Source organism: Streptomyces sp. NPDC003016 (assembly GCF_053591455.1).
In genome coordinates this window covers 57,672-115,342 of the sequence record NZ_JBSFTV010000025.1, presented here as the reverse complement: position 1 = coordinate 115,342, position 57,671 = coordinate 57,672, and the positions used below count along the sequence as shown (strand labels likewise).

Genomic DNA, 57,671 nt, shown 5'->3' with positions numbered 1-57,671 from the left:
GCCTCGTCCAGGACGTTGCCCACGAACTTGGTGATGCCGGTGCGCTGGCTCATCAGCTCTCTCCCTGTCACTCACGGCTGACTGGTCTTCCAGTGGTGGCGTACCGACCAAGGGCTCCCACGTACCGTACGGAAGTGGACCGTGAGGCTGCCCGCGTCCAAGGCGGCCTCGCAGAGTCCGTCGATCGCGTACTTCAACATCACCCGCCCGTTGCCCATAGGGCAACCCCCGGTACGGGGGCCTGCGCATCACACAGGGAGAGTGCACTCCCCTCCGTGTGTCACCAGCGCACTGATTATCGGCCAAATGCTCCGTTGGGACCGGTGGCGGCACGGCGGCTACCCCCGGGGCGGCCCGGCGGCAGTGCCTCCATCGGCTCCGTGTACGCCCGCGCCTGGCAGTCCGCGCTGCAACCTCCGCCCGGACCTGGGCATGCGGGGCCCGGTGAAGATGTCGGACCGAGCGCATTCGAAGCACCGGGAACGCGCACACCCGGTTGCCTTCTGCAGGTGGTTGCCGCCCGTCCTACCGGCGGATGTCTCAGCAGTATGTGCGGGCATCAGCAGCCCCAGCGGTGCAGCGGTCCCCGGCTGGGTGAAACACGGTCGGGGAGGATGGGCAGGGAATGGGCGGACCCGTTGTCGTCGTGAGGGAGACGGGATCTGTCGCCTGAGGTGGGATCGTTTCTTCTTCCGGGCCGCATGTGGGTGGCCAGGCAGGGAGGGTTCGGACACCCTCGCCGGCGGTCCGCGACACCGCGGAGAAACCGCTGGGTGGCGAATGCGCCGGTAGTACCAGGAAGGTGAGCATGCTCTCTTCCGGTGCTCCGCGTGCCCCTGTCACAGAGGTTGCCCCCGGCGGCCCGGGCGAGCGACGCTGAAGTAGGCCAACGGCAGACCAGGCAGAAGCCGGCCGGGGTGAAACGCTTCCACCGGAAAGCCTGGAACCGAAGTACACCACCCCCGCGACCGGCCGCTCCCGCCAGATCTGTCACCGGTCCGTGTCCGGCCATGCGCTGCCGGGAACTGTTCGGCTGCCGGCACCGCACCGCCGTAGGCAAGGCCCCATCACCCGCTGGTTGCGGCCGGCTGACGGTAACCGGCGGGCGCCGATGCGCATCAGACACGACAAAGAGCACGACAAAGAGCAGGGAAGGGATTCCACGGTGAGAGGTGAAGAGGAAGGCAGCACCGGAGCCCCTGATGAGAACCGAAGTGAGTGGGGGCTGCCGGCCACCGCCGAAGAAGGGGCGCGGCGCGCGTACTCCCGCTTGTGTCAGCGCGGGCCCGTACAACGGGTGACCCTCCCCGGCGGACTGGGAGCCTGGGCGGTGACGCAGCCGGCGGAGATCCGAAGTGCCGCTCGGAATCGACTCCTGGTTCACGACGTGCGTCGGGTCACGGACTCGGCACACGGTTTTCCGGCGCGCAGGTATCCGCTGGACGGGGTGTCGGCAGGGCGGCATGTCCTCAGCAGTGACGGTGCGGACCACAAAAGGCTGCGCGCTCTTCTCCAGCCCTTCTTCTCCAACGACGCCACCGAGCGGCGTACACCGACGATACGGCGGACCGTCACCCGCGCGCTGGACCGTCTCGCGGCACAAGGAGGCGGTGATCTCGTCACCGACCTGGCTGTTCCCGTCGCGGTCAGATCCGTCATCGACCTGCTGGGCCTGCCCGAGGAAGACGCCCGAGAACTGGCGGAGCTGAGCCTGCGGCTCAGCGGACCGGAGCATCCCCGCTCCCCGCCGATGGATGCGGCCGCCCAGGCGATGCGCAAATGTATGGCTCGGCTCCTCGTCCATACCCGGCGGCATCCGGGGAACAACCTCACCACCGCTTTGCTCCGAGCCCACGGTGATGACCTGATCTGTGGCGGGGAACTCCTGGACTCCCTGGTCTTCCTGCTCTTCGCCGGCCTCGACTCCACCCTCGCGGCGATCCCCGCCGGAGCGGTCCATCTGCTCAAGCGGGACGAGGGCGCCGCCGTGCGCGCCTTGTTGAGAACGACGGACGCCATGGACACGAGGGTGGTGGAAGACCTCATCCGGTTGGCCGCCCCCTTCACCTACGGTGTGTGGCGGTTCGCGGCTGAGCCGCTGCAGCTGGGGCAGCACCAACTGCGCCGGGGCGACGTGGTGGTGCTCTGCTTTTCCGCCGGCAATGTGGATCCCCTCGCCCACTTCTCACCCTGGGAGGTGCATGGGCACCCTCTGGCGCCGGGTGACCACCTGTCGTTCGGCCATGGCCGGCACTACTGCCCTGGAGCTGCTCTGGGCAGGACGCAGGTCCGCCTGGCGCTGACGGAGCTGCTTCGCCGTTTCCCCGGGATCCGTCTCGCGGTCGACCGCCGCGATCTCGTATGCCGCGGCAACGTGGCCCGGCACTTCGCCTCGGTGCCCGTGCTGACCGGTGAGCCGCCGAAGAGGCGTTGAGCCCCTTGTCTCCCGCCGCGCGGCCGTGGCAACCGGACGCCCGTGGCAACCGGACGCCCGTGGCAACCGGACGCCCGTGGCAACAGGCCGCCCGATCGCGTCACAGACGCCCAGGCCCCCGACCCTGAGGAGAGGTATGGAGATCGCAGTCACCGGGGCCACCGGTTTCGTCGGATCTCATCTGTCAGCCCGCTTGCTGGCCGGTGGCAACCGGATCATCACCCTGGTCCGTGATCCTCCCGCACGGGCAATGGGACGCCTGACCAGGGCGCTCCACGCGACCGGTGTCCCGCGCGAGGTGCTCACCTCGCTGCCGCAGACGGTCCTGCCGGTCCAGGTCTGCCTGGACCGCCCCCGACTCGGCCTGGAGGACGCTGCGTTCAAACGACTCGCCGACCGGCTCGAAACCATCTGGCACTGTGCCGGCCTGGTCGGCCTCGATACCGACCCGAGCCAGTTGCAGCGCGCCAACGTACAAGGCACCCGCCAGGTGCTGGCGCTGGCCGCAGCCGGCGTTCATCGCCCACACGTCGTCCATGTCAGCACCGCCTATGTCGCCGGGGCGCGCCGCCACGGTCTGGTGGGCGAGGACGACCTCGACGCCTCCCACGGCTTTCTGACCGCCTACGAAGAATCGAAGTACCGTGCGGAGAAGGCCGTACATGACTGGGTGCTGGAGGCGGCGGACCGACGGGTCACGATTTTGCGCCCGAGTGTGCTGGTCACCGACCGCCCACTGCCACCTCGGGCACCCCGCCATCCGCACGCCGTACTGGGCGCCCGGCTGAACCTGACCGCCCGTCGCGGAGCGGCTTTCGGCCGGCGCTTCGGACTGCATCCCATCGGCGACGGGCGTCACACCTTACGGATGCCGGGCCATGTGGACGCCGCCCTCAACATCCTGCCGATCGAATACGCGACGGATGCCATGGTGCGCCTCGTCCGGCCACAGGATGCGGGCGTACGCACCTTCCATGTCGTCCATCCCACGAACACCCCGGTGGCCACACTCATGGACGCCATGCAGGAGATGGTTCCGTGGCTTCACCTTCACTTGACGGAGCAGCGCTTTGACCCCAGCCCGGCCGAACTGTACGTAGAGACCCTCAGCGCCGGAGTCAGCCGCTATGGCGGGTTGAGGCGGCGCTACGCGCGCGGCGCGCTGGACGCCGCGGACGACCGCCACGGAATCGCTCCGCCCGCACCCCTCAGCGGGGACTACCTGCTGGCGACGTTACGCGGAGGTCTCACCGCCACCCGGACGGTTCCTGCCGCGACCGCTCCGTAGGCAATCCCGCCGTGCGGCAGGCGGCCCGGCCCCGTTTCCCGTGCCCGCCCGGTATGCACACGCTGCACGGCTCGTCCGTACACGGCGGCCGGCACCTGGCGCCGTGGCCCTCTTCGTCACGAAAGGACCGTATCCCATGCCTGCACCGGCCTCCGGCGAGCTCACCGAGGACTACCTCGTGAAGCTGCTGCGCGAACATTTCGAGATCGACACGGAGCACCTGCACCCGGACGCGACGTTCGAGGAACTCGAACTCGATTCTCTGGCCCTCATCGAGCTGCTGGTCGTGATCGAGGACGACACCGGTGTCGACCTCCAGGAGAAGGAAGTTCCGATGGGACCGCAGACCACCTTGAAGCAGATTGCCCTGCTCCTGCGTCAGGCAGTCGACGCCTCCGCCGACCCTTCGGCCGACCGATGACGGAACCGACTCCTGTCGTCGTCACCGGCCTGGGACTGGCGACAGCAGCCGGTATAGGAGTGGCCGCCACGTGGGAAGGCCTCTGCCGAGGCACGTCAACGGCCTTACCCGACCGGCATCTTCGCGGACTGCCCGTGTCCTTCTCGTGCCGTGTGCCGGACGACGGGTTGTCAGCCGCCGTCGGTAAGGGTTTCGGGTGGCGTACCGACCGTTTCATCCAACTCGCCCTCGTAGCGGCGCTGGAGGCGGTGGACGACGCCGGTCTTCACCCTGCCGACTGGGACGCCGTCCGGGTGGGCGTCGTCATCGGTGCGGGAGGTGGCAGCCTCGACACCATGCCGAAGGTGTGTGAGGCCATCGCGGAAAGCCGCTACCGCGCCGTCTCACCCACCGCGGTACCGCGCAGCCAGCCCAACATGGCGGCGGGGGAGGTCGCCATCTCGCTCGGAGCCCGAGGCCCCACGCTGTCGGTGAGTACCGCGTGCGCTTCCGGCGCCACGGCCATCGGTGTGTCCAGGATGCTGCTGGACGCCGGCGCCTGTGACCTCGTCATCGCGGGCGGCAGCGACTCGGCCTGCAATCCCATCGGCGCCGTCACCTTCTGGCGCATGGGAGCGCTCTCCACCCGGGCGCACGATCCTGCGGGCGCCTCACGACCGTTCGACGCCGACCGGGACGGATTCGTCCTCGGTGAGGGAGCCGGCGTTCTGGTACTGGAGCGCGCGGACCACGCGCAAGCTCGGCGCGCCCGGGTCTATGCCCGGCTCACCGGCCACGCGAGCACAGCAGACGCCTACCACCCCACCGCTCCCCATCCCCGTGGGGAAGGCGCGCTGCGGGCGCTGCGGCTGGCACTGGCCGATGCCGGGCTGCAAGCCCAGGACATCGATCACGTCAACGCGCACGGCACCTCAACCCCTCTCAACGACGAAGTCGAAGCCCGCGTTCTGCGGCAGGTGTTTCCGGCATCTCCGCCGGTGACCGCCACCAAGAGCATCCTGGGGCACACCCTGGGCGGCGCGGGAGCCATCGAAGCCGTCTGCTGTGTCCTCGCACTGGACCGGCAGACGATCCACCCGACGGCCAACCTGAACCGGCTCGGCAACGGGATCGAGCTGGACGTCGTCACCGGCGGACCACGCGCCCATTCCATGGCGGCCGTGGCCAGCAACTCCTTCGGGTTCGGCGGCCAGAACACCGTACTGATCTTCCAACAGCCCTGAAGGCGCAGGAGGCCGGCCTCATGCAGACCCCTGACCCCCCACCGCGCGGGAAGCGGACGACTGTCGACTTTCTCGCGGAACTCGAACCGTGCGCGGCCCGCAGCCTCGACCGGCACCTGGCGGTCTCGCGCGAGTGGTTCCCGCACGAGCTCGTGCCCTGGAGCGAGGCGCAGGACTTCGACGGACCACTGAACGGGCAACCCTGGCGGCCCGGACAGTCGAGCCTGCCGGCGGCCGTCCGCGACGCGTTGGTGGTCAACTTGCTCACCGAGGACAACCTGCCCAGTTACCACCGGGAGATCGCGGTGCGCTTCGGCCGCGACGGCGCGTGGGGAACCTGGGTGCACCGCTGGACCGCGGAGGAAGCCCGCCACGCCGACGCCCTGCGCGGATACCTGTACGCCAGCAGGGGAGTGGATCCCATTGCGCTCGAGCGGGCCCGCATGCGTCACATGAGCTCCGGGTACACCAGTGACCAGCCTTCCGTCGTGCACGCCCTGGCCTACGTCACGGTGCAGGAACTGGCTACGCGCGAGGCTCACCGCAATGCGGGTCAGATCGGGGGCGACCTGCTGCTCGCCCGGCTCACGGCCTGCATCGCCGCCGACGAGAACCTGCACATGATCTTCTACCGGGACCTCTGTGCGGGTGCCCTTGCCCTGGCCCCCGAAGAATTCGTGCCGGCCCTGGCAGACGTCCTTTGCAGTTTCCAGATGCCAGGGCACGACATCCCCGGGTTCCGGGCCAAGGCCGCGCGCATCGCCGCGGCCGGGATCTACGACGTGGAGGTGCACCGCGATCACGTCGTGCTGCCTCTGCTGCGCAGGCTCAAGATCATGGAGCGCACGGGGCTCGGACCGGCCGGGGAACGTGCCCGTGACCGCATCGGACAGCACGTGGAGGAACTGCATGACAAAGCCAGACGCTTTCAGCGTGTGCGGCCACCGCTGAGGCGGCACGGCATGCTGCTCCCGGGCGCCGCGGCAGCCGAAGGACCAGGTCGGGGAGGCAACGGCGATGCGGCGAGGTGAGGTGGCTGTCACCGGCCTCGGGCTGGTGACCCCCGCAGGCACGGACATCGGGGCCAACTGGTCAGCCCTGTGCGCAGGCCGGTCCCTGGCTGCCGAGGATCCCTGTCTGGCTGGGCTCCCGGTGGACTTCTCCTGCCGCGTCCCCGACTTCGATCCCGCCGCGGAACTCGGACCCCGGTTGTCCCGGCGCCTGGACCGTTTCACGCATCTCGCCCTCGCAGCGGCGCACAGAGCCGTGGCGGACGCAGGCCTGGAACGCACAGCCGGGCTCGATGAGCGGACCGGGATCGTCCTCGGAGTCGGCAGCAACAGCCTGGAAACCTATGTGAAGGAGTTCTGCCGCCTCGGTGACGGACGGCCAACCGCCGTGTCACCGCTCGCCCTGCCGCGCAGCGTGCCCAACATGGTGGCTGGCGAAGTCGGCATGGCTCTCGGCGCACGCGGCCCGAACTTCACAGTGGCCAGTGCCTGTGCGTCCGGTGCCACCGCCATCGGCATGGCCCGCTATCTGCTTCTGGCCGGCGCCTGTGACGTGGTACTCACCGGCGGCAGTGAATCCGCGCGCTCACGCATGACCGCTACCTGCTTCGCGCAGATGCGCGCGCTGTCCCGCCGCAACAACCACCCGCAGGCGGCGTCACGGCCGTTCGACGTCGATCGCGACGGATTCGTGCTCGGCGAGGGCGCCGCAGTCCTGGTCCTGGAACGCATCGATCACGCCCGGAACCGACACGCCCGGATCCGGGCGCTGCTGCGGGGCTACGGAGCCTCCGCGGACGCCCACCACCCCACTGCCCCCCACCCGCACGGGACCGGAGCCGAACAGGCGATCCGCGCCGCACTGGCGGATGCCGGTTCTGCACCGCGTGACGTCGGACATGTGAACGCACACGGCTCCTCGACGCGTGCGGGTGACGCAGCCGAGGCGGCCGCCCTCCGACGGGTGTACGACGGCGCGTCGCCGGCGGTGACCGCGACCAAGAGCGTCATCGGACATGCCCTCGGCGCGGCGGGTGCCATCGAAGCCGCGTTCACCGTGCTGGCGCTGGAACGCCAGGAGGTTCCGCCGACCGCCAACCTGCTCCGGCAGGACGCCGGGCTGGAACTGGACATCGTCACCCACCGGCCACGCCGTACACCGATGGACGCCGCGGTGAGCACCTCCTTCGGTTTCGGCGGGCAGAACACGGCTCTGTTGTTCCATGCCCCGTGACCGGGCGGAGTTGGCGCGCGTGACGGCCGCTCGGGCGTCGGATGTCCTGGGCGTCGGGGACGGCTCTGCAGAAGCCGGTGCCGGGTCACAGCGACAGCGGCAGTCTGCTGCGCCTGCGTTCCAGGGTGATCCGGTACAGCGTGGACAGCCGACGCTGCAGCATGTGCTGCGAGACCCGCAGGTAACGCAGGAAGCCGCGCACGGTCGGCGGCCCCACCAACTGGTCGGCCTGCTCCCGGTTCTCGTCCAGGCGATCGGCCCAACAGCGCAGTGTGCGTACGTAGTCGTCCGGGTCGACGCGCAGCGCGGACAAGGAGAAAAGAGGGTCGGCGGCCCGGAGGATCTGCGACAACCGCGGCAGTGCGGACTGAGGGAAGACCTCGCCGGCGAAGAACGCACGCAGCGTCCCGTCCTGCTCGACCACATCGTCCAGGGCGATGGTCTGCAACGACAGACGGCCACGAGCCGGCAGCCACTGGAAAGCGGCCTCGAAGAACCGGTGGTAGGCGGCGATGCGCTCGTCCGCGTCCATGCCGGGCTGCGCGAAGTGCTCGAACGCCCCGATCGAGACCACGGCGTCATACGGCTGGGACGGGCGGTGATCCCTCCAGTGCTCCAGTCTCACCTCGGTGCCCGGCAGGTGGAGCGAACGCACGTGATCGTACTGGTCACGACTGAGGGTGAGGCCCGTGGCGGACACGGCGGCCGCGCCGCCTGCCGTCTGGACGCTTCTGGCCAGCAGACTTCCCCAGCCACACCCCACGTCGAGCAGACGGCTCCCCTCCACCACTCCGGCCTGCTTCAAGTGGTAGTCCACTTTTGCTCGCTGCGCTTTCTGCAGCGCGGCGCTGTCCTCACCCGGCCCCGCCACGTCGTCCCACAGCGCACAGGAATAGGTCAGTTCCGGGTCCAGCCACAAGGCGAAGAAGGGAGTACCAACGTCGTAATGGAAGCGGATATCGTCCGGGCCTGCCCCGTCCAGCGCCATGGTCTCGCCTGACATGGAGTGCCTCCAGTCATCGGTTCCCGCCGAACGCCCGTTGCGTGTGCCCCGGTGTCCCCGGCGAGTGAGCACCATGCTGACCAGAGCGGTGAAGCGGAGAAAGAGGCGCCATCCCATGTTCACTCAAAGGTGTGAGTCCCCGAATTTTTCAGCTAAGTGGTTACTGGTATTCGCCTCCATGACCTCCAGTGTGTCGTCGAAAGGGAGCACTTATGGTTCAGGTCGACCTTCTGATGGCCTTCGGGCTGGGCGCCGGCTTCGCGGTCCTCGACGAGGCAGGACGGGGCCGCGCCAGTACCGCGCCCCCCACCGACCGTCAGGACGGGGACGGTCACGGCTCCAACTCGGCTTTCCCCGCGGCTCTGCTCTACCTGGGCACACTGCTCGCGCCCAGCGGACTGTGGCTGCTGGAACGGTTCCCGTCCTGGGAGACGATGCACGTACTGCCGCGTCCGCCGGTGTGGTTCGCCGCAGCTTTCGCCGCGGCCTGTCTCGCCGTGGGCGCCACCGGGTTTGTTTGCGCCATCCAGCTCCTGCGGCGCGGTTACGCATGGGCAGGTGTCGCACAGATGCTGTGGCCGCATGTGGCGCTGTACACCGTTGTCATCCACGGCTGGGACGGAACCGGTATGACACGCTTCCTCACGCCCTCCCCTGGGGAACTCGATTCCGGTGTGTCACTGGTCGAGCGGGCGGGGGACTGGGTGGCCTCTCCCCTCGCGGTTCACCTCGGGACGCTGTTCCTCCTCAACATCATCACGTTGGTGGCGTTGTGGAGCCATCAGTACCGTGTCGCCGCCCGACGAGGCGGAGCTCCGGTCCGGGGCACCGCCGCCCACCGCCAGGCAGCCATCGCGGCGTGCTGGCTTCTGGGCCCCTGCCTGGTCATCGGGTCCCTTGCGGGCTGTCCCCCCTTGCTGCTCGGCGCCCCGGGATGGACCCTGACCGCCGCCGTCACGATGCTGCTGGCCCGGCCCGGTGGCTTCTTGGCGCAAGCGGCTGTACGAACGCTGCTGCCGGTGGACAGCAGCCCATCGACCCCGCGGAACACCGTGGGCCGTACCCGCCGCGCGCTCCCGGACTCCGGCGGCCGGACGGGGCCCGCACGAGAGCCCTTACCGGACCCTCCAACTCCGCTCCTCGACGAGCACTGAGGGAAGATGCCAGCCAACGCACAGCCAGAATTCTGCAAGGACTTGCCGGACCTCACCACTCTCGGCCTGCTGGCTTCGGCACCGGGGCCACCGGATGCCATGCTCAGCGCGTTCACGGGATATCGGCTGGGGGATTCGGCACAGTCGACACCCGAGGACGTTTTCCGCGCAGTGGAGCGAGCGCGGGTGGCGCAGCTCGCATGGGCCACTGCCTCCACGCCCTCACACCGATTGCGCTTTCTCAGACGTCTGCGTGCCTTGATGTACACGCAGAACTCCCTGTTCCAGCTCGCGCTCATGCGCGCGTGTGGTCTCGGTCCCTTGGACGCCGTCCACGAGCAGTCTGCGACAGGCCGTCTGCTCGCCTCGTGCTCGGCGGCTTACCGAAACGGCTTCTTCGCGATCCGCATACCCTGGTCCGCTCGCTGTCCGACGCGTGGCAGGCCGCTGGACGGAGATGCCGTGATGGCCTCTTGTGTCGATCCCGCGCGCCCGCTGGCCTCACTCGTGGAGGGAGTGGTCCCCGCGCTGGTGACCGGACACTGCGTGATCACTCAGGTGGACGAGCACACCCTGCCGATCACGCTGCGGCTGGCCTGGCTGGCCCGTGCCGCCGGCCTGCCGGACCACACCTGGCAGTTCGTCAGCTCCACAGGCCCCGGTGGCTCCGCTCTGCGCGCCACCCTGGCCGAGCACACCGACGCACAGGCCCCCCAGTGCTGCCCGCCTGGCCCCAGTCACGTGTCGGCGCCTTATCCGACGAGTCGTGGTCTGCTGATCGTTCGTCATGATGCCGATATCCGCGCAGCAGCGCGAGCCGCCGTCGGCGCCTCGTTCGCCCGTGCGGGCCGACACTGCGCGGCCACTCCGTTGATCGTGGTGCACGCGTGTCACTCGGACGCTTTTCTCCACTGCTTCAAGGAAGCCACCCGCAAACACTCCGCCCGCATGAACCAGCTGTCGAAGCTGAGCGATAGCCAGGCCCGATGGATGGCGCAGTGGATGCAGGAAACGATAGAAGCCGGCGCGCATCCGGTGCACGGAGTGCCGCTCCAGCCACGACCCCACCACACCTTCGAGCCGGTCATTCTCAGCGCGCCTGTTGCCCATCAAGCCATCCCGAATCCCGCGCCCCACGCTCCCGTGGCGCTGGTCACTCGCTACACGGCATGGTCGGAAGCCCTGCACCTTGCACGTCACGCCGGTCCGCACGCCGGTGTCTTCACCCGCACGAGGATCCACCAGCTTCTTCCCCAGTTCGCCACCCTTCCCCTCACCAGGATTCGCCTCAATGCGGCCCCGCAACCCGGTCTGCTGCCCCGGGACGCGTTCGGGGCGCTGACACGAACGCGTACCGCCGAGTGAACTGATGTTGTTGGAGGGGTGGGTGATTGGTGAGTTGGGTGGTGTGCGGGCTGGGGTTGTGTGGGTTGTATGAGCCGCTCCGAAGTTTTCGGACAGGGGTCCCCGATAGGATCGAAGTCCGGAGCGGCGGAGAGAGCACGTGGCACCAAAGCGTAGGAAGTTCAGCCCTGAATTCAGGGACGAGGCAATGAGCCCTTTCCAATCTGACGGCGGCGCCGTCGAGGTGGGCTGCTGTACAACGCAAAGAAGCTCCTGGTAGACGGGTTCACGACCAAGATCATTCGTGTCCGCCAGGAGCTTCGTGTGCTTGTCCACCCGTCGACGATCGATCTGTCCAGCCACACCTTGCGCTACCTGACGGGACAACTCCGTGCGCGGCAGCGCGAGATCGGAACGCGATGGCGACGGCTGCCGATAGGCCGACAGGCCCTGCTCGCCCCGGCCCACCTGCGATGTGGTGATACCGACGTCCAACTCGCGGCCGGGTTCCGCATTGGTGTCGCAACGGCCTACCGCTACATACGCGAGGCCGTCGACGTCCTGGCCGCCCTCGCCCCGACCCTGGCCGAAGTGATGAAGACCGTGCGCTCGAAGGCGTTCGTGATCCTGGACGGCACCCTGCTGCCGATCGACCGAATCGCCGCCGACACCCCGTACTACTCGGGCAAGCACAAACGCCACGTCATGAACGTCCAAGTCCTCACCGACCCATTCGGACGCCTGTTGTGGGCCTCGCCCGCACTACCGGGCTCCACCCACGACCTGACCGCCGCGCGGACTCGCGGCATCATCGATGTCCTCGCCGACGCGGACGTGAAGTGCTGGGCGGACAAGGCATACCAAGGCGCCGGCCGCCCTGTCCGGGTCCCGTTCCGGGGCCGACGGCTCAAGCGATGGAAGCGACGGCACAACGGCACCCACGCCAGGATCCGCTGCCTCGGCGAGCAGGCCATGGCCACCCTGAAGGGCTGGCGCCTCCTGCGGAAACTCCGCTGCACCACCAACCGGATCACCGACATCGTGAAGGCCATCGTGGCCCTTCACCACGCCTCAACCTGAGGTGGGAAAGGGCTCCATGCTGGAGGGGCCGTACGTGGAGAGCACGCCGCCGCCGTACAAGGGTCACCAGTACCCGGTCGAGGTCGTCTCCCACTGTGTGTGGCTGTATCACCGCTTCCCGCTCAGCTTCCGCGAGGTCGAGGAACCCATGCTCGAACGCGGCGTGATCGTCTCCTACGAGACGATCCGCCGCTGGTGCGCCAAGTTCGGGCATACCTATGTCGGCACATTGCGCCGCAGGCAGCCGAAGCCCGGTGACAAGTGGCACCTGGACGAGGTCTTCATCAAGATCGGCGGTCGGTTGCGGTACCTGTGGCGGGCCGTCGGTCAAGACGGCAACGTCCTCGACATCCTCGTACGGAACCGCCGCGACCAGGCCGCGGCCAGGCGCTTCTTCCGGCGTCTTCTCACAAAGACCCGCACGGCGCCGCGGGCGATCGTCACTGACAAGCCCCGCTCCTACAGCGCGGCCCACCGGGAGGTCCCGCCCTTTGTCGAACACCGTTCCCACAAGGCGCTGAACAACCGGGCCGAGAACAGCCACCAGCCCACCAGGCAACGCGAACGCGCGATGAAGGGCTCCCGCAGCGTCGGCGCAGCCCAGCGGTTCCTGTCCGCCTTCAGCGGTATCTCACCCCGCTTCCGTCCCCGACGGCACCTGATGACCGCCCCCGACCACCGCACTGAGATGCTCAGCCGCTTCGCGATCTGGGACCAGATCACTGGCGCCGCCGGCCAGCTCTCCGCAGCTTGAGTCAAGGCTGACGCCTGAGGTGGAGTTGTTCGCCGCCCCGGGCGGTGATGAGGGGGAAGAGCGGGTTGTCCAGGGCGCGGTCTTTGAGCTGTCCGTGGATGCCACCGGCGACAAGAGCGCGGTCCTGGGTTCCGTCACCGTGGAAGACGTACTGGAAGAACTGGTCGGGCCGGCGGTTTGACGGGCCACGGGGCTCACCGTGGATCCACGGATACGGGTACTCGGGCCAGGGAACTTCGGTCAGGGCACCCATAAGAGCCTCAGCGTGCCCCCGTCCAGTTGTGCGCCACGTCGATCACGACCCGGTCGGGCGCCACCGACACCCGGAACGGCAGCCGCGCCCGGACACCGAGCCCGATCTGTGTGTCCCCTTCGAAGCTGCCGCCGAACCGGGCGTCGGTGAAGGTGCGATATCCCGAGAGGTCCACGCCCTTCAGGCGCTGACCGGCCCGCACGGGATAGGTGGGCTTCCCGGTGGCGGGGTCGTAGGCGGGAGCGATGACCCGTACCTCGAGGACGGCGCCGCCGCCGACGGGGAGGTATTTGCCCGAACCGTCCTGGTGGAGACGGCTGACATACCTGACGGAATAGCCGAGGCCGCTGGTGCCCGCGCCGGGGACGTCGACGACCATGCGGTCGAAGCAGGCGTGCCGACCGGTCCTGATGTTCGTCACCGACTCCGCCGTCGTGGCGGAGCGGGTCTTGGCCGAACTGCCCCAGCTGGTCGGGCAGTCCGTGGTCTGCGTGGTGGTGGTCGTTGCGGCCGCGGCCGGGACCGCTGCCACTCCCGCCGTGGCGGCCACGAGTGCGACTACTGTCGCCCATGCAGTTCTGTTTCTTCCCATTTCGTCCCCTAGGGAGGTGGTGTGCCGGATATTTAGGGAGACAGCCAGGTGGGCCGAATGGTTGCACTGTTCGGAGCCCGACGATCCGAAGATGCTAGGAGCTGTCGTCAAAGTGTCACGCCCACATCAGGAGCGAGGCGAGGGTGACGGCTGCTTGGGGGGACTCGGTCTGATGGTGTGTCGGGGCGCGGTTGGCACGCGGTCCGGGTGTGTGTTCAGACTGTGGTGGGCCGGCCGGCCGCCTCGTGCTTGTCGTAGCCGAGGTGATCGGTGATCTCGCCCTCCAGGGCGGCCTCCAGGACCCGCTTGGTCAGCTGCTGCAGCAGCCCGCCCTCGCCGGTCAACTGCAGGCCCTCGCTCCGGGCCCGGTCCACCAGCATCGCGATCAGCTGGTCATCCGCAACCTGCGGAGCCTGAGCCGCCCCGGCAGTTCCGATCTGCTCCAACTCCACGCTCTGATCCGTTACTTGGCTTCTCCTCCTCACTGGGCGGATCAGCCGTTATTTTTACAGTCCCCCTGAAAAGCTCAGTAACAACTGTCGGTGTACGACCAACCGTGTTTCCTCATCAGCCGTTCTTCCAAGCTGTCCACCTCTGGTCGTCGAAATCGTGCTCTGCCGGGCCCTTGCCGAGTTCCTCCTCGAGCACGGCGAACTGGGCATCAGTGACCGTCGGCGCGTTCGCCGGACCTCCGGACCTGCTGGCCGCAGACCCTCCAGCCCGCCCTCGCGCCAGGAACGGCGCCGCCGTTCCACCGACCGCACACTCACCCGCAGATCCCTCGCGATCACCGCGGTCCTCTCACCCGCCGCGAACCGCCTCCCGGCCTGGAGCCGGATCCCCTCACGAAACGCCCGACGCTCAGCGGTCAGGCCCCCACCCTCCGGATAACGCATAGCACCGGCATACCGCAAGGATCATCAACCGTCACTACCCGACGACAACCCGAAAACCTCAGTAACCGTCGCCGTCGTTCTCCATAACCCGGCACTCGGGGCGGCGCTCGGTATCGGTGCCATCGTCGTCACCCTGCTCAACGAGCTGATAGGCAGATAGCGGCCGTCCCTCCGACCCCGCGGATACGCGAGCGAGCCCCGGACCGTGCTGGCCCGGTGTGACTGAGCACTCCGGTTGGCCGGCGAGCATTCGAGTGGGCCGGACCCGTCAGAGGCTTCCTGCGGGCGACGACGACGCCAGGCATCGAGTCGGTCTGCCGGCTCAGGTTCATGCGTTGCACGAAGGCGTGGCACGGCTGGAGCTTCGGTGCGCCCCCGTGGGTGAGGTCAGCGTTCGGAGGCGAGGGTGACGCCCAGGCCGATGAACACGCTCCCGGTCGCGGCGTCCATCCGGTGGCGGACTGCCTCACGACCGCGCAGCCAATTGCCGATCCGCCCTGCCAGAACACCGACCGTACCGTCGGCCAGGAACTCCAGGACGATCAGGACGCCGCCGAGGACGGTGAACTGCAGCCAGACAGTCCCTGCCGTGGGGTCTATGAACTGGGGAAGAAAAGCCACCATAAACGCGAACGTCTGCGGGTTGGCCATGGAGGACACCACGCCGTTGAGGAAGGCGCGCCGACCCGACATCCCGCCAGTGACGGGGTCGCTGGCCCGACTGCTCTTACGGTTACGGATCATCTGGACACCGAGATAGATCAGGTACGCGGCGCCCGCGATCCGTAGCACCGTGAACACGACAGGGAACGCCGTCAGCAGCGTGGCGAGCCCGGCGGCCGCCACGGCGATGTACAACGCGTCCCCCGTGATCACGCCCACCGTGGCCAGCAGCCCGGCGCGGGCACCGCCCCGCATACCGCACCCGAGTACGAACAGCATGTCGGGCCCGGGAGTGACCAGGGCCACGATGGTGCTCACCGTGAACACGGCAAGGAGGTGCGGATCGACCGGCATCGAAGGATCTTCCCACCTCCTCCGGTCAGGAGACAGCGAAATACCGCAACTGCCGCTGCTCGGCCGAATCCGGCGAGTTGACCAGCGACTGCGCAAGGGGAACCGCGAACAGCAGCAGACGATCGAGATCCTGGAAAAGCGACCTCGGTCTCAGACGGTGGGGGTTCCGTCTGGGCCGGGGGACCGCTGGTGCTGGTGCTCTGTGGGTGTGGACGCATGCGCGGATTCGTGTACTGCGGCGGCGGGTGTTCTCGCCGGTTTGGCGAACAGTGGTGTTCGCGAAGGTCCATGGTGGGGTGGTGCGGTGGCGTTGGGCTTTGCCGCCTGGTCGGCAGGCGCAGGTGAGAGGTCGCGGCTTATGGGTTGTTTGACGGGTTCGGTGAAAGTGGTCGAGAACCGTGCCGGCCGGCCATAGAGTCGCAGGTCACGGAGTCTGCTCCCCGCGCATGCGGGGATGGTCCTCAGTGAGCCTCCGCCAACTTGCCATCGCTGGCCAAGGGGCTGGTGTGACGGTCTTTCGGGGTGCTCGTGCTGGTCGTGGGCAGCAGTCTGAGGAGTAGATCGTCTGTCAGCGGTGAAGTCGAGGTGCGTCAATGCGGCAGTGATCCGAGGCGGCCGACGAGGGACCTGAGGTTTCCTGTGACGGTTGCCGTTACGTGCCCCTGATCTTCAGCAGCTTCTTTCGGCGCGATCTGTGGGGTGTGTGTCGTAGACGCCATCACACCGGATCCCCGAGGGTGGAGGCGTGAAGGAGCGCAGCATTGTTTTCGTGATCTACGAGGGGTTTCAGCCGCTCGACCTCGTCGGCCCGCACGAGGTGTTCCAGCACGCCGGGCAGCTGGCCGGCGGTTATCGCTGCCTGGTGGCGGCGCCTCATTCCGGGCCGGTGTCGGCGGCGAGTGGGCTTCCGGTCCACGCCGGGTACGGGGTGGACGAGGTGGATCCCGAGGGTGTCGACACTCTGGTTGTGGCCGGTGGCAAGGGAGTCGACCAAGCGCGCCTCGATGTGGGGCTGACCGGGTGGATCCGAGAGGTAGGGGCGAGTGCCCGCCGTGTCACCTCAGTGTGCAGCGGGGTGTTCCTGCTGGCCGCCGCCGGACTCCTCGACGGGCGCAGGGTCACCACCCACTGGGCGCGCGAACAGCAACTCATCCGGGAACATCCGGGTGTTGAAGTCGACTGCGAGCCCATTTTCATCCGGGACGGGCATGTGTGGACGTCGGCCGGTGTCACCGCTGGAATGGATCTCGCCCTCGCGCTCGTCGAGGACGACCTGGGGCGGGACGTCGCCCATGCCGTAGCCCGCGAGATGGTCATGTTCCTGCGCAGGCCCGGCGGTCAGTCCCAGTTCAGCGTGGCACTGTGGTCGAAAGAGCCCGCGACCGACCCGATCCGTGCCGCGGTGTCGGCCATACACGCCGACCCCGGCGCCCGGCACGGAATCGCCGACCTGGCGCAGAGCGCGCGGCTGAGCCCGCGACATCTGCAGCGCCGGTTCACCGCCGAACTGGGGACGCCGCCCGCCTCGTACGTGGAGCGGGTACGTATCGAGGCCGCCCAGCGCGCGCTCGCTGAGGGCGGCGACCCGGTCGAGGCCATTGCGCGGCACTGCGGGTTCGGCACCGCCGAGACGCTGCGCCGCACCTTCCACCGTCACCTGGGCATCGCGCCCTCCGATTACCGGGCACGGTTTCGGTCCACCACCACCGCCCATGCGGAACTGCAACAGGAACAGGAGCATTCATGACCACCTACGGGCTGCTGATCTTCAACGATGCCGAGGAGCTGGACTTCGTCGGCCCCTGGGAGGTGTTCACCGTGTCCTCGATGCTGCGCGACGGTGTGGACACCGCCATCCTGATCTCCGAAAAGTTCGAGCCCGTGCGCTGCAGCAAGGGCATGCGCGTCCTGCCCGACCACACATTCGGCGACCACCCGCCCCTCGACGTGTTGCTGGTCCCCGGTGGACGCGGGGCTCGCGAGACGGAGCCGCACAACCCGGTCGTCACCGGCTGGATCGCCAAGACCGCGGCACAGGTCTCCTGGGTCAGCAGCGTGTGCACCGGCGCGGTGCTCCTGCACGCCGCCGGGCCCGCGCGCGGGCGGCGCGTCGCCACCCACTGGAGCTACGAGGACGCGCTCGAAGCGCACGGTGACGTCACCGTCGTCCGCGACGCCCGCTACGTCGTCGACGGCAACCTGCTCACCAGCCAGGGCGTGTCCGCCGGGATCGACAGCGCCCTGTGGCTGGTGGGCCGGTTGCACGGGCGCGAGCACGCCCGCGCGGTGCGCCGGTACATCCAGTACGAGCCCGCGCCGCCCTACCTCGCCGACGAGCCCATCGTCGGCTGACCGCTCCTGGCCGGCCGCGCTCGGCGCCGTCGACCGACTGCGCCGAGCACCACGCCCACGGCGAGGAACGCGGCGAGCCCGCGCTTGCGAACAGCCCGCGGAACAGATCGTCCGTCAGCGATTGACTCGCCGGTTCCTGCTCGAGGTAGCCGGACGGCCGCTGGATCCCGAGTTGCTGGAACGGCGCTGTCACGTTGTTGGCTGCGTGGGCCTCTGACGAAGCGTCGGAGCGTGGTGGGGTCCGGGGTTCGGGCTGGTGTTCAGGCTTGGGCGGGCTGGTCGGCGGCGCCGGTGGCCTGGTCCCACATGGCGAAGCGGATGGTCATCGCGGTGCGGTATCAGGTGGCGGTCATCAGGTGGCGGCGGGGTCGGAAGCGGGGTGAGATGCCGCTGAACGCGGACAGGAACCGCTGGGCCCGCCGCTACTGTGGAAGCCCTTCATGGCGCGTTCCCGCTGCCTTATGGGTTGGTGGCTGTTCTCCGCCCGGTTGTTCAGACCCTTGTGCGAGCGATGTTCCACCGAGGGCATGACCTCGCGGTGGGCCGCGCCGTAGGAGCGGAGCTTGTCCGTGACGACCACCCGCGGCACCGTACCGGTCTTCTTTATCAGTCTGCGGAAAAACACCTGGCCACAGCCTTGTCCCGGCGGTTCTGCGCCAGGATGGCCAGCACGTTGCCGTCCTGGTCGACAGCCCGCCACAGGTACCGCTGCTCGCCGTTGATCCTGATGAAGACTTCATCCAGCTGCCGCTTGCCCCCAGACCGAGGCCGCCGACGGCGCAACGCGCCTGCGTACTGCTGCCCGAACTTCGCACACCACCGCCGCACCGTCTCATAGGAGACGGACACGCCGCGCTCGAACATCAGCTCCTGGACCTCGCGGAACGACAGCGGGAAGCGGTAATACAGCCACACGCAGCGGGAGATGACCTCGACCGGGTACCGGTGCCCCTTGTACGACGGCGCCGCGCTCCCCATGGACAACCCCTCCCAGCAAGATCAACCAGAAGATCATCCCACCCGCCCAGCCGACGTGACAGTGCCCCACCGATCCCAGGCGACCACGGACGCCGTCTGAAATCACACAAACCGGCCGCTACGAAACTCGGGGCAGCCCAACTCCAAGAAACCGGGGTCAGCTCATGGTGAGGTGACGGTGCAGACCTGCGTAGCACTGTTCTGCGGAACTCAGGAAGGGCGGGTGACCAGAGTGACGCCACGCATCTGCGCGCGTGGAGTACCGTGCTCGTCCCACAGAGCGATGTCGCAGGTCAATTCACTGCTTCGGACCGACACCGGGCGTACCGAGCACCGCACGGGGCCAGGGGCCGGGCCGGTGGCGTGGAGCAGGTAGTCCTCGACACCCATGGGCACAGTGATGCGTTTCCATGTGTGCTCGACCCACAGCACCGCGGTCTGCAGCGCCCCGTCCATGGCTGCCACATCGGTGTGCCAGGGCTCCCGGGGCCAGTCCGCCTCGCGCAACCCGCGCACCGTGGAGTGGGCACCGGCGCGGCCCAGGATCCGGATGCGTTCGATGACCTGGAAGGAGGGGCCGTGGAAGAGGCTCCGGGCAGCGTAGGGAGCGCATATGCCCGTGCCCGTGTCGTCGTCCGCGACGTCGAAGTCTGGTGGCTCGGGCAGGCATGGATCGACCGGGAGCAGCGCACGATAGGAGGGGGCCGGCCCGTACTGGCTGAGGTGCGCGACACGCGAACCGTCCGACGCGCTGTCGACGCGCAGGGCCACGACGAGGGGATGGCCGCGCCCGCCGGCTTCCAGTGCCATGCGTCGCAGGACCTCGAGGTCGGTGAGGCGGCGGCCGCAGGTGGCCCTCAGGATCCACTCTGCGCCGAGTACCAGGGGGATGACTGGTGTGCCGTCGATGGCGTGGTCGAGGAGATGCGGGTGGCTGTCACGGGAGACGACGACGTCGCCTGCCGTGGTGCGGCGACGGACGATGCCTCCGGACGGACCGGGGTACAGCGCAGTCGGTGAAATCAGCACGCGGTTGCCGGCGGGAGCTTCCAGTTCGTGGACGAACGCCTGAGCACCGGCGGGAACGGGGATGAGGGCGAGGCCCTGCCGGCGGAAGTGGTCAGCGAGATCCGGAGTGACCATCCCGCCCTGCCAGGGACCCCATGCGATGGCCTTGACGCGGCAGCCAGGCCGTTCGGCCGCCTGTGACATGGCAAGGTGCTCCAGAGCCTCGTTGGCCATGGCGTAGTCGCACTGTCCGGCGTTGCCGGTCCAAGCGCTGACGGAGGAGAAGAGGCACAGCAGGTCGAGCGGATCGTCACCGACGGCGTCGAGCAGGGCCAGCAGTCCGTGCACCTTCGTGCCCAGCACGCGGGCGAACTGTTCGTCCGTCTTCTCGGCGATCTCCTTGTCCGCGATGACCGCGGCCCCGTGGATGATGCCGGTCACTGGTCCCCACGCGGCGTGAACGTCGTCCACGACTTGCCGCAGCGCCTCCCGGTCGGTGGTGTCGGCGGTGTAGTAGCGGGCCTGGGCCCCTGCTTGCCGCAGGGCGTGCAGCGTGGCGCGGATCTCGCGCGAGGCCAGGACCGCCCTCGCTTGGGCTCGGACAGCGGCAGGGGACGGCCCGGCGCCGCCGTTGCGGGTTCGCGCCTGGTGGAGCAGGGCCCGGTACATCTCACCTTCACCATGTGTCTCGCGCAGGGCCGGGCTCTCCTCCTCCAGGGGGGTCCGGCCGATCAGGGCCAGACGGGGCCGGTGCGCCGCAGCCAGGTGCCGCATGCACGCGGCGGTCACGCCTCGTCCGCCACCGGTGACCAGAAGCACGGAGTCGGGTCCCAGGCCCCGGAAGGTGGACGCGGTCGGCTCGGTGAACGGGGCTGCGGTGGTCCCCAACAGGACCCGTGTGCCGTCCTGGCGCAGACCGACGTTCGGTTCGTCGCCTCCCTCTAGCAGCTCGTCGGCCAGCCGGCGGGCGGTGACCCGCGGGTCGTGCGGGTCCCGGGCACAGTCGACGGCCTTGACTGTGGCACTGGGCCACTCCAGGGCTGCCGTCCGGGCCAGCGGGGCAAGACCTCCGAGGATCGGTTGGCCACTCGTGCCAGAGACGGCGAACTCTCCCCCGGTGTCCTGCACCACGACGAAGACCCCGCTGCTGCGGGCGGCGTGTGCGGCGATGCGCCGGGCCACGGTGAAGGCGTCCTGCAGTACGGCCAGGGCCGACTCGGTGCTGGTGACCGCACGAAGCCCACCGAGGTGGAGCACGGCTTCCGCGTCGGACGGCACCTCGTCGACGACACACGCGGACTGGCCGCGTGCTGCGAGGATGTCCACCAGGGCGGGTGCCACGCCCGCACCGTCGTCGGTCACTCGTAGGGTACGACCGAACAGACCGGGCAGACGGAAGCCCGGTGCCGGAGCCTCGGCGCAGTGGTGCACGATCCGCAACAGAGGGGTGTTTGGATCGCTCTCCGAGTCGTCACCGTCGTCGGACGCCGTGCCACTGGCTTGTGCGCGGGATCCGCGGGCTGTGGCGAACCGTGCGGCGATCTCACCGACGGTACGCAGTCTGGTCAGGTCGGCGGTGTCGACATCAGGCAGGTCCGGTACGTCCGAGCGGATCCGTGCCAGCATCTGGACACGCTTGATGGAATCGACGCCCAGATCGGCCTCCAGGTCCATGGTGGCGTCGAGCATTTCGCGCGGATAGCGGGTCTGCTCGGCCACGATCTGCAGAAGCCGATCCTCGATGCGCCGCACCGACACGTCGGCGGAACCCTCCGGGGACACGGACTCGCCGGACGCAGAAGCCGGCGTGGCCATGGTGACCGGTGCGGGTCCGGGAACCGGGCCGGGGGCGGGAGACACTGCTTGTGTGGAAGTCGCCTGCGAGTACTGTGCTGCTGCCTCAGCGGGCGCCCGCGAGACCACAGCGGCGGACTCAGGCTCGGGCGGCAGCCCCGGCTCGGGCGGCACAAGCGGCTCCGGCTCGGCTGACAGCATCGGCTCCTGCTCGGCCGCCGACAGCGCGAAGAGGTCATCGGCCGCGGGGCCGGGGGGCACGACTGTTCGGCCCAGTGCCGAGGTGAGCCCGTTCAGTGAGGATTCGGCTGTCCGCATGAACGCCATGTGACTCTCGGCCATGGCCCGGTTGTAGGCGGAGTGGGCTTCACTGTTGTGGTGCTGGACTTGTTCGAAGGTGCTGAGCCAGTGGTACATCGCCGTGCTATGCACGGCAACGGCCTCGCCCGCAGGTACCGCAGCCTGCTCGGCGGCAGACCGGGCCGCGCAGTGCGACGGCGTTTCTTCGAAAGCCTGCGGAGAGGGCTGGGCGGCACAGGGCGAGGGTGGGCCTCCCGTGTCGCTTCCGGAACGCGGGTCCGCTGCGGGAAGTGCGTCCGCACCACCGGGCGGTGGGTAGGGGCGCTTGTAGTTGGTGCCGAGGATCTCGGTGGCCATGGCGGACTTCTCCTTCGGGAGCCTCAGGTGGGCTGGATCATAGGACGTCCAGAGTTCGTCGAAGTCGAGACGCACACCGGCGGCCGCGAGTCGGCCCAGCGCCGTGTGGAAGGCGGTGACGCCGTTGCATCCGCGTCGGTCCAGGCTCACCGCCAGGTGGGGGCGGTCAGCGAGGATCTGCCCGACCAGGCCGCTCAGGGCCGAGCCGGCACCGACTTCGACAAAGGTGCGGACCCCGGCCGCGTACATCGACTCGATACCGCGGGCGAAGTGCACGGGCGAGACGAGGTGTTCGGCCAAGCGGTCGCGGATACGCGCGGCGCCGGCGGGGTAGATGCCTCCGTCCTTGTTGGCGTACACGGGCAGGTGCGGCGAGGCGATCGGCGTGTTCTCGAGGCAGGCAGTGAACGGCTTGACCGCCGAGGCGACCAGGGGACTGTGGAAGGCGGCCGATGCCTGTAGCCGGTGCGTCGAAAATCCGGCCTGCCGGGCCTCCTGCTCGGCCCAGGTGATGGCTTGGACGCTGCCGGACAGCACTGTCTGGGTGGGGCTGTTGAAGTTCGCCACCCAGATCTGCTGACCGCCGAGCCGCGTCAGGAGGTCGTCGACGCCGCCGACGGCGCCGGTCAGGGCAAGCATGGCGCCCTCTGTACGGGCAGCCGCCGCCATCAGTTCACCGCGGGCGGCGGCGAGGCGCACGAGGTCCGTCTCGCCGTAGACACCGGCGGCGTGCAGTGCCACCAGCTCGCCGAAGCTGTGCCCGATGACGCAGTCCGGAGACAGTCCGAGCCGGGTCAGCAGCCGCAACTGGGCCATCTGCGCCACAGCGAGCGTCGGCTGGGCCCAGCGTGTCCCGGTCAGCAGCGTCTCTTGGGCGCGGGCCTCCTCGTCGGTGAACGCCGGCGGAGGGAAGACCACGTGGTGTATGGCGGCGCCGTCCGTCTGCAGCCAGGCCGTCCGGTCCCAGGCATCGAGTGCTTCCGGGAAGGTCATCGCCAGATCGGCGCCCATGCCGAGGTACTGGCTGCCCTGCCCGGAGAACACGTAGGCGAGGTCGCCGGGCGCGTCGGCGGTGGCGGGCCGACCGTCGAAGTGGACCTTCCCGCCGGGCAGGCTGAAGTGCGTCCTGCCGGCCTCGACGGCGACCGCGGCCCGCCGGATGTTCTCCTCCAGGTCCGCCGCGTCGGAGCAGATCAGGGCGAGCCGGACGGCGGCTGTGGGGTCGAAGCGGTGTTGGCCGGCACGGGCGGCGTCGGCCAAGGTGGCGTGGTCCCGGTGCAGGCGCCTCGCCCGCCGCAGGAGTTCTTCCGTGCTGTCGGCGTCGACAACGACGAGTTCGCTGGGGGCGCTGCGCAGTCGCCAGGTGGTGCCGCCAGTAGCACCGCGGCGGCTCTGTGACTTGCCGCCCGCAGGGCCGGAACACGCGCGGGAGGCGGGACGGTACTCCTCGAGTGTGAGGTGGAAGTTGCTGCCGCCGAATCCGAAGCTGCTCACCGAGGCCCGGCGCGGGTGGTCGTCCGCGCGGACCCAGGGGCGGGCCTCGGTGTTCAGGTACAGCGGGCTGGAGGCCAGGTCGAGACGCGGATTGGGCCGCTTCACCTTGATGGTGGGTGGCAGGATCTTGTGGTGCAGGGCCAGGACCGCCTTGAGGAGGCCCGCGGCCCCGGCGGCGGACTTGGTATGACCGATCTGGGATTTGACGGATCCCAGCGCACACCACGGCCGATCCGTGCGCCCAGCGCCGGTGAAGACACGGCGCAGGGCTTCGAACTCGGTCGCGTCACCCACTGTGGTGCCCGTTCCATGGGCTTCGACGAGCTCGACGGTTCCCGGGCTGTAGCCGGCCATGTCGTAGGCGCGGTCGAGTGCGCGGATCTGGCCGGCAGCATCGGGGGCGTAGACGGCGCTGCCGCGCCCGTCCGAGGACGATCCCAGTCCCCTCAGCACGGCGTAGACGCGATCGTGGTCGCGTTCCGCGTCGCTCAGCCGCTTGAGGACGAACATCACCAGTCCCTCACCGAGCATGGTGCCGTCCGCGTCCTCGGAGAAGGGTCGGCAGTCGCCGCTCGGGGAAAGCGCGGTGGTCTCACTGAAGCACACATACATGGTCGGGTCGTTGAGGGTGTCGACGCCCCCTGCGAGCATGACGTCGGCCCGGCCCAGGGCCAACTGGTCCACGGCCACGGACAGGGCCGCCAGCGAGCTGGCGCAGGCCGCGTCGGTGGTGTGGTTGATGCCGTGCAGATCGAAGCGGTTGGCGATGCGGCCGGCCACGACGTTGCTGAGGAGCCCAGGGAAGGTGGCCTCCTGCCAGGGCACATAGTGGTCGGTGATCCGGTCGCACACCTGCTGGGCCTGCTGTTCCTCCACACCGCATTCGCGCAACGCCTTGAGCCATACCGGGCGCTGCAGGCGTGAGGACATGTGCGACGACAGCTCCAGCGCGCCGGTGCCGATCACCACCCCGGTCCGCTCCCGGGCCGACTGGGCGAAGGCGTCACCGAAAGCGTCGTGCAGGGCGCGTTCGGCCGCGACCAGCGACAGTAGCTGTGCGGTGTCGGTTGCCTCCAGGGTCGCCGGGGGGGTTGCGAAGGCCAAGGGGTCGTAGGCGACGGGTGGGAGGAACGCCCCACGCCGTGCGTACGTCTTGTCCGGCGCGGCCGGGTCGGAGTCGAAGTAGTCAGCCGGGAGCCAGTGCGTGTCGGGTACCTCCCTCATCTGGTCGCGTTTGTACAGGACGTCCCGCCAGAATCCCTCGATGCTCACGGAGCCGGGCAGGAGCGAACTGCAACCGATCACTGCGATCGACAGCGGTTCGGTGGCTGGGGGTACGGGTTCGGGCGGAGTGAGGGGCATGCAGTTACTCCTCGGTGGTGCAGGGTGCGCGCGAGCGCAGTGTCGCTAGGTGAGAGGCCGTGGTGGTGGCGAGAAGCATGTTCCGGGGACCTGGAGGCCGCTGGCGCGCAGTTGCTGGGCGCGGGTGACGTGTGCGGCGCCCTCCATGAGGTTCAGAGCGATCTGGGTGACTGTGCAGTTCTTCCGGTCGGCCATGAAGCCGTCCGAACGCCACCGGTTGAAGGCCCCGATGGCCGGACCGCACCAGATCTGGTAGTCCATGCGGCGCTGGGGATCACCGGCAATGGCCCATTGACTGGACAGGCCGAGGTACCAGCGGAAGACGAGCGCCATCCGGTGCTTGGCGTCGGCCTCGGCGCGTTCGAGCTGGCGGGGGTCACGCTCCTGCCAGAACGCGCGAGTGCGGTCCCACACCTCCTCCAACGGCATGCGCAGCACGTCACGTTCGAGACGCTCGCGCAGGGGGCGGGGAACCGCGTCGAGCGACGCGTGGTTGCGGTAGGTCTCGTACAGGCGGGCGGCCCGGCGGGCGAACATTGTTCCGCTGCTCAGCACCTGTACCCGCACGCCGAGTTCGAACATGTCGGCGGCCGGCGCCATCGCCACGTCCGTGACGTCTGCCTGTGAAAGCGCTTCTTTGGCGGGCTCGGAGAGTCCGGCCTCCGCCGCGAGTTGATTCACGGTGCCGGTTACCACGTAGGCGGCGCCCATGGCGAAGGCGGAGGCCACGGCCTGCGGGGTGCCCAGCCCCCCGGCGGCGCCCACCCGGACGTCGCGCGCGTATCCGAAGCGCCGGACGACATCGTCGTGGACCTGCAGGATCCGTGGCAGCAGGACGGTCAGAGAACGGTTGTCCGTGTGCCCGCCGCTGTCCGCCTCCACGGTGATGTCCTCGGCCACCGGAACTCGCGTGGCGATGTCCGCCTCGGAGGCGGTGAGGCGCCCGGACGCGACCAGTTCCCGCAGAATCTCGGCTGGGGCGGGTGCCATGAACTGTTCGGCGACCACCGGATGGGAGATTTTGGCAAGCAGACGGCTGCGCCTCACCACGCGGCCCGAGGGATCCGTGCGGAGCCCCGCCGCCGAACAGTGCACGACGGCGGGTGTGAGTCCCATGTAGGCGGAGGCCGAGATGCGTGGCACGCGACGTGCCACCAGCAGATCGGCCACCGTGTTCTCCAGGGCCGGCTCCGCCGGGGAGTGGATGAGGTTGACTCCCCAGAGACCGTCCGTGCCCAGCTGGTTCAGCAGTTCGGTCACCGCCTCTTCGACGCGGTGCAGCGGAAGCCCTCCCGCGCCGAACATACCGACCATGCCCGCGTCGGCCATCGCCCGGACCATCGCGGTGGTGGCGATGCCGTTTGCCATTTCGCCGCTCACGTAGGCGAAACGGGTTCGGTGGGCCCTCCGGAAGGAGGGTCCGCCGAGCCATTCCGGGAAGATCGGCGGAAAGCTGCCCACGCATGTGCACCCGGGTGGAATGCGGATTTGCGGATCACAATCCAACGTGACGCCCAGGGCGCCGTCGGCAGTACGGCGAAGCACGTAGACCGTGCTGCGTGGGGAAGCCACCGCGCGCACGACGGCCTCACTGGTGAACGGCTCGTTCGGATCGCCGGGCAGCTCGGAGGTCAAAGCCTGGGAGCGGGGCGTCATGGGTATCGCCATGGGAACCTCCTGAGCGAAGCGGAATCGGCAGCGGGCGTCGAACCGTCCCTGCGAAGTCGTCCGCAGGAGCTTCCCGGCGGGAGGAGGTGTCGGGGTTCCCGGCAGGTGACGTGCTCCTGGGAGGCGGCGTCGAAGGTGGATCCGGCATGTTCACGGGTCTTCCTCATGACGGGCAAAGACGTAGGGGACATGACGCGGGACGCGGAGCGTCAGGTGTGGATGTAGGCCCCGGGAGCTTGTTGGAGGACGGGGTGACGGGCGCTGCCGGTGGGTGGCGGGGTGCGCTGTGGGCCAGAGCGCTCGGCCAGCCAGTCCGCCCACAGGTGCCACCAGGTGTCATGGTGTTCGGTGGCGGCGGCAAGCCATGCGCGCGGACTCTCGGGCGGTCGCTGCTCGCTGGTCCAGTACCGTGCCTTGGGGTGGGGCGGGGCGATCAGTGCGGCGACGTGCCCACCCGGTACCAGGGCGAACCGTACGTCGCCTTTCAGCAAGGAAGCGGTGCGGTAGGCGGCCTGCCATGGAACGATGTGGTCGTCGGCCGCAGCGGACAAGAAGACGTCCTGGCGGATCTGGTCCGGCCGCAGTGTGCGTCCGGCGAGCTCGGCGGTGCCGCGGGCGAAACTGTTCTTCAGCCAGAGTTCCCGCACCACGTACTGCTGAGCACGGTGGGTGACGTTGACCGCATCCGCGTTCCACGCCAGTACGTCCATGGCCGGCGGTGGGTGCCCTTCCAGCCAGCGGTACGCCGCCGGCTGCCACACGAAGTCGTTGGCGCGCAGGAAGCGGAAGAAGGTGTCCAGCCAGCGGCCGCTGACATAGCCGTGCTGGGCGGTGAGGGCTTCGACGGCGGCCACGCCGTATTCCGCCAGAAGCGGGCCGAGGAATCCGTCCTGGGTCAGTTGGGTGAAATCGGTGAAGTCGACGAGGGTGTTCAGCGCGGTGACGCTGACCAGGCCCGGCATGTGGTCCTCTGGCAGCCACGCCGCCAGCATGAGCGCCAGCAATCCTCCCAGGCAGGCCCCGGCGACATTGACCTGTTCGGCACCGGTGATGTCTGTGATCACCTCAAGCGCCGACAGCAGCCCGGACCGCAGGTAGTCGTCGAACCCGACGTCGCACATGGCCTGGCCGGGGTTGCGGTAACTGATGGTGAAGACCGTGTGCCCGTGGTCGAGGAGCCACTCCGTGGCGCTCCGGCCGGGCGCCAGGTCCAAGCCGTAGTACTTGTTGATCCACGGCGGGCTGAACAGCATGGGAACGGCGTGAACCGTCTCGGTGCGAGGCTGGTACTGGATCAGCTCCATAAGGTCGTTGCGGAAGACGACCGCGCCCGCGGAAGCCGCCAGGTCCCGGCCTTTGACGAAGCCGCTGCCGTCGGCCACAGCCGGCACGCCGAGGTTTGCGACGAGGTCCTGGGCGAAGTAGGCGGCTCCTTGCAGCACACTGCTCCCGTTGGTGCTGCGTGCCCTGCGCAAGGCGGCTGGATTGCCCACCAGGAAGTTGGTCGGTGCTGCGGCGTCGGCCAACTGACCGGTCAGGAACTGCAGGAGCCGCCGGTCGTTCGGCTGTACCGGCAAGGCGTCCACCCACTCGCGCACCAGCCGGTCCGTAAGCAGGTAGGACTGTTCCATCAGGTGGAACGTTCGGCTGGTGTCCCAGGCCGGATCGCCGAAGCGCTGGTCCTTCGGCTTCGCGGGCACTACGGTGGCCCGCGGGTCCGTCGGCCCCCACAGGGCCGTGCTCACCGCTGTTCTGAGCAGGTCGGCCAGGAACTCGCCATCGGCGCGGAGCATGCTTGCGGCTGCGGTGAACGCGCTGCGATGCTGCGGACCGTCGTCGGGCGAACTGGAGAGCGGGTGTCCGATACCAGGCATGGCGCCTCCATGACGTTCCAGGCCGAGCCCGGGACGGCGTAGGTGGGACGTCGTCGGTCGACACTTCAGGCGGGCTGACGTTCGTCACGGACGAACGGCCCCAAAGCATCCATGAATTCCTCGTGGCATTCGATCAGCGAGGGATGCCCGGCGCCCACGATGACTGCCAGGCGCCCGTGCGGCAGCTGTCGCTGGGCCGCCACCGCCTGCCACACGGGGTAGATCTCGTCCGTCAACCCCCAGATGATCAGGGTGGGCACCCGAATGTCGTTCAACCGACCGACGAGGGAGTAGCGGGCGCGCTGCCCTGCCGGACCGTTGCCCAGCCGCACCGATTCGTAGGAGGTTTCCAGCAGTGTGCGGGATCGTGACAGCCTCAGTTGTGCAAGCCAGGTGTGGCAGGGCACTCGCCATGGCTGTCTCATCCCCAGGGCGGCGTTGAGCATGCTGAGCAGACCGCCGCCCGGCATCAGCAGGACGTTGATCACCAACTTCCCCACCGGCCGTGGTGTCAAAGCGGTGGCGATCACCCTGGGACCGACCGACCGTCCCAGTCCCGCCGAGTCGGCCAGGACCAGGCGCCGGACGCGATCGGGGTGGGCCAGGGCGAACTGGGCCACCAGCAGCCCGCCCAGCGAGTGGCCGACAGCGATGACCTCCCGTATACCGAGTTCGTCCAGGAACGACGCCATGAACCGGATCAACTGGGGCGGGTGAACGTCGTCCAGCGGACTGGTGTCCCCGTATCCCGGCAGGGCCAGCGCCACCACCCGGTGGGTGGAGGAGAGTTCCGCCATGATGTCCTGCCAGGCCCACACGCTGGTAGCGTTGCCGTGCACCAGGAACACCACCGGCCCGTGCCCGGCGTCCAGATACAACGTGGACAGCCCCTGCACCACCACCCGCCGCTTGCGTATCGCCCCGGTCAGCACTCGTCCGTTCGTTCCAACGGCCTCGCGCGTCGGCTCACAACCGTCCTGCCACTCGTGTGTCCCCGTCATGGAGAACCACCACCCTCCGTCGGCTTGCCGTCCCGAGGCCGTCAACCCTTCGCGGGCCGTATCCGCGGTCAGTCTCTTCTCGTCACCGATCACCGGCACGCCCCAGCTCCCGGCTCACCGCGTGTATCGAACACCGGCGCAAGGCTGTCGGCATGACGACTGGGATCCCGTCGCGATCTGGTGCAGGACACGGCATCTCAGACCCTCCGTACCCGACGGGCATCGCCATCGAGCACCCACCACGAGTGCACCGCAAGTCGGCTGACGTCGCAATCCTTCCTACAGGGCGCTCAAGAGCACTCGATTCCCTCTGCGCCAGGCGCACACGCCGGGCGCAGTGGCTGAAGCACCGTTCCACGACGTCGTGCCGCTTGTAGAGCTGCTTGTCGAAGGCCGGTGGGCGCCTGACTGCCGCACCGGGCCCGGTTGCGGATCCGGTCGGCCCGCTCGGGCATTGTGTGAGGGATGTCCCGCCAGTGAGACCAGGTGCGGAGCGCCTTCGAACCGTAGCCCGTGTCGCCGATAACATGATCCGGCCGGAGCCGGACCGGTGCGGGGCACCCGGATCCCCGTCCAGGAGCGTGGTGAGCTGGGAGCAGCCGTTGGACGTCATCGACTTCCTCCAGCCGCCAGCTCGTGATGCCCAGCAGCATCCCGTCCAGCGGCCCGCCGATGAGCGCGGTGTACGTCCGGTGCGGCAGAGGGCCGGGATTGGAGTCGCCGTGATCGCGAGCCGTAGACCCGGCCGCGCAGCAGCTGCTCGTCACCGTTGTCCATCCGTCCATCCTGCCAGCCACCATCGACAGCGCGGCCGGGATGGCTGGCGGGCCCGGGTGAGGCCGGGCCCGCTGTGCTCACCGCGCCTTCGGCAGCGCGGCCGGGGCGCGGCGTTCCTCGCCGCGGCCGTTGTCGACGACCCGCCACACTGGACCGTCGGCCCCGTCGCGGGTCAGCAGGGGCAGGGTCGTGGTCGCCACGGTGAGCTGGTAGCCCACGTTCGAGAGGCGGCAGGCGCGGTTGTGGAAGACGGCCTCTCTCGTGCCGGGGCCGTACGGCGCGGGGCCGGGGCGAAGACGAACAGCAGTGGCGGGAAGGGCCGGTCCAGGTACGGCCCGGCGCAGAACCCGGTCCGAGCGCATCCGAGCGAGCACCTGGACCGGCAGGTCCTTCAGCAGGAACGCCAGACGGGGTGCGTCATATCCGGCGTCCGCGACGATGAGGATGTCCGGGTCACCCGTGTGCCACTGCCCGGCGGTGATCAGTCGCTCGAGTAGATCGCGCAGCTGCCGGGCGGTGACGGTGGCGGTGTCGTCCCCGGGTGCCAGACGGAGTGCGTCCAAGGGCGCGGTCCATGAGTTGCGGCCGGGCTCGAGCGCGCAGACAAGGGAGTACGGCCAGCCAGGGACAGGGATGTGCTGGTCCTTGCCCCGTCCGTAGGTGTGACACAGGATCCGTTCCGGCGAGGTGTGGGCGTCGGGCCGTAGCCAGCAGGTGACATCGATGGCCAGGACGAGCCGGCCGTCGGCAGCCCGCGGGAGCGGCACCTCGGCCAGTGCTTTCCGTAGTCGGCCGGCATCGACCCTTCCATGGGCCACCGCGGCGTAGAGTCCGCCGTGGCCGCGGCGGTGTTCGCCCACCAGCGACAGTTCGGCCGGCGACCTCACCGGCCCGTCGCCGCACAGAACAGCGTCAGCCAGCTCGAACAACGCGTCCGAACGAGCGGTGAGACAGGAGTGGAACTCGCCCCGGAAGCATGACAGTTCCGCCAACGGCTCTCGCCGGGCATCGTGATGCAGCAGACTCATCCTCACGGCCTTCGTGCTGGACGTGTGTGTTCCTTGGTCGGAGCACATGTTCAGACGAAGGCCGCTTTTGTGTACGGCGGTTACCGAACCGGGTGATCAAGTTCGATGCACCATTCGACCCTGGGGGTCAAGGACGAAGTGAGAGATGGCCGCGACATAATCCGGACATGGGGATCGATCTGCAGTTGCACGACGGCCGTCCGTTCTGGCCCAGTCGGCGTTCAAAGCGCAGAGCCACTCTGATCCGGCAGTCTCACGAACACGGCGAGGCACTGGCTCAGCTGATCGTCAAGCTTCCCCGCAACACATCGGGCAAGCTCTGGACGGTCGACCCGTACAACGACACGATCTTCAACGAACAAGAGGCCGAGGCCGCACTTCGCGAGATCCCACATCTTCTGGAGTGTTGCACCGACGACTCCGAAGCTGAAACGGTTCGCGCCCTCGCCGCCTACTTGGAAGCCTGTGCCGCGACTCCCGGCAGTTACTTGGTCTTCGCTGGGGACTAACCAGGCCACCCCAGAGGTTAAAACCCAAGTTAGGGCACGTATCGAGTCGTGATCAATCTGCGGGATGTGCCTTCGTGGTACGGCTCGGTCCGATAGACCGTCTGACGTGACGCGAGTGCAACTGACCGACGCGGAGCGGGAATTCATCGAGCCCTACCTGCCGATCGGCGAGTACGGCCCGTACCCCGAACGGCTGCGGCAGCAGTTCGAGGGCGTGATCTGGCGATTCAAGACGGGCGGGCAGTGGCGGGAGATGCCGACGGAGTTCGGCGCCTGGTCGACCGTCCACAACCGCTTTCGGCACTGGCGTGACGCCGGCTGTGAGGTCGCTGTCCTGGAGGTGAGAGATCTGCAGAGCATTGCTGTCATGGAGCGTTATCTCGTGAGAGGTGATGCTGTCTCAGTTCTGTGGGTCCTGATCCGCTGGCTGGTGGGTGTTGGTGTGCTTGGGGGTGGATCAGGGAGACCAGGGCCCGGACCCGGAAGGAACGGGCGGTGATTCGAGTGGGGCTTTGCCGGCTGTGTCGATTCGGTCGTTGCGGGGACCGGCAGTGCGCCGACTGCTTGCCCTGCGGCGTGAGGAGAAGCTCACCACCACGCGGGTGAGGTCGGCGCCGGGCCGCGCCTCGTCTGTTTGTCTGTGTTTTCCGTGTTGGCCGAGGTGGAGCAAGTCGTTGGCGGGGGCGGTTGTCGGGCCGGGTGGTCACGCATGTAACCGGTACGGGCTTTGCGGGGGTCATGCGAATCGGTTCGCTGCTGCCGGGCCTGTGGAAGGAGAAGGATCATGTATGAGTCTTCACGCCCGCGCCGGTTGCCGGGCCGCGCAGGGGGCCGGGTGGCCGCCGTGGCGCTGGCGGTACTGGCCGCGGCAGGCAGTTCCCTCACTGTCGGCCACGCCGTGGCAGCGCCGTCAGTTGCGGCGCCGTCGGCCGCGGCGGCGGTGGGCGAGGCGGAGCCGCCACTGACCTGCCCGTCCGCGGCCTGCCGCCGCATCTCCACCCAGCTGGGCCGTCCCGGTGCCACGGCCCTGGACAGTACGGGGCAGAACCTGTATTTCATCGACGGGAGTATGCAGAGCGACAGCCTGTACCGGTTCAATATGCGCACCGGTGAGAGGGAATGGGATCCGATCGCGACCGGCGTCGGGGACAGCATCGCGCTGGCGGACGACCATACCGCCTACACCACCCGTAGCTGGTCCGGCGAGCTGTGGCGGGTGGACCTGGACACCGGACGCAAGACGGAGATTGTCACTCTGGACAAGCCCTATGACATCGCCCTGGACGGCAAGGGCAAGGCCTATGTCACGACCCAGGGCAATTCCAAGGCCCTGTACGAGGTCGATCTGGCCACCAAGCAGGTCTCCGAGGTCTACGTCTCGTCCCACGGCCTGTCGGCGGTCGCCCTGGACGGTAAAGGCAACGCCTACGTCACTGAACTGGGCAGCAACACTCTCTACCGTGTCTCGCTGGAAACCGGCCGCAAGACCGAAATCACCGAAGGCGTGAGTCACCACAAGCTCAGCCTGGACCGCGCGGGCCGGATCTACTACATGGCCGGTGTGGACGGCGGTTCCCTGTACCGCGTCGATCCTGCCGCACCTGCTCCGGCGCCGGAGCAGGTGGCCACCGGCCTCGGCACTTTTGCGTACACGGTGACCTTCGACGACACCGGCGCGGCCCTCGTCACTGAGTGGATGACCGGGACGCTGTGGCGCATCACCCACCTCCAGACGCCAGGAAGCCAGAGTCACAGTGCCACGGTGGTCTCCGCCAACGACGGCCAGGTCACGCCCGGCGGTTTCCCCAGCTCTGCGGTCAGGGTGACCAACACCGGTAAGGACACCATCGGCAACACCTCCACCGGCACCCCCACCCTCGGCGATCCCGCCTACGCCACCGGCGACAGCCAGCACACCGTCACAACCAACACACCCTGACAACCAGCACCAGCAGAGGGGCAGCCCCCTCCCGCCCCACACGCTGTACTCAACAACGCCAGGGCATCCTCGAGGGACTGTGTCAGGTCCCTGCATGACAGGCCGACCGGTCTGTCATGCACTTCAGTGAGCTCTTTCAGAGTGGCCACTGATCGGGTGACGCGCCGGTGTCCCGCAACGCACGAGGCTCCTGTGCCGTTGAGAGAGGTGTTCGACGCCTCAACTCATCAGCCCAGGAGCCTCCTTGGTTTTCTATCCTGCCGCACTCGCCCTGCCGCATGCCCTGGTCGAGTGGGTATCCATGCTCATCGTCACCGGTGAGGGTGACCGCCGCTGCAAGCTCCCGCCTCACCAGCGTGCCCTCGTGGGCCTGGTCTACCTTCGCCGGTACGCCACGCTCACGCAGATCGCCGCCGGCTTCGGCATATCCGTCGGCACCGCCCACGCCTACGTCACGGCCGTCATCGATCACCTGTCCCACCGGGCACCCGGACTGCTGCGGGTCCTGCGAGAGGCCGACCCTGATCACGTTCTGTGCGATGTGCTGGGTTGGTGTCAGTGGAGCGGGGTCAGTGATGGCGTGTCAGGCCGGTGCGTTGTCGCTGGTCGGGTGTTGAACGAGGGCGTGGTCACTGACACGGGGCGGTACCTGGGGCGGGCGTGGCTGGCATAGGGCGGTACACCCCACTCCGCTTCACTGTCTTGAGAACGGCACTTCTGATCCTTCCGAGGGCTGCGCGGCGGCACGGTGGTCCGTGTCGGTTTTTGTGCGGGCGGAAGGGTGCGGGGTGGGGGAGCCGGGCGCGTGGGGTGAGGTCGCGGCGGGGCTGAGGGTGTCCAGACCGGTGCTGGTGGCGCGGCTGCTGGAGCTCGAGGCTGTGCAGTCTCAGCAGGAATGCATGACGGGTCGGAATGGGGCTCTCTGACCTGCGGGGATGCATTTTGCGAGAAAGGGGCGAATCGGCGACTCTCGGTCGTTGCCGCTCGTTGCATGGCTCTGAGCTGGGCGGCTGCATTTTCTGAGGGAGGCTGCAGAAGTATTGAGGCGACGCTACTGGTGGCTACACCGGGACGGGCGGCGTACGCCGGCCGTTCTCATGCCGTGGTGGACCGCCCGGGACGGGCGGTGCCGTGCGCATTCCGTTGTTGCACGTTTGCTGCTCTTCGCTGAGGACGCGCCTCGGCACACCTTGGGCGGCACGGGCGCGTGCATCGTGAGGTTCGCCGGCGATTTTCGTGGTGGCGCAGATCTGACGCGCCAGGGCCAACGGTGCCGCAGGCGCCCGAAGTGGTCGATCCGGAGAAGGCGGTCAAGCGCTCTGGCGGTACACGCGGCCTGTCGGGGCTCAGAGCGCGGGGATGCGGCAGCCGCCATGCTGCGGTGTGCGGCCCTGCGCAACGTGCGAATGGAACGCAGGGCCGCAGCCGCCAGTCCTGTCGAGAAGCGGCCTTCCGCCAGACCGTACGACAACTGGCAGGACACAGTGCGCTGAGCCCGGCTGAACGGGCGCGTCAGGCCTCCCCGCTGAGAGAGATACTGCCCGTGCCCCGTCTTGCCGAACTCCTTCGTCCGGGCCAGCGGGTGCCCGTACGGGGTTCCAAAGCCTGACGCGCGGACCGAAGCCGCACGCCAGGTCGGCTCCACCGAACCTGCGGCCGAGGGGCGAGAAGGTACGCCGCAGACCCAACGGTCCGAGCCGCTGGAGCCCAACGCGTCCCGCAGCCGTGAAAACCGCTGCGCAGCTGTGCCGATGCTGCGATCATCGGCGGATGCTGGTCACACCCATACCCGGCGCGCACCGGGAGAACGTCCTGAAGACCATGCGATCCGTGCACATGGCCGCCGGGAACATCAACGGTGGCCAGTTCGGTGCTGCCTATGGGCGCCTTCTCGCGTATCTGGAGTGGGCGAACGAGTCCGTACGATTGCTCACTTCCCAGATCAGCACCCGCGACGTTGACCGGCTCGTACGGACGCGGACGCACCAGACGCTCCTGGACGGAGTGGGCCACCTCGCCGGCAGCGATCAGCAGAGGCTGGTCAACGGGATCGTCAGCCTGGAGATCGATCAGCGCGTCGCCGCTCTTGGGGAAGCCGTCGACGCCTTGCAGGACCAGATGGCCAAGTGGCCGAGCGAGCTCTCGCTCCTCGCTCCGGATACCAGCTTCTACATTCAGCATCCGACGAAGTTCGAGGACGTCGACTTCGCTGAGTTCACCGAGGCCGCCGGCCCGGTCCGGGTGCTGTTCCCGATGGTGGTCGTCGACGAGCTCGATCGACTGAAGGAGTCCAAGGACCGGCAGACGAGGTGGCGAGCCGGCCACACCCTCGCCGTCCTCGACCGGCTCCTCGACGAAGACTCCGCCAGCACTTCGCACGGCGTCGAGGTCATGTTCGACCTGCCTGGCCACAGCCGCCTTCCGATCCCTGACGACGAGATCGTTGACCGGGTGCTCGGAGCCAAAGCCATCGCGGCTGGGCCCATCCGGCTCCTCACCTACGACACCGGTCAGGCCATGCGGGCCAAGGCGGAAGGTCTCCCCGTCCTGAAGCTGCGCACCGACGCGGGCACGGGTGAGGAACCGAAGAAGTAGAGGGCCGGACAGCTACCCCGGCTGTCTCCCGCAAGCCGACGACAGGAACTGCTGGAAGAGCACGTCCGGGTTTTGGACAAACTGTTTGATCCGCTCGAAGTCACGACCGTGAAACCACTCGAAGACCCGGCCGCCGATGAGGTGCCCGTTCAGCACAAAGTGCAGGTTCGTGAGGATGGAGGCCTCCTGCTTGAACGCCTCGGTTCTCGTTCCAACCGGCGGGGAGACCCACCCGTCAACCAGCGCATAACCAAGGTTCCGCGCTTGGATCTCATAATTGTCGAACTGGCGCTCCGGGGCGCCAGTTGATCCCACCTTCACCACGGAGCGCAGGCCCTGGAAGCCGAGGACGTACAGCCGACCGCCCGGCATCCCCGGCTCTGGCAGCTCGACGCGCAGCCGTTCGCGCACCAGGTAGGAGGTCAGGAGGATCTCTCTGTGCCTGTCGGGGGGTCCCACGGCGGCATAGCTCCGCCTGCCAGCTCGGACATCGCCTTCGCGCGGGCCGCCTCACGGCCGATCTCCTCGGCCCAATCTTCCATCAGAACATAGTGGAAGACCTGTTTCGGAATGCGTGGCATTCCGAGAGCATCTCATCCGTGAGCCGCAGCTCAGGAGTTGTCACCAGCGGGGTCGGATGAGCTGGTGAATGGAACCGGTCGAAGCAGTCTAATTGTCACAGGCGAGGCATCCGACTTGTCACACACGCTCATTCAGCAGTCCTTCTGTCACCAGAAGCGAAGATCGAGAGCCTGCGGCTCTTCATGGCGGTTCTATGGGTCATGGCCGTTACACGCGCTGGGTTGGCAACCTTCCCGTGTACCCCAACACGGTTGCGTAGAGGTACTCATTGGACAGGCCCGTAATCTTCGGGTCGCAGAAGACAGGTGATGGAAATGCGAACTGAGGCCGCCAGGCGGGTCGAGCTGGTCTTCTCCCTCTTCGACGCCAATGGCAACGGAGTCATCGACTCCGACGACTTCGACCTGATGACGGGCCGTGTTCTGGAGGCGGCGGCCGCGTCGGACGACGGTGCCAAGGCCGCCATCCGAGCCGCGTTCCGCCGCTACTGGACGACGCTGGCCACGGAACTGGACGCCAACGGCGACGGTGTGATCACCGTGGAGGAGTTCCGTCCGTTCGTGCTCGACCCCGAGCGTTTCGGTCCCACGATCACCGAGTTCGCCGAGGCGCTCGCCGCACTCGGCGACCCCGACGGGGACGGTCTGATCGAGCGCCCCCTCTTCGTGTCGCTGATGACGGCGATCGGCTTCGAGGAGGCGAACATCCACGCGCTCTTCGACGCCTTCGCCCCGGATGCCGAGGACCGCATCACCGTGGCTACGTGGGCCGCCGGCATCGAGGACTACTACGCGCCGGACATGGCCGGGATCCCGGGCGACCATCTGGTGGCTGCCCGGGCCGTCTGACACGGCCCGTCAGCGGCATCCCCGGGCGTGGGCGGCAACCGCTGCGACGGCAACCGAGCCGCCACCTCCATCGGGACGCGTCCCACCGGGCGGGGCCTGCGGCAGGCCCCGCCCTCAGCCCCCGGCGGACGTCGTCGTGAGCGCTGGGAGCGTCATGGCCGGGACTTGTGCGCGAACACCCACCGGTTTCCCTCCAGCGCGTCGTTCGGCTCGGGGAGGGGGCCACGTCGGTGCCGGCGAGTGAAGTCGAAGGGCGTGTACATCGAGGTGGACCAGCCCTTGGCGGTCAGGGCGCCCGCTGAGTCGGGTCGTGGCCCCTTGTCGAAGAGGTGGAGCAGGTCGATGCCGGTCTGTTCTCGCGTCGCCGTGTAGATCGGGCTGTCGCGGTACACCAGCAGATCCTTTTCCAGCTTGGCCTCGAAGGCCAGAGCGCTGCCTTCGCTGGTCAGTTGGTCCACCGTGTCGATGAGGTACGTCTCGGCGGGACCCGGTAGGTAGAAGAGGAGTCCCTCGGCCAGCCAGACGCTCGGTGCGGCCGGGTCGAAGCCGACGGTGGTCAGCGCGTTGACCCAGTCCGCGCGCAGGTCGACCGGTACGGGGACGCGCTTCACCTTCGGGACGGCCGAGAGGTCCGTGAGCACCTGTTGCTTGAAGGCCAGCACGCCGGCTCTGTCGATCTCGAAGACGACGCAGTCGGACGGCAGATCCAGCCGGAAGGCGCGGGTGTCCAACCCAGCTCCCAGCAGGATCACTTGGCGGGCGCTCGCACCGACCGACCGGCGGAGGAAGTCGTCAAGGGCTCTCGTCCGCAGGCCGAAGTAGCGGGCGAACCGCCCCCACAGCGGGTTGTTGTCCCCGTTTGGGACCTGCTCGATGCGCACCGGCCAGTCCGCGCAGGCAGGGGCCGCGCGAACGAAGTGTTCCGCGTAGGCGTCCTGGGCCAAGCTGTCGTGGCGGTGGGTCTCGATCGCCCGTGCCGCGGCGACCAGGAGCGCGGTCAGGCCCACACCTTCGTCCACGCCTTCCACGTCTGTGTGCTGCGGCGTCGTGCCGGCCATGCTTCCTCCGTCGGCGGAAGTGAGGGATGCGAGATGTTCACTTGTCCCATGGGGCGAGTCCTCGGTGCCGGGTGCCTTGCTCATCGGCCTGTCCTCTCCGGGAGCAGGACGGGTTTGACCACACGGCCCGCGTCGCAGTCGCGTTCGGCCTCGTTGATGTCGGCCAGCGGATAGGTGCGGATCAGCTCGTCGAAAGGGAAGCGCCCAGCCTGCCACAGTCCGATCAACCGGGGTATCAGCACTCCGGGCACGGCGTCCCCTTCGCAGATGTGGCGAATGCTGCGGCCTCGGTCGAGCGTGCCCGGTTCGAGGGGCAGCGGGGTGTGGAGGCGTGCCACTAGGCCGAGACTGCCGGTGGGGCGTAGTGCTTGGAGCGCCTTGTTGATGAGCGGGGGTGAGGCCGTGGTGTCCAGGGCGTACTGGGCGCCGCCGTCGGTCAGCCGCCGGAGACGTTCGGGCAGGCAGGGTGAGGCGGCGTGCAGCGGGGTCGCGCCGAACCGCTCGGCCAGAGCGAGCCGCTCAGGATGCCGGTCGACGGCGACGGTCAGTACGCCGGCGGCGGTGGCCGCTATCACCGCGGCCAGGCCCACCGCTCCCGCGCCGAAGACCACGAGGGTGTCGCCGGGGCCTGCACCGAAGGTGTTCAGCACGGCTCCGGCGCCGGTGAGGAAACCGCAGCCGAGGGGCCCGAGCAGTTCGAGCGGTAGTGCGGGGTCGACCCGTACGGCGTTGCGAGCCGGAACGAGTGCGTACTCGGCGAACGAGGACTGCCCGAACCATCGGGGGGCCAGCGCTTTACCGGTCGCGTCGGTGAGCCGCGGCGGTTCCTCCCTGCGCCCTCCGAAGAGGTTGAGCGAAGCGAAGGAGTCGCAGTAGGCGGGGGCCGCGCCGCGGCAGTTCCGGCAGTGTCCGCAGGAGTCGAAGCTCAGCACGACGTGGTCACCGACGCCGATCGCGGTGTCCGGGCCATCTCCCCTGCGCACCACGACCCCGGCACCTTCATGGCCGAGGACTGCCGGCAGAGGGCTCCGGCCGGCGGATCCTCGGACCGCGAGATCGGTCCGGCACATCCCGGAGCCCGCGATCTCGACCAGGATCTCGCCGACGGCGGGCTCTGTCTGCCCAACCACCTCCTCGACCGTGAACGGGTTCTCGTACGAGCGCAGTACGGCCGCCTGGAACCTCATCGTCACGCCTCCTGCGGGCGGTGGACGACGAACGGCCGCAGGTTGCCGTACAGTCCCCACGGTCCACCCGCGACGCCCACACCGCTGTCCTTGACACCTGCAAAGGGCTGGGCGAGGGACAGTTCGGCATGGTGGTTGATCCAGGCCGTGCCACATTCGAGCCGCTCGGCGACCGCCTCGGCCCGATCGAGGTCGGTGCTCCACACGGAGCCGCCCAGTCCGAAACGGGTGCCGTTGGCCGCGTTGACGGCTTCGTCGAGGCTCCGATATGGCAGCACCGGCAGAACCGGTCCGAACTGCTCCCCAGTCACCACCGGATCGTCGGGTGGCACGCCGGTGAGGATCGTGGGAGCGAAGAAGTATCCCGGTCCGTCCAGCCGGTGGCCGCCGGCCGCCGCCCGGCTGCCGGCCACCAGGGCCTGCTGGGTGGCCTGCTCGATTCGGGCCAGCTGGGGGGCGTTGTTGACCGGCCCGAGCTGGGTGTCCGGATCGAGGCCGGACCCGACGACGACGGTCTTCGCGCGGTGGGCGAGGGCCTCGACGACCTCGGCGTGGAGCCGGGCCGGCGCGTAGACGCGTTTGACCGCCATGCAGACCTGCCCGCAGTTGCGAAACGCCGTCCAGAACAGCCGCTCCGCGATCCGGTCCACGTCGACGTCGTCCAGCAGGACGGCCGCGTCATTGCCGCCCAGCTCCAAAGTGACCCGGGCGAGTGAGACCGCCGCTGCTTCGGCGACGGCCCGCCCGGTGGACACCGAACCGGTGAAGGTGACGTGTCGGATGCCCGGATGGGACGCGAGACGGGCACCGAGGGGTTCGCGGCCGGTGACGACGGTCAGCACGTCCTCGGGTAGCACGGTGGCAAGGACGGAACCGAGCAGCCGGGTGGCCAGAGGAGTGAACGGGGAGGGTTTGAGGACCACGGTGTTGCCCGCCGCGAGCGCGGGCGCGAACTTCGCCGCCGCGAGCTGGAGGGGAAAGTTCCACGGCACGATCGCGGCGACGGGCCCGAGGGGACGCCAGCGGATCTCGCTGCGCATCGGCCGGCCGTCGACGATCCGCCGGGTCCGGGGGGCCAGGTCGGCGAAGTAGCGCAGACGGGCCGCAGTCCGGGCGACCTCCGCGTACGACTCGGCCAGGGGCTTGCCCTGTTCCCGGGTGAGCAATCGGGCGAGATCGTCGCCGGCTGTTTCCACGGCATCGGCGGCCAAGCGCAGAGCGGTGATGCGGGCGGCCGGGTCGGCGCGCCAGCCGTGCCAGGCCCGGCGGGACCGGTCGACAACGGCGTCCAGCGCGTCCGGCTGCTGGTCGGGTGCCTCGTCGAAGGCCTCCCCGGTGGCCGGATCGACGACGGGGAAACGCGCGGCCCGGCGTCCGGGGACGCGGTCGGGCTCGGAGGCCGGCATGCCGGCGGTCAGCTCACGGCGGTGACGCCGGCGGTGTACTCCCGGGCATGCCGGTTCATCTCCGCCCGGAAGGCGGCCACCAGATGCGGCCGGATCCGTCCGGCATTGCGGTCGCCGCCCTCGCAGACCGCTCCGCGGACCCCGACGATGTCCGTGCCGATGCGGGTCAGCGGACCGAGGTCGGCCTGCGTGACACTGCCCGCGAGGGCCGCGAGCAGACCGGATGCGTGGGCCAGCCGGACGAACTCGGCGCACAGGTCCGGCGGAACGTGATCGAACAACCGCGTCCCGTCCTTGATCGCGGTGTCGAGCATGGCCGCGTCGGCGCCGGAGCGGGCGGCGATGTCAGGCAGGGCGAGCGGATTGGCGCAGCCGATCCGGTGGGCGTCGGCATAACCCGAGGCGACGACGAGCGCATCGGGGCGGTAGTCCTTCACCGCCCGGACGACCGCGCGCATGACCTCGATGCCCTGATCGGGCGTCGTGCATCCGTAAAGGCCGACCTTGATGTACGTGGCGCCGGAGACGACCGCGCCGAGCGCGGCCTGAGCCACCGTGCCGGGTTTGTACGGGACATCCCCCACCGTCGCGGACACCGGCTTGTCCGCCGGTACCACGTCGCGGATCTCCCGGATGACCCAAGGGAAGTTCGCGCCGAGGGAACCCTCGTCAGGCTTCTTGACGTCGACGATGTCGAGATGCTCCGCCGCCTTCGCGCAATCGAGAGCCTCCTCGACACCGTCCGGGGAGATGAGAAGCAACACCGTGAACTCCTTCCGCCGCCAGTCCGCCCGGCCGAGGGACGGCGGACCGCGGATCACCTGGTTCATGGTTCATGTGCGGTGTGCTCATCATTTCCGTCACCCATCGGAACCGGTAGGGCGCACAGAGTGCCCATTGGGCGCTCACGCTCACGTATGGCGCGCCGTACATAGCGCAGCAAAACGGTCGCATTAGCAATGTTTCGCCCGACTGGCGAACGTCTCGCGAAATAAGTGGCAACTAGTCTGCTTTTGTGACAACTAGGCGTCGTTGTCCTAGCTCAGACATCAGCCGCAAAGTAGCGGGGTAATCACGTGCTCGCCGCCGTGGCGGCCTGTTCGTCGTGTTCACGCAACATCCGCATGACGGTGGCGGGCGAGGGGTGTTGGCCTCTCTTCGCGCCCCTGGTGATGACGAGCCGCTTGGCGATGTCGCGCAGGCTCATCTCCTGGTCGCGTAGGTGCAGGGCCATGGGCAGCATGGATTCGTCCGCGACGCTGGCGCCGCCGATGGTCTTGCCGCGCTTCCGCGCGGACTCGTGACCTTCCAGGGTGCGGTCCCGGGTGTACTCGCGCTCCATACCAGACATGGCCGCGAGTACGGTGAACACGATGCCGGAGGGGTCGTGCGAGCCCTTCAGTTCCCCGGTGAGGAACTCCAGCCCGACGTTGCTAGCCTTCAGCTCCTCGGCGAGCATGGCGAGTTCGATACCGCGGCCGAGTCGCTTGTGTTCGTGGACGACGAGGGTGACAGCGACGCCGGAGGGGCGGATCTCACCAGCAAGCTTTACGGCGGCCTCCAGCTCGGGGCGCTTGGTCGCACGGGTGGAGATCTTCTCCGAGAAGACCCGGGTGACCCCGGCCTCGGCGAGGGAGTCGAGCCGCGCGTAGAGGGACTGCCGGGCGGTCGGGGCGCGGGCGTATCCGAGGCGGACGTGCCCGACCGGTTCGGCGCCGGCGCCTGCGGGACGGGGCAGCTCGGTCCAGGCCGAACCCGGCTTACGTACGGCGGGGGTCGGCACGCTGAGCGCCTTGGCGAGTTGGGGTACGAGGCGGAAGCGGGCGGTGTGGTACTGGATCGCCACCTTGCCCTTGCCGGTGCGGCATGGGGAGCCCGCCGGGCGGCGCAGGTTGACATCGGGCAGGCGTGCGATTCCACGCGCTTGAAGTCGTCGCTCACACCCCAGGCCGTTTCATGAGGGTGTTTCAGACGCCCAGCTGTTTGCAACAACTCATGAAACATGATCGCCGCAGGTGGACCGTCGGGCGGCCGGGTGTTTCACGAGCGACCACCTATGAAACAGAGGCTGCCGGATGGGATAGATGGGCATCCCCCCCTGAAATCCCTCGACCGTCCACAGAGGATGTCAGGCGGCGAACACTTGGGAGTCGTCGGCGAACGCCTTGAACTCCAGGGCGTTGCCGGCAGGGTCGAGCAGGAACATCGTCCACTGCTCGCCGGCCTCGCCCGCGAAGCGCACGTAGGGCTCGATGACGAAGTCGGTGTCCACGGCGCGCAGCCGGTCGGCGAGCCGGTGGAAGGCGTCGACGGTCAGAATCAGCCCGAAGTGCGGTACCGGGACGTCGTGGCCGTCAACCGGGTTGTGTATCCGTTCGGCGCAGGCCGGGGCGAGGTGGGTGACGAACTGGTGGCCGTGCAGGTTCCAGTCCACCCAGGTGTCGGCGCTGCGGCCCTGCTCCAGGCTGAGGGTCCCGCCGTAGAAGCGGCGGGCGGCGTCGAGGTCGTCGACCGGGACGGCGAGGTGGAAGCGGGGAACGGGGGAGGCAAGATCGGACATGGGCCTGGTGTTCCTTCCGTGCGGCGTGGAGTGCCTGGTGCTTACCAGTTCTGACGGGTGGGGGAAATGATCAGGTCGTCGACGGTGACGCCGGCGGGCTGGTCGAGGGCGTAGACGACGGCGTCGGCAATGGCCTCGGGGCTGATGCCGATGGTGTTGAGCTCCTGGGCGGCCTTGCGTCCGGCGAGGTCGGTGACCTTGTCGGCCCAGCCGGTGTCGATGACGCCTGGGCTGATCGTGGACGCCTTGATGCCTTCGCGGACGCCGAGTTCCTTACGCATGGACTCGGTCATGGCCTGCACGAAGAATTTCGTCGCGCTGTAGACACCGGCGCCGTCGCCGACCTGGTGGCCGGCCACCGAGTCCATGTTCAGGATGTGGCCGGACTTCTGGCGGAGCATCACGGGCAGGACGGCGTGGACGCCGTTGAGGTAGCCGCGGATGTTCACGTCGAGTATCCGGTTCCAGTCGTCGAGCGCGCGGTCCTTCCAGCACGAGAAGAGCATCAGTCCGGCGCTGTTGATGAGGACGTCGATACGCCCGTAGGTGTCGACGGCGAAGTCGGCCAGCGCGTGCATGTCGGTGACGTCGGCGAGCCGGGCGGCGGCAGTGCCGCCGGCCTTCTCGATGTCGGTGACCAGCTGGCCGAGGTCTTCCTGGCCGCGGGCGGCGGCGACGATCTTGGCGCCGTGGGCGGCGAGGGCCTTGGCGCTGACGGCGCCGATGCCGGAGGAGGCGCCGGTGATGACGACGACCTTGTCCTGAAGGTGGTTCAGGGGGAGCTCCCGGTGCGGTGGTTCAGCGCGCCTTCCCTGGTGAGGGCGGCGCGGCGGAGGCTGTGGCGGTACGGAGTGGGGGGTCAGTGCTTGCGGCGTGTGACGGCGTAGGCGTACTGGTCCGGCCAGGTCGGCTCGGCGTCGAGCGTGAGCGCGGCGTGCTGGGCCCAGTAGGGGTTGCGGAGCAGTTCACGACCGAGGAAGACCGCGTCGGCCTGCCCGCTGGTGAGGATGTCCTGCGCCTGCTGCGGTTCGGTGATGATGCCGACGGCGGCGGTGGGGATGCCGGTGGACTGGCGGGCCTGGGTGGCGAAGGGGACCTGGTAGTTGGGTCCGGCGACGATCTTGGCGTCGCGGACCATGCCGCCGGTGGACACGTCGAGCAGGTCGACGGCGCGGGCCTGGAGTTCCTTGGCGAGGCGGACGGTGTCGTCCCCGGTCCAGCCCTTGCGGGTGTCCTCGGGGTTCTCGGTCAGCCAGTCGGTGGCCGAGGTGCGGAAGAACACCGGCAGGTCCTCGGGCCACACCGTGCGGACCGTTTCGACGACCTCCAGGGCGAAGCGGATGCGGTTCTCGAAGCTGCCGCCGTAGGCGTCGGTGCGGTGGTCGGAGGCCGGGGAGAGGAAGGAGTTGATCAGGTAGCCGTGGGCGCCGTGCACCTCGGCGACCTGGAATCCGGCGGCCAGCGCGCGCCTCGCGGAGTCGCGTACCAACTGCTGGATCTCCTCCACGGTCAGCTCGTGCGGGCCAGCGAGTCCGTCGTAGGCGATCGCGCTGGGGGCGACGGGCTGCCAGCCGCCCTCGGACTCGGTCAGGTAGCGGTCGGACAGCCAGGGCTTGTCCACCGACGCCTTGCGGCCGGCGTGCGCGAGCTGGATGGCCGGGACGGCACCATGGGCCTTGATGGCCGCGGTGAGGCGGGTGAACGACTCCTGCTGGCGGTCGTTCCACAGGCCAAGGTCCCAGGGGCTGATGCGCCCGTCGGGTCGGACGCCGGTGGCCTCGGCCATGACCAGGCCCGCGCCTCCCGCGCCGCCCGCGGCGCGGGAGGCCAGGTGGGTGAGGTGGAAGTCGGTCGGCGCACCGGTGTCCGGGCCTTCGGGGGCGGCGGAGTACATGCACATCGGGGACATCCACACCCGGTTGGGTATCGACAGGGATCGCAGGGTGAGGGGGGTGAACAGGGAACTCATGCGGGGGCGCTTCTTTCGTGATCGGTGATCCGTGATCGGTGTCGTCGGACGGGGCGGCTGCCGTCCGGTGTCAGGCGAGGAGCGTGTGGAGGCCCGCGAGGGCGGGGGAGTAGGCCGCTTCGAGGACCGTGGCGGCTTCCTGGGCGCTGGTGCCCTCGGCCGGGTCGAAGGTGGCGTGCCAGCTGAGGAAGGCGCCGCCGGTGTCGGCGACGGGCTGGACGTGCAGCGTCGAACGGTAGCCGCGGACTGGCAACGGTGCCTCGACGATCTTGTAACTCAGCTTCCGGTCGACCTCGTCCAGGCCTACGAGCCGTTCCCGGTAGATGCTGCCGTCCACCCCGGTGAGAAGGCGGACCGCACCGGGGGTGAGCCCGTTGCCGCCCCTGGTGATCTCGCTCGCCCGGATGGCCGGGTGCAGTCGGGCAGGCCGTTGAACTGCCGGACGACTGCCCATGTCTCGTCTGCGAAGCTGGTGAAGACGGAGCTCCAGTACGCCTGTGCCATCAGGCGGGCAGACGGGTGTCGAGGACGAAGTTGGTCTCGATGAGCTGGCCGGGGAAGAACAGGTGGACCACGCCGATGGTGCCTTCCGCCGGATCATGGGGAGCGGGGAGGTATGGCTCGCGGAGGCTGCCGATCGTGTGGCCGGGGCCTGGGAGCTCTGGTGGGAGGACGAGGACGCCTGGGGGCCGCAGCCGCCGACGGCCGGCTACGTGCACCGGCTGATGGTGGACTGCAGAAGTGTCCCGCCCGGGACAGGGCGGCAGCTTCTGCGTGTCGCGGAGCGACGCGTGACCGAGGCGGGCCGACCGTTGGTTCGTCTGGACTGCCTGGCCACCAAGACACGCCTGACGGCGTACTACCTCAACGCCGGCTATCGCGTTGTGGGACGCAAGGAGGGTAAACCGCAGCCGGGCGGTATGCCCAAGTCGTTCATGCTCCTCGAAAAGTCCGTACGGGATGAGTTGAGGTAGGCCAAGCGGCGAGGGCCTCAAGACGCTCAACGAGCCGGCCGCGTGCGAAGCGGGCTCCGACGCGGACGAGGCCAACGAGGGTGGAATCCGTTCACGGCCCCGCCTGCGGGCCTGGGCAGACTCGACGATCTTGAAGACCATGGCCAGGGCGGCGGCCGCACTGCCGACGCGGGTAAGACCCGGTGCCCGGAGACGCCCCAGCCGACGGCGATCAGCGTCTCGCGGCTGCCCCCACCCGGCAGAGAAAGACCAACCGATCCACGGGTGCCCGCGTTGGACGCGGTGGAGCTTCCCGGCGACGGCCGTCGCGGCCGTCCGGGCGACGGTGGTGGTGCGGCCGACGTGCTGAAGGCGTCCCTCCCCGTCTACCTGCCGAGCAGCAGCGCCCGAAGAGCGGACAGGGGGCCCACAACCGCGCCGACGACCGCCTCCGTCGTCTCGCTCGCGCACGACGTTCGCCTCGATGGTCGACGGGCACAGCGCTCACGGCGTGGACAGCCGCTGTGCGGCGAACATGGACTCCAGCGCGGCCCTGCGCCGCTGGTACGGCCACACGGTGGTGTCGGTCCCGGACAGCCGCGGCAGATCGAACGCGACGAAGTGCGCCGGCCACTCCCTCGCGGCCCGGGCCGCGCTGGAACCGCGCCGGGCGAGCCTGCCCCGCAGTCGCTGGAAGGCAAGTCGCCCAGCGGCGTCCCAGACAATCAGATCGCTGTCCAGCGCGGTGGCGTCGGAGAGTTGCGTGGCTCCGGCCACGATCTCCGGAAACGTCGGCGCCATCTCAGAGCCGCGCCTTGAGCTTGTTGTTTAACGTCTGGCGTCGAACGCGGCTCGAACTTGATCAGAGTTTTCGCAGTTCGGCGGACGTGTGGGCGGCCTTCGCTTGATCCTGTGCTCCGTCACAGAGTGGATCAGCGCGAAGGCCGTGGTCATGAGTGCGGTGTACGAGGGTGTCGGGCGGGATGCGTTCGCGGAAGTGTCGCGCTTCCGGTCGGAGTTGTACGCGTGCATGACCGCGCGGGGCGACGCGCTGTTCGAGTTATGCGACGCCTTGCTGTGCTCGGACGGGCCGGTGCGGACGCTGGTCGACCTTGCCCTCACGCCCGAGCACCGGCGCGGCCACGGAGCCCTCTATGGCGGCCTCAACCACGGGCGGATAGACGTCGCCCGGCTGCGTCGTGCGCTGGCTGGGTTTCCGCTGCCCAGGGCTGCGGACGGCCGGCTGGTGCTGGCCGCGGACGTCTCGCCATGGCTGCGGCCGGACGCCAACACCTGCCCGGACCGGTCGTTCTGCCACACCTTCGGCCGGGGAGAGGGTAAGCACCAAATGGTGCCGGGCTGGCCGTACTCGATCGTGGCCGCACTGGAGACCGGCCGCACCTCTTGGACCGCGCTGCTGGACGCGGTCCGGCTGGAGCCCGGCGCCGACGTCGCCGCGGTGACCACCGCCCAGATCCGTGAGGTCGTCGAACGGCTCATCGCCGCCGGCCAGTGGAAGGAAGGCGACCCGCACGTCCTGGTCGTGCTCGATGCCGGATACGACGCCCCGCGCATCGCTCATCTCTTGACCGGACTGCCCGTCGAGATCCTCGGTCGGCTCCGCTCCGACCGCGTGATGCGCCGACCGACCCCTCCACGGATCTACGACCCCAAGGGTGACCGACCGCCCAAGCACGGCGGCGAGTTCATCTTCGGCGACCCTGACAGCTGGGGCACAGCGCAGGCCGTCACCGTCACCGACACTCGCCTCTACGGCAAGGCCACCGCGCAGGCCTGGGACCGGCTGCACCCTCGGCTGACCCGCCGGGCGGCCTGGCTCGACCACGACGGGCCACTGCCCATCATCGAGGGCACCGTCATCCGCCTGGTCGTGGAGAAACTTCCGTCCGGCGGGGTGAACAAGCCAGTGTGGATGTGGTGGTCCAGCACCGGCGCCACCGCGGCGGATGTCGACCGCTGCTGGCAGGCGTTCCTCCGACGCTTCGACCTCGAGCACACATTCCGCCTGCTCAAGCAGACCCTCGGCTGGACCCGGCCACGGCTCCGCAGCTCGGAAGCAGCCGACCGCTGGACCTGGCTCGTCATCGCCGCCCACGCCCAGCTCCGGCTCGCCCGTCCGCTCGCCACCGACCTCCGGCGCCCCTGGGAGAAGCCGGCCGAACCGAACAAGCTCACCCCGGCCCGTGTCCGCAGAGGGTTCAGAAACCTGCACGCGAAGACCGGCTCACCAGCCGGTGCACCGAAACCGTCCAGGCCCGGACCCGGCCGGCCAACCGGGTCGAAGAACCGACACCCGGCCACTCGCCACGATGTCGGCCGGGTCCTGGCCACAGGCCAGTCCTACAGCCGCCCCACCCACCACAAAACCGGGACCAAACCGAGACGCACAGGATGAACTGCAGCCTCAGCGCAGGGGGAATTGTGCAAGGCGCTGGTCCCATTCCTCTGCTGCCCGGACCAGCTCTGCCTGGTCTGTCTCGACCTCGATCACGTATTGATAGAGATCCAGGTTCTCGTCCTGCCGCCGGGGAGGCGCGGCCTCAAGCGAGAGGTGGACCCGCAGCACTCCCGTGCCGTCGTGCCACCGGACCTGGCTGAAGGCGAGGACCGGTTCGAGGAAGGAAAGATCCGGGACAAGGTGCCCTTCCGGGTCCGGCTTCGCGTCCGGCTTACGCCCGTCTGCGACAGCACGCAACCATGAGGACAACTCTCGAGCCTCGTCGACCAGCAGACACGAGTCCGTGAAGGACCAGTTGGCCGCCGGAGTGGTGACTTCGGCCCCAATGACGAGCCAGTTGTCGTCCCAGCGGTCACCACTGGCCACTGGAAACTGGTAACGGAGCGGCCGCAGGCCGATGCCGCCTGCTCGATCAGTAAGTCGCACTGCCGAAGGATGCCACGTCCCGCAGCACCCGCCGGACGTTAAACGACAAGGTGAGTGCCTGTTTCTGATCCCCGGCTCTGAGCAGCGCTGGGCATGCTGGCGTGGTGTCCCAGGGTGCGGCCTTGTGGATCTTTAACCGGGCTGGGCACGTCGGCAGGTTCCGGTGAAGACGCGGCCGAGTTGGTCGTCCAGCGCGGCGAGGATCGCCGGTTTCGGTGTGCCGTCGGGGTCGATGTGCATGTGCAGGGCAAGTCCTTCGGTGTACGCAACGATTTGCAGGGCCTGGTCAGCCGCGTCGATTTCCTGAGCGACCTCTCCGCATACCGTGCCATTGCCGATGGCCTGGGCGACGCGTGAGCGGATGCCCACGAGGGTCTCTCTCTGGACGGCGGCCAGGTGGGCGTTGTGCGCGGCCTGGTCTGCAAAGGCGAGACGGACCAGGAACTCGGCGCGGCGGGCGTCGTCCAGCGGCATGAGCTCGGCCAGCGCCTGCCGCAGCATCTCGGCGATGGTGCAGCCCTCGGCCTCGCCTCGGTTCACCAGCTCGTCCACCCGTGCGGTGAAACGCCCGTTGACGCGCGTGAACGTGGCCAGCAGCATCTCGTCCTTTGCCGTGAAGTAGTGCTGCACCAGGCCGACGGACATGCCCGCTTCTGCGGCGGTCCGCGCCACGGTCACGGCGGTGAGGCCGTGTCGCACGATCAGGCGTTGGACGGCGTCGGTGATCTGCCCGTGTCGGGCGTCATGGTCGGCAACTCTCGGCACGTGAGGACGGTATCGCATGCTATAACCGTACGTCTATATTACTACCGGAGAGGGTCCTTGTGATGATCCGGCGAAGCTCAACCCGCTTGTTAGCCCTGGGGCTTGCTCTTGCTCTCCTGCTGCCACCCGGTATGGCCACCGCGGGCCAGGCCAGTGACGGACAGACGGCCGGCAGCCGCCGTGACTTGGCCCTGCAGGCCCTGGCCGACCAGGTGGTGGCGGACCCGAACCCCAACCCAGGCGCTTTCCTGCTCGCCCGACGTGGTTCAGACGACCGCTTCGGCGCGGCTGGCGTCACCGACCGTTCCGCCGGCACGCCGATGACACCGGACCTGAAGTTCCGCACCGGGAGCGTCACGAAAACTTTCACCGCAACGGTCGTCCTGCAACTCGTCGCCGAGCACCGGTTGCGACTCGACGACACCGTGCAGAACCTGTTGCCCGACCAGGTCCGCACCGACAACGCACTGTCCGGTGCGCCCGTCACTGTCCGCCAGCTGCTCAACCACACGAGCGGGCTGTACGACTACATCGAGGGGCTGCTTCCCCACTTCCGCAGGCTCGACCAGTACTGGCCCCGCGACCAGCTGATCAGCATCGGTCTTGCCCAGCCCCGGTACTTCCCAGCTCCCGGCACCCGGTTCCGCTGCTCCAACACCAACTACTTGCTACTCGACCTGATCGTCGAACGGATCACCGACCGCGACCTGCGCACCAACCTCGAACGCCGCATCTTCGCCCCCCTCGGGCTGCGCGACACTTCGTACCCGCTGGCACAGACCGCCATCGACGGAGCCCATGTACTCGGCTACGCGGACATCTCGCTCCTGTTGCCGAACGCGCCGGACGCAACCCGGTTCGACGTCACCGCGTTCAGCCCATCCGAGGCTGGCGCATCGGGCGCCCTCGTCTCGACTGCGGCCGACATCGCACGCTTCTACCGGGCCCTGCTGCAAGGATATCTCCTGCCCCCAGACATGCTTCGTCGGATGTTCACCGGGACGGTCCCCACAACCGGCAGCGCCCCGCCCGCTGTCGCCTACGGACTGGGTGTCTACGTCTACGCCACCAGTTGCGGTCGTGCGTACGGCCACGGCGGCAGCGCATCCGGTTACCTGACCTTCGCCCTCAACAGCCGCGACGGGCGCGACCAACTCGTTGCCCACACCAACTGGAACTCGTTCGCCGACACCGGGATCGACGAGCACTTCTGGGCTGCCTTCCAGCTGGGTTACTGCGGAAGGCCTGGGTAGATCCCATCGGAGCCAGATAGTAAGACCATGCCCTACATGGTCAGTTGGTCGTTGTGTTCGCCATGGGGAGCGGACAGTGGGGATGGATCGTTCCGGACGGGCTGTGGGAGATAGCGAGGCCGTTATTGCCGCCGGTGAGGGTGTGGCCCCAAGGGGGCGGCGTTGCGAACATCGATGATGAGGCAGTCTTCGCGGCGATCATCTACGTCCTGGTCAGTGGCTGCGCCTGGCGGGTATTGCCGCCGTGCTTCGGGGCGTCGAAGTCGACCGTGCACCGCCGGTTCGTCATCTGGTCGAGAGCCGGGGTGTGGGGCCGACTGCATCAGAAGATGCTCCAGCTCCTGGATGAACGGGACTTGATCGACCTGTCCCGGGCGGTCCTGGACTCCGCGCACGTCCGCCCTAAAAAAGGGGCGAACTTGCAGGTCCGAGCCCCGTGGACCGGGGCAGGCCAGGTTCCAGGATGCACGTCCTGTCCGACGCGGACGGACTGCCCCTACGCGTCGGGTTCTCCGCGGCCAACACCCACGACAGCCAGGCCCTGAAGCCGATGCTGTCCCATTTCCACATGGGACACGAATCCCACGCGACCGAATCCAAACCGGTCTGCCTGCATGCCGACAAGGCGTACGACGTCCCCCACCTGCGGCGATGACTCTGGGGCAAACGCATCGGGGTCCGCATCGCACGCAAGGGCATCGAGTCCAGCGAACGACTCGGCCGACGCAGATGGGTCATCGAACGCACCATGTCCTGGCTGACCGGCTACCGCCGCCTCAATCACCGCTACGAACGCCACCCCCGCAACTACCTGGCCTTTCTCGGACTCGCAGCCGCCCTCTGCTGCTACAAACGGTTCCTCAAACTGACCATGTAGGACACGGTCTTAGGGCGATGCACAGTTTGCCTATAAGGTATAGGCACATGCCTGCTTGTCGTAGGCAGACTGGGAGAAGGTGATGGTTGTGGTTCGAGCAGGACTGAGCCCGGAGCGGCTGACGCTCGCTGGTGCGGAACTCGCCGATGAGGCCGGTTTCGGCCAGGTGACCCTGTCCGCGCTCGCCCGGCGTTTCGACGTGAAGCCGGCGAGCCTGTACGCGCATGTGAAGAACTCCCACGATCTCAAGACCCGGATCGCGCTGTTCGCGCTGGAGGAGCTCGCCGACCGGGTCGCCGACGCCGTGGCCGGGCGCGCGGGGAAGGACGCCCTGACGGCCTTCGCGAACGCCTACCGGGACTACGCCCGGGTGCACCCCGGCCGGTACGAAGCAGCGCGCTACCGGCTCGACCCGCAGACCGCCGCGGCCAGCGCCGGCGTCCGGCACGCGCAGATGACTCGGGCGATCTTGCGTGGCTACGAGCTGGCTGAGCCGGACCAGACGCACGCGGTCCGCATGCTGGGCAGCGTCTTCCACGGCTACGCCTCCCTGGAGGCAGCCGGCGGCTTCGACCACACCGGCATCGCCGCGCAGCAGTCCTGGGCCTGGACCCTGGACTGCCTCGACACCGCATTGCGAAGCCGGTCCACCCCCTGACCGGTCGCGTCACCCGCGACGGCTTCTCCATACCGACCCGGCAACACCCCACCCCAGAATGAAAAGGCTTGAGGCAATGAGCACCGAACAGAAACTGATCACCACCCCCATCACCGCCGACTTCCTGCACGGACACCTCGACGTGGAAGCGACTGCCCACGGCCTGCTGCCGCACCGGCTGCCTGCCCGGGCGCGCTGCCAGATCCCCGATGACCTGCTGGCCGTGGCCGAGGCGCAGCCCTCCGGTGTCCGGCTGGCCTTCCGTACGAGCGCCACCACCATCCGCCTGGACACCCTGCCGACCAAACGCGTCTACCAGGGCTTCCCGCCCCAGCCGGACGGCGTCTACGACCTCCTGGTCGACGGCCGCCTCACTGCCCAGGCCACCGTGGACGGCGGGAACCTGCGCACCATCACCGACATGCAGACCCAGACCGCGGAATTCACCCCGGGCCCCGTCGGCACCGCCCACTTCACCGACCTCCCCACCGGCGAGAAGGACATCGAGATCTGGCTCCCACACGCGGAGATCACCGAGGTCGTCGCCCTGCGCAGCGACGCCCCCGTCGAGCCGGCCCCGAAGACCGGGCGCCGGGTGTGGCTGCACCACGGCAGCTCCATCAGCCACGGATCCAACGCCGTCTTCCCCAGCACCATCTGGCCCGCGCTGGCCGCCTCCGCAGGCGATGTGGAGCTGATCAACCTCGGATTCAGCGGCAGCGCACTGGTCGACCCCTTCACCGCCCGCGCGATGCGCGACACCCGCGCAGACCTGATCAGCCTCAAGCTCGGCATTAACGTCGTCAACGGGGACACCATGCGCCTGCGCGCCTTCGCCCCCGCCATCCACGGCTTCCTCGACACCATCCGCGAGGGCCACCCCGCAATCCCCTTGCTCCTGGTCTCCCCTGTCTTGTGTCCGACCCACGAGAACACCCCCGGACCTCTCATGCCGGACCTCTCCAGTGGAACCCTGAAGTTCAAGGCCACCGGCGATCCGGTCGAGACCGCCGCCGGACGGCTGACGCTCACGATCGTCCGCGACGTCCTGGCCGACATCGTCAAGCAGCGGTGCGCCGAGGACCCCAACCTCCACTACCTCGACGGACTCGACCTCTACGGCGAGAGCGACCACGACGAGTTCCCCCTGCCGGACGCGATCCACCCCAGCCCCGAAGGACACCGCCGCATCGGCGAGAACTTCGCCAAGCTCGTCTTCGCAAACAACGGGCCCTTCGCCATCACGACTGGCTGACCCGGACACCCGTGACCGGCGGGGAGAGGGAGATGGCTGGCTCCCCCGTACCGCACCACCCCGTAGGCGAACAGGACTCGGCCACACATTCTGGGAGTTACCCCTCCTCCTCACCGTCCTCGGGCGCATCTGGATCACGTCATCGCGAAGACGCTCGGCTATCACGACAAGACAGCCACCCGCCTGGTCACCGAAGCCGGAGGAACATGGTCCACCTGGGCCTGGGCGCCCGGGACCACCTCGAACCGGCGGTGCAGACCCGCCAGTTCGCTCGGACTGATGCCGAGTTCCTCGGCGATCCGCGGCCGGGCCTCCTGCAGATAGATCTTCACCCGCTGGTAGTTGATGGTGACCCCGTACTCCGGCACCAGGCGTTCATGGATCACCGACGCCTTCAGCAGGATCTCCGACCGGAGCATCGCGTCGATGAGCGGAGCGACCTCATCGACCGCCCGCCGATGCTGGCGAGCATCCGCCGTCCGCTTCGTCGGCGCGACGGGAGCCTCGCCCGACAAGCGCTTCGTGACCGTGCGGCGGTTCAGCCCGGTCTCCTTCGCGATCTCCCGCAGGCTCATCGCGCCGGACTCATACAGACCGCGAAACCGCCTCAATTCCAGCCATCAATGCGGATCCAAGACCACGTCAGCCGCCCCTCTGCCACCCCAAAACCGACGACAGAAGACTCGCGGCACCCACCCGTCACCGCATCAACTTTGGTGCACTCTCATCCGTACGAGGTGGTGCACGTCCACTTATACGCTGACACACCTCGGCATGCCCGACTTCCGCCGCGATGCCGGGCGAAGCAGCGCTGAGCTTGAAAGCTGAGGCCGGCTGGTCGTCGGCCAGCGAAAGCCGGGCCGCTCATGGAGTGGGGCCTGGCAGGATGCCCGGATGGAGAGCTTGGATGAAATCGCGCCGTTGCTGGGATCACTGGCGGCATCGAGCCATGTCTACTCCAGGTGCGGAGCGATATCCGAGACCACCATCGCGGAGCAGGTCTTCGACCTCGTCATGATCGCGCAGAACGACTGGGCCCATCAGGCCGTCGCGGGCGCGGTCGGCCCCGCGTCTGCCCGTGAGATCGAGGCAGCGTTTGAGCCCGTCGACGCGGCGGGAGCCATCGAGTTGATGACCGACCTGTCGGCCTTCGATCTCGTCTACTCGCGGATCGTTTTCCGGAACCGTGATCACGCGAAGCGGGCGGCCACGCGGGTAGCGAAGCTGCTTGGCCCGGGCGCCAGTTGGGTCACGAACATGGAGGGCATCGGCAACGGCCGCGCGTGGACGCCCGTCACCCGACACGGCATCGATGTCGTCGTTGTCGGAACGAACAGCGAGCAGTTCGCGATACTGCTCGCGCTGGGTGACGACTAGCGGGAGCCAGGCCCCTCACCTGGGCTGATGGCCAGCCTGGCCGGACGATCAGGCTATGACTCGGGCCGCTCGTAGTGGGAGCATGCACGTCATGCACTCCTGGGATTCGCTGACGATCGCCGAACAGACACTCATGCGTCGTGCCATCTCGGGGTACTCCCTGGCCGGGTTGGTCCAGAACTACGGCGTGGCACTGCGCTGGGCCGGTGCTGCACAGGCTCCGCCCCTGCGCAGCTTCACCGAGGACGAGCAACGCGCCCTGGTCCCGCAGCTCGCTGGCCTGGCCCTCGACCTCGCCGAACGCGGGCTGCTGACCGTCCACGAGGGGGAGAGCCACGGAGGTGTCGCCCCTGTCCTGGTGACAGGGCCCGAACTCCACGAGGTCCTCACCGATCCGACGAACTGGCTGTGGACTGCCCGCCCCCGCCGCCGCTTCAGCCTCGCCGCCCCGCAGTCCGTGCGCGAGCACTGGTTCGACGGCGCGCATCCGACTGCCGACACCAGCGCGCTTCCCACCTGGGACGAGCTGAGCGTTGAGGAACGCGAAGTCCTGGTCTGCGCGGCCGAGGCGAGCGGCATGCTCACGGGGGCGTTCGGCATCTGGGAGGATCCGCCGGACGACCTGGACAACGCCGAGCGCCTTGCCTGGGTGGACCGGCAACTCGCCCCGCTGCACCCCTTCGTCCGCAAAGGCTGGATCGAGGTCCAGCACTGCCCCGACGAACGCAGCGATGCCTTCACAGTGATCCCCCTCGACGGACTCCGCACTGCCCTCACGGATGCCGCCATCCGCTACGAAGGCGATCAATGGGGCATTGGCGTCGGCTGTATTTTCACCTACGCGGGACTGGCCGTCTGGCGCGGTGGGTGGAGCAGCGAATGGGGACGCCGCCTCAACTTCGACTGATCCCTCCCCGCCGACGCACCGCAGTCAGCGTCGTCCACCCTTGTCCCACGACACCCAGTCACGGCGCCCCGGCAGGAGCCGGCGGCGCGACACGCCCGGACACTCCTGGGCACGCCCGGACACTCCTGGGCACGCCCGGACACTCCTGGGCGCCGAGACTGTTACCCACTACTTTTAGCAACTCGCCTATGAGCGGCCCCGTCGGTCCGTGAACTGGGTAGTTCGGATAAGCCTGCATCCGTTGCCCCGTGCTCCAGCTCGATCCGCAGCAGCGGCCCCGCCTCATCGAGATCATCCGCAATCTCCGTGAGCGCATCACCGAGCCCGTGCCAACGGCTGGCTCGGCGAGGCCGAAGGACTCCAGGTCAGCCT

The 57,671-nt window shown here is 68.5% G+C and carries 44 protein-coding genes and 9 pseudogenes (1 of these 53 only partly in view); 27 read left to right on the top strand and 26 right to left on the bottom strand.

What is annotated here, in order from left to right:
* Positions 1–53: the 5' end (the start) of a hypothetical protein gene (locus tag ACWDZ4_RS22030; protein ID WP_451510101.1), read on the bottom strand. 214 nt of this gene lie to the left of the window's left edge; 53 of the gene's 267 nt are visible here — the first part of the coding sequence; the start codon lies at positions 51–53; its stop codon lies beyond the left edge, outside the window.
* 1,394 nt (positions 54–1,447) lie between these two features.
* Here ACWDZ4_RS22030 and ACWDZ4_RS22025 point away from each other — a divergent pair.
* The 6 genes from ACWDZ4_RS22025 (at position 1,448) to ACWDZ4_RS22000 (ending at position 7,610) form a co-directional block, all read left to right on the top strand.
* Positions 1,448–2,434, top strand: coding sequence for a cytochrome P450 (locus ACWDZ4_RS22025; protein ID WP_451510100.1), 987 nt, complete (start codon positions 1,448–1,450; stop codon positions 2,432–2,434).
* Between the two features lie 136 nt (positions 2,435–2,570).
* On the top strand, positions 2,571–3,722 hold the full coding sequence (locus ACWDZ4_RS22020) for an SDR family oxidoreductase (RefSeq protein WP_451510099.1): 1,152 nt from the start codon (positions 2,571–2,573) through the stop codon (positions 3,720–3,722).
* Between the two features lie 136 nt (positions 3,723–3,858).
* Entirely contained in the window at positions 3,859–4,143 is a 285-nt protein-coding gene (locus ACWDZ4_RS22015) for an acyl carrier protein (protein ID WP_451510098.1), read from the top strand.
* Positions 4,140–5,366: a beta-ketoacyl-[acyl-carrier-protein] synthase family protein gene (locus ACWDZ4_RS22010; RefSeq protein ID WP_451510097.1), complete on the top strand. Its 1,227-nt coding sequence runs from the start codon at positions 4,140–4,142 to the stop codon at positions 5,364–5,366. Before ACWDZ4_RS22015 ends, ACWDZ4_RS22010 begins: the two co-directional genes overlap by 4 nt.
* A 20-nt stretch (positions 5,367–5,386) precedes the next feature.
* Positions 5,387–6,397, top strand: coding sequence for an acyl-ACP desaturase (locus ACWDZ4_RS22005; protein WP_451510096.1), 1,011 nt, complete (start codon positions 5,387–5,389; stop codon positions 6,395–6,397).
* Positions 6,384–7,610: a beta-ketoacyl-[acyl-carrier-protein] synthase family protein gene (locus ACWDZ4_RS22000; RefSeq protein WP_451510095.1), complete on the top strand. Its 1,227-nt coding sequence runs from the start codon at positions 6,384–6,386 to the stop codon at positions 7,608–7,610. Before ACWDZ4_RS22005 ends, ACWDZ4_RS22000 begins: the two co-directional genes overlap by 14 nt.
* Before the next feature lie 85 nt (positions 7,611–7,695).
* Here ACWDZ4_RS22000 and ACWDZ4_RS21995 read toward each other — a convergent pair whose 3' ends face one another.
* A complete protein-coding gene (locus tag ACWDZ4_RS21995) occupies positions 7,696–8,613 on the bottom strand; it encodes a class I SAM-dependent methyltransferase (protein ID WP_451510094.1) in 918 nt (305 codons plus the stop codon).
* A 212-nt stretch (positions 8,614–8,825) separates the two neighbouring features.
* Here ACWDZ4_RS21995 and ACWDZ4_RS21990 point away from each other — a divergent pair, with 212 nt between their 5' ends.
* The 5 genes from ACWDZ4_RS21990 (at position 8,826) to ACWDZ4_RS21970 (ending at position 13,126) form a co-directional block, all read left to right on the top strand.
* Complete coding sequence (locus ACWDZ4_RS21990; RefSeq protein WP_451510093.1) at positions 8,826–9,767, top strand: hypothetical protein; 942 nt, start codon at positions 8,826–8,828, stop codon at positions 9,765–9,767.
* Positions 9,768–9,773: 6 nt separating this feature from the next.
* Complete coding sequence (locus ACWDZ4_RS21985; RefSeq protein ID WP_451510092.1) at positions 9,774–11,132, top strand: aldehyde dehydrogenase family protein; 1,359 nt, start codon at positions 9,774–9,776, stop codon at positions 11,130–11,132.
* A 303-nt stretch (positions 11,133–11,435) separates the two neighbouring features.
* The gene (locus ACWDZ4_RS21980; protein WP_451510091.1) at positions 11,436–12,191 is read left to right on the top strand and encodes a transposase family protein; all 756 of its coding nucleotides are present in this window, start codon (positions 11,436–11,438) and stop codon (positions 12,189–12,191) included.
* Positions 12,192–12,207: 16 nt separating this feature from the next.
* Entirely contained in the window at positions 12,208–12,945 is a 738-nt protein-coding gene (locus tag ACWDZ4_RS21975; RefSeq protein WP_451510090.1) for an IS6 family transposase, read from the top strand.
* A gap of 19 nt (positions 12,946–12,964) precedes the next feature.
* The gene (locus ACWDZ4_RS21970; protein WP_451510089.1) at positions 12,965–13,126 is read left to right on the top strand and encodes a hypothetical protein; all 162 of its coding nucleotides are present in this window, start codon (positions 12,965–12,967) and stop codon (positions 13,124–13,126) included.
* Positions 13,127–13,205: 79 nt separating this feature from the next.
* On the opposite strand, the gene ACWDZ4_RS21965 is transcribed toward ACWDZ4_RS21970, so the two are convergent.
* From ACWDZ4_RS21965 to ACWDZ4_RS21950, 4 genes and pseudogenes are all read right to left on the bottom strand, one after another.
* Positions 13,206–13,790, bottom strand: coding sequence for an AMIN-like domain-containing (lipo)protein (locus ACWDZ4_RS21965; protein WP_451510088.1), 585 nt, complete (start codon positions 13,788–13,790; stop codon positions 13,206–13,208).
* 230 nt (positions 13,791–14,020) lie between these two features.
* Positions 14,021–14,242: pseudogene (locus ACWDZ4_RS21960) on the bottom strand (IS256 family transposase); the annotation flags it as partial.
* Between the two features lie 133 nt (positions 14,243–14,375).
* Positions 14,376–14,686 (bottom strand): annotated as a pseudogene (locus tag ACWDZ4_RS21955) (helix-turn-helix domain-containing protein); the annotation flags it as partial.
* Positions 14,687–15,073: 387 nt separating this feature from the next.
* Positions 15,074–15,703: a LysE family translocator gene (locus tag ACWDZ4_RS21950; protein ID WP_451510087.1), complete on the bottom strand. Its 630-nt coding sequence runs from the start codon at positions 15,701–15,703 to the stop codon at positions 15,074–15,076.
* A 745-nt stretch (positions 15,704–16,448) separates the two neighbouring features.
* Between ACWDZ4_RS21950 and ACWDZ4_RS21945 the strand changes: the two genes are divergently transcribed.
* Together ACWDZ4_RS21945 and ACWDZ4_RS21940 are read left to right on the top strand one after the other, a co-directional pair.
* Positions 16,449–17,450 carry a GlxA family transcriptional regulator gene (locus tag ACWDZ4_RS21945; protein WP_451510086.1) on the top strand — a complete coding sequence of 334 codons (1,002 nt, stop codon included), beginning with the start codon at positions 16,449–16,451 and terminating at the stop codon, positions 17,448–17,450.
* The gene (locus ACWDZ4_RS21940; protein WP_451510085.1) at positions 17,447–18,055 is read left to right on the top strand and encodes a DJ-1/PfpI family protein; all 609 of its coding nucleotides are present in this window, start codon (positions 17,447–17,449) and stop codon (positions 18,053–18,055) included. Before ACWDZ4_RS21945 ends, ACWDZ4_RS21940 begins: the two co-directional genes overlap by 4 nt.
* 260 nt (positions 18,056–18,315) lie before the next feature.
* On the opposite strand, the pseudogene ACWDZ4_RS21935 reads toward ACWDZ4_RS21940, so the two are convergent.
* The 6 genes and pseudogenes from ACWDZ4_RS21935 to ACWDZ4_RS21910 form a co-directional block, all read right to left on the bottom strand.
* A pseudogene (locus ACWDZ4_RS21935) lies at positions 18,316–19,033 on the bottom strand (IS6 family transposase).
* A 210-nt stretch (positions 19,034–19,243) separates the two neighbouring features.
* Positions 19,244–25,348, bottom strand: coding sequence for an SDR family NAD(P)-dependent oxidoreductase (locus ACWDZ4_RS21930; protein WP_451510084.1), 6,105 nt, complete (start codon positions 25,346–25,348; stop codon positions 19,244–19,246).
* Between the two features lie 45 nt (positions 25,349–25,393).
* The gene (locus ACWDZ4_RS21925; RefSeq protein WP_451510083.1) at positions 25,394–27,016 is read right to left on the bottom strand and encodes a PfaD family polyunsaturated fatty acid/polyketide biosynthesis protein; all 1,623 of its coding nucleotides are present in this window, start codon (positions 27,014–27,016) and stop codon (positions 25,394–25,396) included.
* Positions 27,017–27,225: 209 nt separating this feature from the next.
* Entirely contained in the window at positions 27,226–28,890 is a 1,665-nt protein-coding gene (locus ACWDZ4_RS21920) for a PHA/PHB synthase family protein (protein WP_451510082.1), read from the bottom strand.
* Positions 28,891–28,955: 65 nt separating this feature from the next.
* Complete coding sequence (locus ACWDZ4_RS21915; RefSeq protein WP_451510081.1) at positions 28,956–29,990, bottom strand: alpha/beta fold hydrolase; 1,035 nt, start codon at positions 29,988–29,990, stop codon at positions 28,956–28,958.
* A gap of 974 nt (positions 29,991–30,964) precedes the next feature.
* Positions 30,965–31,696: pseudogene (locus ACWDZ4_RS21910) on the bottom strand (transposase); the annotation flags it as partial.
* 167 nt (positions 31,697–31,863) lie between these two features.
* Here ACWDZ4_RS21910 and ACWDZ4_RS21905 point away from each other — a divergent pair.
* The 5 genes and pseudogenes from ACWDZ4_RS21905 to ACWDZ4_RS21885 all read left to right on the top strand — a co-directional run bounded on the left by ACWDZ4_RS21905 (position 31,864) and on the right by ACWDZ4_RS21885 (position 36,739).
* Positions 31,864–32,205, top strand: a complete 342-nt coding sequence (locus tag ACWDZ4_RS21905; RefSeq protein WP_451510080.1) for a hypothetical protein — start codon at positions 31,864–31,866, stop codon at positions 32,203–32,205.
* A 106-nt stretch (positions 32,206–32,311) separates the two neighbouring features.
* Positions 32,312–32,545: pseudogene (locus tag ACWDZ4_RS21900) on the top strand (transposase); the annotation flags it as partial.
* A gap of 495 nt (positions 32,546–33,040) precedes the next feature.
* Positions 33,041–34,144: a Vgb family protein gene (locus ACWDZ4_RS21895; RefSeq protein WP_451510079.1), complete on the top strand. Its 1,104-nt coding sequence runs from the start codon at positions 33,041–33,043 to the stop codon at positions 34,142–34,144.
* Positions 34,145–34,388: 244 nt separating this feature from the next.
* A pseudogene (locus ACWDZ4_RS21890) lies at positions 34,389–34,685 on the top strand (helix-turn-helix domain-containing protein); the annotation flags it as partial.
* Positions 34,686–35,914: 1,229 nt separating this feature from the next.
* Positions 35,915–36,739 carry a PIN domain-containing protein gene (locus ACWDZ4_RS21885; protein WP_451510078.1) on the top strand — a complete coding sequence of 275 codons (825 nt, stop codon included), beginning with the start codon at positions 35,915–35,917 and terminating at the stop codon, positions 36,737–36,739.
* Positions 36,740–36,751: 12 nt separating this feature from the next.
* Here the strand turns inward: ACWDZ4_RS21885 and ACWDZ4_RS21880 are convergent, their stop codons facing one another.
* Positions 36,752–37,198: a hypothetical protein gene (locus ACWDZ4_RS21880; RefSeq protein ID WP_451510077.1), complete on the bottom strand. Its 447-nt coding sequence runs from the start codon at positions 37,196–37,198 to the stop codon at positions 36,752–36,754.
* A 437-nt stretch (positions 37,199–37,635) separates the two neighbouring features.
* On the opposite strand from ACWDZ4_RS21880, the gene ACWDZ4_RS21875 reads away from it, so the two are divergent.
* Positions 37,636–38,169 carry an EF-hand domain-containing protein gene (locus ACWDZ4_RS21875; protein ID WP_451510076.1) on the top strand — a complete coding sequence of 178 codons (534 nt, stop codon included), beginning with the start codon at positions 37,636–37,638 and terminating at the stop codon, positions 38,167–38,169.
* A 152-nt stretch (positions 38,170–38,321) separates the two neighbouring features.
* Here ACWDZ4_RS21875 and ACWDZ4_RS21870 read toward each other — a convergent pair whose 3' ends face one another.
* The 9 genes from ACWDZ4_RS21870 to ACWDZ4_RS21830 all read right to left on the bottom strand — a co-directional run bounded on the left by ACWDZ4_RS21870 (position 38,322) and on the right by ACWDZ4_RS21830 (position 46,803).
* Positions 38,322–39,227 carry an SAM-dependent methyltransferase gene (locus ACWDZ4_RS21870; RefSeq protein ID WP_451510075.1) on the bottom strand — a complete coding sequence of 302 codons (906 nt, stop codon included), beginning with the start codon at positions 39,225–39,227 and terminating at the stop codon, positions 38,322–38,324.
* An 80-nt stretch (positions 39,228–39,307) separates the two neighbouring features.
* Complete coding sequence (locus ACWDZ4_RS21865; protein WP_451510074.1) at positions 39,308–40,414, bottom strand: NAD(P)-dependent alcohol dehydrogenase; 1,107 nt, start codon at positions 40,412–40,414, stop codon at positions 39,308–39,310.
* 2 nt (positions 40,415–40,416) lie between these two features.
* Positions 40,417–41,820 (bottom strand): aldehyde dehydrogenase family protein, encoded by a 1,404-nt coding sequence (locus ACWDZ4_RS21860; RefSeq protein ID WP_451510073.1) that lies wholly within the window; start codon positions 41,818–41,820, stop codon positions 40,417–40,419.
* Positions 41,821–41,828: 8 nt separating this feature from the next.
* Positions 41,829–42,584: a (5-formylfuran-3-yl)methyl phosphate synthase gene (locus tag ACWDZ4_RS21855; RefSeq protein WP_451510120.1), complete on the bottom strand. Its 756-nt coding sequence runs from the start codon at positions 42,582–42,584 to the stop codon at positions 41,829–41,831.
* Between the two features lie 308 nt (positions 42,585–42,892).
* Positions 42,893–43,666, bottom strand: coding sequence for a recombinase family protein (locus ACWDZ4_RS21850; protein WP_451510072.1), 774 nt, complete (start codon positions 43,664–43,666; stop codon positions 42,893–42,895).
* A 282-nt stretch (positions 43,667–43,948) separates the two neighbouring features.
* Positions 43,949–44,380 (bottom strand): VOC family protein, encoded by a 432-nt coding sequence (locus ACWDZ4_RS21845; protein ID WP_451510071.1) that lies wholly within the window; start codon positions 44,378–44,380, stop codon positions 43,949–43,951.
* 41 nt (positions 44,381–44,421) lie between these two features.
* On the bottom strand, positions 44,422–45,126 hold the full coding sequence (locus ACWDZ4_RS21840; RefSeq protein ID WP_451510119.1) for an SDR family oxidoreductase: 705 nt from the start codon (positions 45,124–45,126) through the stop codon (positions 44,422–44,424).
* 113 nt (positions 45,127–45,239) lie between these two features.
* Positions 45,240–46,349 carry an NADH:flavin oxidoreductase/NADH oxidase gene (locus ACWDZ4_RS21835; RefSeq protein WP_451510070.1) on the bottom strand — a complete coding sequence of 370 codons (1,110 nt, stop codon included), beginning with the start codon at positions 46,347–46,349 and terminating at the stop codon, positions 45,240–45,242.
* Between the two features lie 70 nt (positions 46,350–46,419).
* A complete protein-coding gene (locus ACWDZ4_RS21830) occupies positions 46,420–46,803 on the bottom strand; it encodes an SRPBCC family protein (protein WP_451510069.1) in 384 nt (127 codons plus the stop codon).
* Positions 46,804–46,903: 100 nt separating this feature from the next.
* On the opposite strand from ACWDZ4_RS21830, the pseudogene ACWDZ4_RS21825 reads away from it, so the two are divergent.
* Positions 46,904–47,323, top strand: a pseudogene (locus ACWDZ4_RS21825) (GNAT family N-acetyltransferase); the annotation flags it as partial.
* Between the two features lie 483 nt (positions 47,324–47,806).
* Here ACWDZ4_RS21825 and ACWDZ4_RS21820 read toward each other — a convergent pair.
* A pseudogene (locus ACWDZ4_RS21820) lies at positions 47,807–48,112 on the bottom strand (ATP-dependent DNA ligase); the annotation flags it as partial.
* A 142-nt stretch (positions 48,113–48,254) separates the two neighbouring features.
* Between ACWDZ4_RS21820 and ACWDZ4_RS21815 the strand changes: the two are divergent.
* Positions 48,255–49,718, top strand: coding sequence for an NF041680 family putative transposase (locus ACWDZ4_RS21815; protein ID WP_451510068.1), 1,464 nt, complete (start codon positions 48,255–48,257; stop codon positions 49,716–49,718).
* A gap of 9 nt (positions 49,719–49,727) precedes the next feature.
* On the opposite strand, the gene ACWDZ4_RS21810 is transcribed toward ACWDZ4_RS21815, so the two are convergent.
* On the bottom strand, positions 49,728–50,207 hold the full coding sequence (locus ACWDZ4_RS21810; protein ID WP_451510067.1) for a WapI family immunity protein: 480 nt from the start codon (positions 50,205–50,207) through the stop codon (positions 49,728–49,730).
* A gap of 132 nt (positions 50,208–50,339) precedes the next feature.
* Positions 50,340–50,972 carry a TetR/AcrR family transcriptional regulator gene (locus ACWDZ4_RS21805; RefSeq protein ID WP_451510066.1) on the bottom strand — a complete coding sequence of 211 codons (633 nt, stop codon included), beginning with the start codon at positions 50,970–50,972 and terminating at the stop codon, positions 50,340–50,342.
* A 62-nt stretch (positions 50,973–51,034) separates the two neighbouring features.
* On the opposite strand from ACWDZ4_RS21805, the gene ACWDZ4_RS21800 reads away from it, so the two are divergent.
* The 4 genes and pseudogenes from ACWDZ4_RS21800 (at position 51,035) to ACWDZ4_RS21785 (ending at position 55,015) form a co-directional block, all read left to right on the top strand.
* The gene (locus tag ACWDZ4_RS21800) at positions 51,035–52,225 is read left to right on the top strand and encodes a serine hydrolase domain-containing protein (protein WP_451510065.1); all 1,191 of its coding nucleotides are present in this window, start codon (positions 51,035–51,037) and stop codon (positions 52,223–52,225) included.
* Between the two features lie 62 nt (positions 52,226–52,287).
* Positions 52,288–53,102, top strand: a pseudogene (locus ACWDZ4_RS21795) (IS5 family transposase).
* Positions 53,103–53,190: 88 nt separating this feature from the next.
* A complete protein-coding gene (locus ACWDZ4_RS21790; protein ID WP_451510064.1) occupies positions 53,191–53,760 on the top strand; it encodes a TetR/AcrR family transcriptional regulator in 570 nt (189 codons plus the stop codon).
* A 76-nt stretch (positions 53,761–53,836) separates the two neighbouring features.
* Positions 53,837–55,015, top strand: a complete 1,179-nt coding sequence (locus tag ACWDZ4_RS21785; protein ID WP_451510063.1) for a GDSL-type esterase/lipase family protein — start codon at positions 53,837–53,839, stop codon at positions 55,013–55,015.
* 161 nt (positions 55,016–55,176) lie between these two features.
* Here ACWDZ4_RS21785 and ACWDZ4_RS21780 read toward each other — a convergent pair whose 3' ends face one another.
* Positions 55,177–55,590: a hypothetical protein gene (locus tag ACWDZ4_RS21780; protein WP_451510062.1), complete on the bottom strand. Its 414-nt coding sequence runs from the start codon at positions 55,588–55,590 to the stop codon at positions 55,177–55,179.
* Between the two features lie 319 nt (positions 55,591–55,909).
* On the opposite strand from ACWDZ4_RS21780, the gene ACWDZ4_RS21775 reads away from it, so the two are divergent.
* Together ACWDZ4_RS21775 and ACWDZ4_RS21770 are read left to right on the top strand one after the other, a co-directional pair.
* On the top strand, positions 55,910–56,392 hold the full coding sequence (locus ACWDZ4_RS21775; protein WP_451510061.1) for a hypothetical protein: 483 nt from the start codon (positions 55,910–55,912) through the stop codon (positions 56,390–56,392).
* 91 nt (positions 56,393–56,483) lie between these two features.
* A complete protein-coding gene (locus ACWDZ4_RS21770; RefSeq protein WP_451510060.1) occupies positions 56,484–57,299 on the top strand; it encodes a hypothetical protein in 816 nt (271 codons plus the stop codon).
* Positions 57,300–57,671 lie beyond the last annotated feature (372 nt).

Coding starts and splice junctions, on each gene's coding strand:
- ACWDZ4_RS21965 (WP_451510088.1), bottom strand. CDS start 13,790: ATGGGAAGAAACAGAACTGCATGGGCGACAGTAGTCGCACTCGTGGCC.
- ACWDZ4_RS21785 (WP_451510063.1), top strand. CDS start 53,837: ATGAGCACCGAACAGAAACTGATCACCACCCCCATCACCGCCGACTTC.
- ACWDZ4_RS21845 (WP_451510071.1), bottom strand. CDS start 44,380: ATGTCCGATCTTGCCTCCCCCGTTCCCCGCTTCCACCTCGCCGTCCCG.
- ACWDZ4_RS21770 (WP_451510060.1), top strand. CDS start 56,484: ATGCACTCCTGGGATTCGCTGACGATCGCCGAACAGACACTCATGCGT.
- ACWDZ4_RS21780 (WP_451510062.1), bottom strand. CDS start 55,590: ATGAGCCTGCGGGAGATCGCGAAGGAGACCGGGCTGAACCGCCGCACG.
- ACWDZ4_RS21975 (WP_451510090.1), top strand. CDS start 12,208: ATGCTGGAGGGGCCGTACGTGGAGAGCACGCCGCCGCCGTACAAGGGT.
- ACWDZ4_RS21830 (WP_451510069.1), bottom strand. CDS start 46,803: ATGGGCAGTCGTCCGGCAGTTCAACGGCCTGCCCGACTGCACCCGGCC.
- ACWDZ4_RS21875 (WP_451510076.1), top strand. CDS start 37,636: ATGCGAACTGAGGCCGCCAGGCGGGTCGAGCTGGTCTTCTCCCTCTTC.
- ACWDZ4_RS21985 (WP_451510092.1), top strand. CDS start 9,774: ATGCCAGCCAACGCACAGCCAGAATTCTGCAAGGACTTGCCGGACCTC.
- ACWDZ4_RS21990 (WP_451510093.1), top strand. CDS start 8,826: ATGGTTCAGGTCGACCTTCTGATGGCCTTCGGGCTGGGCGCCGGCTTC.
- ACWDZ4_RS21950 (WP_451510087.1), bottom strand. CDS start 15,703: ATGCCGGTCGATCCGCACCTCCTTGCCGTGTTCACGGTGAGCACCATC.
- ACWDZ4_RS22005 (WP_451510096.1), top strand. CDS start 5,387: ATGCAGACCCCTGACCCCCCACCGCGCGGGAAGCGGACGACTGTCGAC.
- ACWDZ4_RS21870 (WP_451510075.1), bottom strand. CDS start 39,227: ATGGCCGGCACGACGCCGCAGCACACAGACGTGGAAGGCGTGGACGAA.
- ACWDZ4_RS21940 (WP_451510085.1), top strand. CDS start 17,447: ATGACCACCTACGGGCTGCTGATCTTCAACGATGCCGAGGAGCTGGAC.
- ACWDZ4_RS21930 (WP_451510084.1), bottom strand. CDS start 25,348: ATGCCCCTCACTCCGCCCGAACCCGTACCCCCAGCCACCGAACCGCTG.
- ACWDZ4_RS21800 (WP_451510065.1), top strand. CDS start 51,035: ATGATCCGGCGAAGCTCAACCCGCTTGTTAGCCCTGGGGCTTGCTCTT.
- ACWDZ4_RS22015 (WP_451510098.1), top strand. CDS start 3,859: ATGCCTGCACCGGCCTCCGGCGAGCTCACCGAGGACTACCTCGTGAAG.
- ACWDZ4_RS21775 (WP_451510061.1), top strand. CDS start 55,910: ATGGAGAGCTTGGATGAAATCGCGCCGTTGCTGGGATCACTGGCGGCA.
- ACWDZ4_RS21815 (WP_451510068.1), top strand. CDS start 48,255: ATGAGTGCGGTGTACGAGGGTGTCGGGCGGGATGCGTTCGCGGAAGTG.
- ACWDZ4_RS21835 (WP_451510070.1), bottom strand. CDS start 46,349: ATGAGTTCCCTGTTCACCCCCCTCACCCTGCGATCCCTGTCGATACCC.
- ACWDZ4_RS21995 (WP_451510094.1), bottom strand. CDS start 8,613: ATGTCAGGCGAGACCATGGCGCTGGACGGGGCAGGCCCGGACGATATC.
- ACWDZ4_RS21860 (WP_451510073.1), bottom strand. CDS start 41,820: ATGCCGGCCTCCGAGCCCGACCGCGTCCCCGGACGCCGGGCCGCGCGT.
- ACWDZ4_RS22010 (WP_451510097.1), top strand. CDS start 4,140: ATGACGGAACCGACTCCTGTCGTCGTCACCGGCCTGGGACTGGCGACA.
- ACWDZ4_RS21920 (WP_451510082.1), bottom strand. CDS start 28,890: ATGCCTGGTATCGGACACCCGCTCTCCAGTTCGCCCGACGACGGTCCG.
- ACWDZ4_RS21905 (WP_451510080.1), top strand. CDS start 31,864: ATGGGGATCGATCTGCAGTTGCACGACGGCCGTCCGTTCTGGCCCAGT.
- ACWDZ4_RS21925 (WP_451510083.1), bottom strand. CDS start 27,016: ATGGCGATACCCATGACGCCCCGCTCCCAGGCTTTGACCTCCGAGCTG.
- ACWDZ4_RS22000 (WP_451510095.1), top strand. CDS start 6,384: ATGCGGCGAGGTGAGGTGGCTGTCACCGGCCTCGGGCTGGTGACCCCC.
- ACWDZ4_RS21865 (WP_451510074.1), bottom strand. CDS start 40,414: ATGAGGTTCCAGGCGGCCGTACTGCGCTCGTACGAGAACCCGTTCACG.
- ACWDZ4_RS22020 (WP_451510099.1), top strand. CDS start 2,571: ATGGAGATCGCAGTCACCGGGGCCACCGGTTTCGTCGGATCTCATCTG.
- ACWDZ4_RS21885 (WP_451510078.1), top strand. CDS start 35,915: ATGCTGGTCACACCCATACCCGGCGCGCACCGGGAGAACGTCCTGAAG.